Raw genomic sequence first — 55,185 nt, 5'->3', positions numbered from 1 at the left:
GAGCCGCCGCCGAGCTCGAGCGGCGCGACGGCGACGTGCATCGTGTCGACGAGGTCGGCGTCGAGGAACTGCCGGATCACCGAGGCACCGCCGCCGAGCCGGACGTCGAGGCCGCCGGCCGCCGCGCGCGCCTTCTCCAGCACCGTGGCCGGGTCGCCGTCGACGAAGTGGAACGTCGTGTCCGACAGCGTGAACGACGGCCGCTCGTGGTGGGTCATCACGAACACCGGCGTGTGGAAGGGCGGCTCGTCGCCCCACCAGCCCTGCCACTCGAGGTCCTGCCACGGGCCGCGGTGCGGCGAGAACTTGTTGCGGCCCATGATCTCGGCGCCGATGCCGTGCGAGAAGTCGCGGGTGAAGTAGTCATCCAGGCCGCGGCTGCCGCCCGGGCCGCTGCGGTTCGGGAAGCCGGCCGTGGCGAGCGCCCAGGACATCAGCACCCCCGGGTCGGCGTGCCCGAACGGGCGCTCCAGGCTCTGCCCCTCGCCCGCGCCGTACCCGTCCCGCGAGACGGTGAAGTTCTGCACCCGCACCAGCTGGCTCACTGTTCCTCCCGGAGGTCGACGGCGGGCAGACCGCCGCCGGCCCCGGAACTCATCGGTGCGGCCGCGGGCGTTATGGCGTCGGGGGCGGCGTCAGAGGTGGCGGCCGGTGAAGGCGAGCAGCTTCGCCGTGTCGTCGGCGTCGTCGGGCACGGGCACCCGCGGGCCGTAGTGCCCGCTGCTGCGCAGGGCGGCGTCCCACGGCTCGATGCCCGCGAGGAACGCCGAGGCCTCCGCGGCGTCGACCGTCTCGTCCTGGCCGGTCGCGCGGGCGAGGTCCCAGGTGTGCACCAGCAGGTCCATGAGCCCCGTCATCGCGATGAGCTCCTCGAGCGTCATCTCCCCGGCGCGGGTGCTGGTCGGCCGCCCGACGAGGTCGGGGTCGGCGAGCAGGGCCCGGATCGCGGCGTCGGCCCCGTGCCACGCGCCGGCCGGGTCGTCGTCGGCCGAGGGGAGCGCGGGCACCGGCAGGCCGACGGCGGGCAGGTACAGGGCGGGCATCCACTCCACGAGGTGCCGGACGACGTCGCGGGCCACCCAGCCCTCGCACGGCGCCGGGTCGTCCCAGCGGCCGGGCGGGACGCCGTCGACCCTGCGGCCGAGGTCGTCCGCGAGCCTCGCCCACCGCTCCGCCGTGTCCGCCATGACCAGCCTCCTCAACCGTCCGGTTGAGGAGCAGCCTGGCCCGGGCGCCCGGCCCTGTCAACGCCGAGAGCCGGCTCCCCGCGTGGGGAGCCGGCTCTCGGTGGTGTCGCTCAGGCCAGGTAGTCGCGCAGGGCGTCGGCGCGCTGCGGGTCGCGCAGCTTGGCCATCGTCTCGCGCTCGATCTGGCGGACCCGCTCGCGGGACAGGCCGAACTGCTTGCCGATCTGCTCGAGCGTGCGGGGCTGGCCGCCGTCGAGGCCGAAGCGCAGCACGACCACGTCGCGCTCACGGTCCTCCAGCGTGGAGAGGACGGTGCGCACGTCGCCCTTCATCATCTGGAAGGCCACCGCGTCCTCGGCCACCGCGGCGTCGGCGTCCTCGATGAAGTCACCGAGGCGGGACTCCTCGTCGGCACCGACGGTCTGGTCGAGGGAGACCAGGTCGCGGCTGTACTCGAGCAGCTCGGTGACCCGCTCGGGCGTCATGTCGAGCTCGAGGCCGAGCTCCTCGGCGGTGGGCTCCCGCTCGAGCTCCTGGTGCACCCGCCGGCGGGTCCGCACGACCTTGTTGACCTGCTCGGCCAGGTGCACGGGCAGCCGGATGGTGCGGCCGGAGTCGGCCATCGCGCGGGTGATCGCCTGGCGGATCCACCACGTCGCGTAGGTCGAGAACTTGAAGCCCTTGGTGTAGTCGAACTTCTCGACGGCACGGATGAGGCCGACGTTGCCCTCCTGGATGAGGTCCAGGAACGTCATGCCGTGGCCGGTGTAGCGCTTGGCCACCGAGACGACCAGGCGCAGGTTGGCCTCGAGCAGGTGCCGCTTGGCGGCCTTGCCGTCGACGGCCAGGGCCTTGTAGTCGCGCTGCAGGGCGGGGGTGAGCTGCCGCTCGGTGAGCAGCCGGTCGGCGTAGAGGCCGGCCTCGATCCGCTTGGCGAGCTCGACCTCCTGCTCGGCGGTCAGCAGGGCGGTCTTGCCGATGGTGTTGAGGTACACGCGCACCAGGTCGGTCGACACCAGTCCACTGGTGTCCGGCTCGCGGCGCGGCGAGCGGACCTCGAGGGCGTCACTGGGGGAAGACTGGAGGAGCGTCACGGGATGTCTTCGTCCTTGCCTGTGGTTCGGATGCATCCGGCGGCCCTCGTGGCCGGCGGCGGCACCCGCGTCTGGGGGGTGGGCCCCCGCTGTCCGGGCGGGAACCCGCTGTTCGTCCGTTGTGGTCCGTTGTGTTACGCCCCGTTCAACGGTCGCCACGGGGCCTGGTGTTCCACAGGCCCCCGGTTCACAGCGAACCCACAGGCCGTGTGTTCGGTCACCATCCGTACCCGGCCGGTCGCCGGATCAGACCTCCAGCAGCAAGGTCATCGGGCCCTCGTTGACCGACGACACGAGCATCCGGGCCCCGAACACCCCGGTCGCCACGGCGTGTCCGCGCCGTCGCAGCTCCGCGACGACCTCCTCGACCAGCGGCTCCGCGACCTCGCCGGGCGCGGCGTCCTGCCACGACGGGCGGCGCCCCTTGCGCGTGTCGGCGTAGAGCGTGAACTGGCTCACCACGAGCACGGGCAGGCCGAGGTCGCCGGCCGAGCGCTCGCCGTCGCCGGTGGGGAACACCCGCAGCTCGGAGACCTTCCGCGCCAGTGCCCGCGCGCGGGCCGCGTCGTCGTCCCGGCCTGCGCCGACGAGCGCCAGCAGGCCCGCACCGATCTCCCCGACGACGGCGCCGTCGACGGTCACCGAGGCCGAGGCCACCCTGCTCACCACCGCGCGCACCGGGCCATCCTGCGCGCCTGCGCGCGGGCGGGCCGCCGCGGCTCTCCTGGACGCCTGCGACCCGGGAAGGTTAGGCTCGCCTATCTCGATCCCGGGGAGGGTCCGTGGGGCTGCGACTGCCGCTCGGTCAGGTGACCGTGCTGATGGGTGCCGAGCGCGCCCGCCGGCACGTCATGGGGGCACTCGACGAGGGCACGGGGCGCTGCGCCGGCGGGCACGGTTCCGTCGGCGTGCAGCGGCTGTCGTCGTCGCGGGACGAGGGCGTCGCCCCACGGCTGGCGTCCGTGGCGGAGGCCCGCGACGGACGCGCCGCGATCGTCCTGGTCGACCGCCTCACCGACGGGCTGTCCGCGGCCGACCGGCGCAGCGTGCTGAGCGCGCTGCGCGGCGTCGCGGGCCCCGGGCGGGCCGTCCTGGTGGACGACGCCGACCCGGTGGCCGCGCTCTCCTTCGCCGACGGCGCGCTGCGGTCCGGCGCCGACGGCGGTCTGTCGCTCGAGCCCGTGGAGGGCCCGGGCAGCGCTCTGGACTACCTGGCCTCGTAGGTCAGGCAGTCGGCGGCGTCGGCGCCGGCACCGACGCGCACGCCGGGGGCCGAGCACTCGAGCTGCTGGTTGTGCTTGCAGTCGGCGCGGTGGCACGCGCCGACGAGGCCGGTGCGGTCGAGGCCGCCCCGGAAGGAGATCTCCACGAAGGTGCCGCAGTGCGCGTGGTCGCCGCCGATGGTGATGGCACCGGCGTGGCAGCTCGACTCCGCGTTGTAGGAGCAGCTCGAGACCGAACAGTCCTGGACCTGGGGCAGTTCCTGCATCGTCGTCATGGCGTCAGGGTGACACCTCCCGCGGGTGCCCGCCAGCAAGCTGAGGCTGCCCTGACCTGCACGGACGGGTCCCGGAGGACCTCCACGGGCGGCCCCTCCTGCCGGCGTCAGTGGAGGGCGGCGTCGGCCGGTCCGGTGGCCCACCGGCGGAAGCGGACGACCAGGCCGGCCCGCGTCGGCGCGCAGCAGTAGGGGCCGGCCGCGACCGGCACGCCCTCCGGGAAGGGTGCGACGCGGAGCAGGCGGAACGGCTCGTCGTCGACCCGCGCGCGCACGGTCACCGCGTCCCCCGCACGGCTCGCGCGGACGGTCACCCGGCGCCCGGCCCACTCCGGCACCGGCGCCACCGACCAGTCGGACCGGCTCAGGGTGACGACGGCGCCGGCCTGGAGCGCGCCGTCGGAGACCTCGACGCCGGCCTTGAGCCACGTCTCCGCGCCCGCCCGCAGCACGAGCCCCGCCTGGTCGAACTGCTCGCCGAAGTCCGCGTCGAAGGAGACCTCGACGGCGCCCGGGTCGGGCAGGGGCGCGAGCAGCGCGTGCGCGTCGTCGTGCACGAAGCCGTAGGAGGTGTGCCGCCAGGCGTCGCTGCCCTCGGCCGCGGTGACGAGCAGGGCCGCCCCCTCTTCCGACACGGCGACCGGCGGGGCGGTCCACGCCCCGGCGGACCAGGGCACGGGCTCCGTCGTCTCGGCCGTCGTCATGCCGCCACGCTAGGCCGCGGGCGACGCCGCGGACCGGCGGCCCGGACCGGCGGCCCGGGCCGGCGGGCGACCGCTCCGCAGCGGGCTGCGGCAGGATCGCCGGCGTGCCGACCCTCCGCCTGACCCAGGACCCCGCCGCCGACGAGCTGCTCGGCCGCGATCCGCTCGCGCTGCTGCTCGGCATGCTCTTCGACCAGCAGTTCCCGATGGAGCGCGCCTTCGCCGGGCCGCGGCTGCTCGCCGACCGGATGGGCGTCGACGGGCTGGACGCCGCCGCGATCGCCGGCGCCGACCCCGACGCGCTGCTCGCGTGGTTCCAGGGGCCGCCGGCCGTGCACCGGTACCCGGGCTCGATGGCCCAGCGGGCGCAGGCGGTGTGCCGGCTGCTCGTCGAGCGCTACGACGGCCGCGCCGACGCGCTGTGGTCCGACGCCCCCGACGGCGCGACCCTGCTGCGCCGCATCGGCGAGCTGCCGGGCTTCGGCGCGCAGAAGGCGAAGATCCTCGTCGCGCTGCTCGGCAAGCAGTACGGCGTCACCCCGCCCGGGTGGCGCGAGGCGGCCGGCTCCTACGGCGAGGAGGGCTCCCGCCGGTCGGTCGCCGACATCACCGGGCCGGAGTCGCTGGCCGAGGTCCGGGCCGCCAAGCAGGAGGCGAAGAAGGCCGCGAAGGCCGCCGCCGGCCGCTGAGCCCACCGGGACCGGATCGTCCGCGGGGGCCCCTGCACGGGTCCCCGGACGGTGGCACGATGGGAGTCGGACCGGGAGATGCCGGATTGCTCACCACCGGATGGCGGGCAACCGGCCCCAAGCGCAGGCGACACCGTGCCGTCTCTGTCCCCGATCCACGGAGGGATGGGTGCACGTGGCCTCGAGCCAGCAGTCCGCGCGAGCCCGCAGAGCCGAGCCGGTGCTCATCACCCAGGCCGAGCCCAGCCTGGTCGATCAGCACGCCGCCCGGAAGAAGCGGTACGTGCTGACCATGGCCGTCCGTGGCATCAGCCTCGTGCTGGCCGCGGTCTTCTACCAGACCGTCTGGCTGATGATCATCTTCGCGGTGCTCGGCACGATCCTGCCGTGGATCGCCGTGGTCATGGCCAACGACCGGCCGCCGAAGAAGAAGCTCGACGCGCACCGCTACGTGCCGCCGCGGCCCGACCGCATCCTCGAGGCCCCGCCGCGGGAGCGCCGGGTCATCGAGGGTGGCCGCGTCATCGACGGCTGAGCCTCAGCGGGCGCCCGTCCGCGCGACCACCCCGGCCGCGCGGGCCAGGCCCGCGTCCAGCGCGGCGGCGGGGTCGCCGCCGGGCGCCGCCAGCCACACGGCGAGCAGCCCCGCGGTGAACGCGTCGCCCGCGCCGGTGGTGTCGACGACGTCGGCCGGGTGCGCCGGGCGGTGCACGAGCACGTCGCCGGCCGCCCACAGCGCCCCGTCGGCACCCAGCGTGACCGCGACCGCCGGGTGCGCGGTCGCCAGCGCCCGGGCGGCGTCGGTTGGGTCGGCGCAACCGGTGAGCAGCCGCGCCTCGTCGGCGTTGGGCAGCAGCAGGTCCGCGCCCGCGGTGTCCTCGAGCCACCGGTCGACGCCGTAGGCGGTCAGCGGGCCGGTCGACGCGGGGTCCACCGACACCGTGCACCCGGCCGCCCGCGCGGCGGCCAGCGCCGCGAGCCCCGCCGCCCGCGGCCGCTCGTCGAGCAGCGTGTAGCCCGACAGGTGCAGGTGCCCCCCGGGGCCGGGCACAGGGACGTCGCCGGGCCGCAGGTCGAGGTTGGCGCCGCGGTCGGCCAGCATGCTGCGTTGCCCGCCCGGCTCGACCAGGCTGACGATCGTGCCGGTGGCCGCGCCGGGCACCGTGCGCAGCGCGAGGCCGACGCCGGCGGCGGTCAACTCCGCCACCAGCGCGAGGCCGGCCGGGTCGTCGCCGACGCACCCGGCCAGCACCACCGGCGTCCCCAGCGCGGCCAGGTGGACCGCCACGTTGGCCCCGGCCCCGCCGCCGCGGCTGCGGATGGCCGCCGGCCGGTCGGAGCCGGGCGCGGGCTCCCCGGACAGCACCGCGACGACGTCGGTGGCGACGTCGCCGACGACGACCACCGGCCGCCCGGTGCTCAGCGGGCCGCCCCGGCCAGCGCGGCGGCGATCCGCCCGGCGAGCTCGGCGTTGCGCAGCACCAGGCGCACGTTGACCTCCAGCGTCGCGCCCCCGCTCTCCCGGTGCAGGTGGTCGAGGACGAACGGCGTCACCGCCTTGCCGCGCACCCCGGCGGCCTCCGCGGCGGCCAGCGCGCCGGCGATGACGCGGTCGTGCAGCTCCGGGTCGAGTTGCTGGTCGGCCGGCAGCGGGTTGGCGACGACGACCGCGCCGGGGGTCAGCTCGCGGCGCGTGGCCAGCACGGCCGCGGCCTGCTCGGGGGTGTCGACCGACCAGTCGACGGCCGACCCCGAGTCGGCCACGTAGAAGCCGGGGAACGTCGTCGTCCCGTAGCCGACCACCGTGATCGACAGGCTCTCCATCCGCTCCAGGGTGGCCGGCACGTCGAGGATCGACTTCACGCCGGCGCAGACGACGGCCAGCGAGGTGCGCGACAGCGCGGTCAGGTCGGCGGACTCGTCGAAGGTCTCGGCCGACTGGCGGTGCACGCCGCCCAGCCCGCCGGTGGCGAACACGCCGATGCCGGCCGCGGCGGCCAGCAGCGCGGTGCTCGAGACGGTGGTGGCGCCCGAGAGGCCCAGGGCGGCGGCGACGGGCAGGTCGCGCACACCCAGCTTGGCGAGGTCGGGGTCCGCGCAGACCCGGTCGACCTGCTCGGCGGTCAGGCCGACGTGCGGCACGCCGTCGAGGACGGCGATCGTCGCGGGCACGGCCCCGCCGGCGCGGACGGCGGCCTCCACCTCGTCAGCGGCGGCACGGTTGTCGGGGCGCGGCAGGCCGTGGGCGAGCAGCGTGCTCTCCAGGGCGACGACGGGCGCGCCGGAGTCGAGCGCCTCGGCGACCTCGGGGGAGAGGGCGAGGGGGGCGGGGGCGGCGGCATGACGGGGTTCGGCGCTCACCCTGCCATCATGGAGGGCGACCGACCGTCGCCCGGCCGCGCCTCCCGGCGGGCCGGCCGCGGCCCCCGTCACCAGCCTGGGAGCAGCCCGTGAGCCAGTCCGACCTCCTCGAGAAGCCCGACGTCCGCGAGGGCGACACCGGCAACGCCAACGAGGTCTTCCACTACGTCCGCAAGAACAAGATCGCCGAGAGCGCGGTCATGGGGACGATGGTCGAGGCGCTGTGCGGCGAGGTCTTCCCGGTCACCAAGTCCCCGAAGCCCGGCAGCCCGGTGTGCCCGGCCTGCAAGGAGGTCTACGAGCAGCTCCGCAAGTAGAAGGACCCCCTCGCCCCCCACCGCTCGCACGCTCGCGGCGGGCCCCTGCGAGGGGGCCGTTCCAGCACGTCACCTGAGCCCGAGCCGCTTGGCCTCGGCCTCCAGCTCGGCCGCCCGCCGGCGCTGCGCCCGGCGGGTGTGCCGGCGCTGCTGGGCCGGCCAGCGCTCCTGGATGGTCGCGTTGAGCTCGGCCCCGAGCAGCACGGCCATCCCGAAGAAGAACAGGAACAGCAGTGCCGCGATCGGGGTCGCGAGCGCGCCGTAGGGCAGCGCCGCGACCAGGATGTCGGAGACGTAGAGCCGCAGCACCGTCGCGGCCACCACGAAGAACCCCACGGCCAGCAGCGAGCCCGGCAGGTGCCGGTGCCAGGGGAGCCGCCGCGGCAACACCACGTGGTAGAAGCTCGTGAGCGCCAGGATCAGGCCGACGACGACCACCGGCCAGTAGACGGCGTCGACCAGCACCGTGGCGGTGGCCCGCCAGTCCTGCGGCAGCAGGGCCACGAGCAGGCCGCGGCCGAGCACGAGCAGCGGCAGCATGAGCACCGCCAGCACCAGGCCGACGACGAACAGCCACAGCGCCATGAGCCGGGTGGCGATCGGCCCGCGGACGTCGCGCTGGCTGTAGGCGATGACGATCGTGTTCATGAACGTCGCCGTCGCCGACGACCCGGCCCACAGGGTGATGAGGAAGCCCAGGCTGACGACGTCGAGCCGCCCGGACGTCAGGATGTCGTTGAGGGTGGGCCGCACGAGCTGGTCGACGACGTCGGCGGTGACCACCTCGCTGGACGCGTTGACCAGCGTGTCCTCGATCGTCTGCACGGAGTCCGCGCCGATGAAGCCGCCGAGGTAGCCCAGCGAGCCCAGCAGCGCGATGAGCAGCGGCGGCACCGACAGGATCTGCCAGAAGGCCGCCTCGCCGGAGAGGCCGAGGATGCGGTCCTTCCACGCCTTGGCCACCGTGCGGCCGAGCACCTGCAGCGGCACGCGGACGACGGCCGGCCAGTGGTCGAGCCGGCCCGGCGCGGGCAGGTCGGCGCGGCTGGCGCCGGGTGCTCCCTGACCGTCCACAGGGACCGCGGCGACGGCCGGGACGACGGGAGGGCCCTCGCCGGCCGCCCCGCCGGTGCGGGACGGCCCGCCGGCCCGCACGGTGCTCACCCGGCCAGTGTGCACGTCCGCGGTGCCGCCCCGCCGTCGCCGGGCGCCGGAGCGGGCGCGGAGTCGCCCGGTCGGGCGGGTGCTCAGGACGTCGGCTGGGCCGGCGGGGTGCCCGCGTCGGGCGCCGGGGCGGGCTCGGCGGGCGGCGGCGGGGCGACGCAGCGGATGACCGCCTCCGCCTGGTACGTGGTGTCGAACCGCTCGCGGCGGATCTCCGCCCCGGTCTGCAGGTCGCGGAAGACCCGGGTGACCGACACGTCGAAGCCCTGGACGCCGGACTGCGGGATGCAGTCGCCGTCGTCGACCTTCTCCTGCACCGCGGGCTGGCGGAAGTTCGACCGGGCGCTCTCGATCGCCTCGATCTCGTAGCGCTTGGTCCCGTAGAAGGTCACCGTGATCGACCCGCCCGAGGAGCCGGGCGTCCACTGGGTGTCGACGAAGATCCCGGTGTCGGTGTCGTTGCGCCACTGCAGGTCGATCTGGCCCTCGTACACGGTGGCCTCGCGGCCGGCCGGGTAGCGGCTGATGTAGAAGCTGTGCGGCTTGTGGTAGACGTCCTCGAGGCCGCCGAAGAAGACCGCGTTGAACATCGTCGTGGCGAACTGGCTGATGCCGCCGCCGACGGCGGTCGACAGCTCGCCGCCGCTGATGACGTTGGCCGGCACGTAGCCCTGGGCGGTGCCGCGCGGCCCGGTGTAGTCGTTGAGGCTGAAGGTCTCGCCCGGCAGCACGAGCGCGCCGTCGACCTCCGCGGCCACCACGCGGATGTTCGTGCCGCTGGCGTTGTTCGTCGTCGTGGTGGTGAAGGAGCTGACCTCCTCGCGGATGCCGAGCGCCTCGGCCTCCTGGGTGGTCAGGTCGGCCGGCACCGGTCCCAGCTGGACGGTGACGGACCGGGGGGCGGGCTGCGGCAGCACCTCGAGCAGCTGCCCGGCCAGCGCGGCCGGGTCGACGCCGGTGCCGTCGACCGACGGGACGACGCGCACCGCGTCGCCGTCGACCTCGAAGCGGGCGTCCTCGGCCGGCGTGCCGAAGGCGGCGAAGTCCTCGCCCATCGCCGTCTGCAGGGCGGCGGGGTCGACGGCGACGGCGAGCTCGCCGCTCTCCTGCGGGGTGAACGTCAGCGAGGCCGCGATCGCCTCGACCGGGATCTCCACCGACGTCGCGCCGTCCTGGCTGCTGACCGTGACAGGGGCGGCGAGGGCAGGGGTGACGGTGTCGTCGAGGACGCGCTGCGCCTCCTCGGCGGCCACCTGCACCGGCTCGACGTCGACCGGCAGCTCGATCGGGGTCTCCGGGTCGCCCCCGGCGGCCAGCGCCGCGGTGATCGCCTCGGCGCTGCCCTCGCGGTCCAGCGTGCGGCCGTCGGCCGGCTCGACCAGCGTCGGGGTGGTGCCCTCGAGGGTGATCGTGGCGTCGACCGGCGCCCGGTCGACCTGGGTGGCGATCGTCTCGACCTGCGCGGCGAGGGCGCCCTCGTCGCCGTCGATGACGGGCTCGACGGTGCGGTCGGAGAACAGGGTGACGAGCCGGGTCCACGGGGCCAGCGGCTGGTCGTCGGCGGCGTCGACGGTCGCGTCGACGTCGAGCGCGATGCCGGCCACGGCGGGGGAGAGGGTGGCCTCGACGTCGTCGGCGACGACGACGTGGTCGGCGGCGACCCGTGGTGCCAGCTGCTCCTCCAGCGTGCTCGCCGCGGCGGCGGGGGAGAGCCCGCCGATGTCCACGCCGGCGACGACGGTGTTGCGGGGGACGTCGCTGCCCGCGACGAGCAGGTCGACGCCGTAGGCGGCGCCGAGGACGGCGAGCAGGCCGACGGGGGCGAGCACGGCCGGGCGCCGCCACAGCGGGCGGCGGGGCGCGGGGGCCGCGGCGACCGGACCGGCGGGACCACCCGGGCCGGCGGGCCCACCCGGACCACCCGGGCCGGCGGGACCGACGGGCCCGGACCCGGCGGACGGGACGGCGGCCGGCACCGGGTCGCCGAGCGTGACGGTGTCGGAGGCGTCCGGGGCGGGCACGGCGGCAGGCACGGCAGCGGGCCCGGCAGCGGGCCCGGCCGTCGGTGCGGCCGCCGGGGTGGCGGGCGCGGCCTCCGTGGCCGGGCCGCCGGTCAGCGCGACGGTGTCGTGCACGGGGTCGGGTGCGGACCCGGCGCCGGCGTCGGTGCGGGCGGCCGTGTCGGTGCTCACGCCCCCGTCATCGGCAGCCGCGGTGCCCGGGGTGCCGGCGGCGGATGCCCCGTCCGCAGCGGGAGCCCCGCTGTCCCCAGGGCGCGCAGCGTCCCCAGCGCCCGCAGGGCCCTCGGTGTCCCCAGCGTCCCCAGCGTCTCCAGCGTCCGCGGTGCCCGCCGTGTCCCCGGTGCCCGCCGTGTCCCCGGTGGCCGCGGACGGGACGGGCGCCGGCGGCGACGCGTCGGGGCCGACCGGCCCGCGGTCGCGCGGGACCGGGCGGGTCTCGTCGGACAGGCCGCCCGGGTCGCCGTCGCGGGCCGCCGGGTCCGCGGACGGGGGAGAGGAGGGGGCGGGGTGCTGCTGCATCGGGGGTTCCTCGGGTCGCCGTCGACCGGGGGTCCCCGGGAACGACGGAGCCGCCGGGCCCCCGGCCGCATCGAGCGGCTCGGGGACACCGGCGGCGGCGTCGGGTGAGGGCATCATCGCGGTCAGCGACGATAGCGCCTCGGTCAGGGCATGGAGTGCTACTCGCCGTCCGTCTCGATGATGTCGACGGCGATGTCACGGAGCTTGGTGTCGTACTCCCGGGCGTGGTGCCCGCAGAACACGAGGTCGCTGCCGCTGGCGAGCACGACACGCACCTTGGCCAGTGCGCCGCACCGGTCGCAGTGGAAGGGCACGACCAGGTCGTCGGCGGCGGGGGTCGTCGTCAGCGTCTGGGTCATCTGGGTCATCACTCGCTCTCTACCGCACGGACCCGCGGCTGCGGATCGGCCTCCTGCACAGCGCCAGGATGGACCCCTGTGTTCCCGTTCCTCCCGTCACCGCGGTCGACTCGCCGGAGGTGGTGAGCCGGTGGCCGCTGGGGCGGGTGGGTTCAGCAGGGACCGTCGCTGGTGCGTTGCCGGTTCGTATGGGGGTGGTGCTGGTGGTTCCTGTGCGCCGGGTGGGTTGCCGGCCGTGGGTCCGCTGCTGTCTCGACGACCCCCACGCTACGCGGTCTACCCGGCCGCTGCCGCGGTACACCGCCCCGTCGCCCCGGCCGGGTGAGATCGTGACCATCCCGCAACGCGCCGGACACGCGACGACGGCCGGCACCCCGTGCGGGGCGCCGGCCGTCAGGTGACGCGCTGGAACGGCCTCCTCGCAGGGGCCCGACCCGAGCGGAGCGAGGGCCGGGGGGCGAGGAGGTCCTTCGTCAGTCGAGGTAGTCGCGCAGCACCTGGGAGCGGCTCGGGTGGCGCAGCTTCGACATCGTCTTCGACTCGATCTGCCGGATCCGCTCGCGGGTCACCCCGTAGACCTGGCCGATCTCGTCGAGGGTGCGGGGCTGGCCGTCGGTGAGGCCGAACCGCAGCCGGACGACGCCGGCCTCCCGCTCCGACAGCGTCTGCAGGACGCTGGTGAGCTGGTCCTGCATGAGCGTGAAGCTCACCGCGTCGACGGCGACGACGGCCTCGGAGTCCTCGATGAAGTCACCGAGCTGGCTGTCGCCCTCGTCGCCGATGGTCTGGTCGAGGCTGATGGGCTCCCGGGCGTACTGCTGGATCTCCAGCACCTTGTCCGGGGTGATGTCCATCTCCTTGGCCAGCTCCTCCGGGGTGGGCTCGCGGCCCAGGTCCTGGAGCAGCTCGCGCTGGATGCGGCCGAGCTTGTTGATGACCTCGACCATGTGCACCGGGATGCGGATGGTGCGGGCCTGGTCGGCCATGGCGCGGGTGATCGCCTGCCGGATCCACCAGGTGGCGTAGGTCGAGAACTTGTAGCCCTTGGTGTAGTCGAACTTCTCGACGGCGCGGATCAGGCCGAGGTTGCCCTCCTGGATGAGGTCCAGGAACGCCATGCCGCGGCCGGTGTAGCGCTTGGCGAGGGAGACCACGAGGCGGAGGTTGGCCTCCAGCAGGTGGTTCTTGGCGCGCTCGCCGTCGCGGATGATCCAGTTGAGGTCGCGCCGCATCTGCGGGGAGAGCTTCTGGCCCTCCTCCTCGACCTGGCGCATCCGCTCGGAGGCGTAGAGCCCGGCCTCGATGCGCTTGGCGAGGTCGACCTCCTCCTCGGCGTTGAGGAGGGCGACCTTGCCGATCTGCTTGAGGTAGGCGCGGACCGAGTCGGCCGAGGCGGTGAGCTCGGCGTCCTTGCGGGCCTGCCGCAGCGCCTCGGACTCCTCCTCGTCGTCCCACTCGAAGTCGGTGCCGCCCTCGGTGGCCCCTTCCGCGGCGGCGGGCGCCTCGGCGACCGCGACCCCGTCGGGACCGGCGACGACGGCCTCGTCGAGGGTCAGGCCCTCGGCACCGGCGTCGACCACGGCGACGGCGGAGTCGTCGGAGGCCACGGCGGTCAGGACGGTGCCCTCACCGGCGCCCGGCGAGGGGCTGATGGCCGGCTTGCCCTTGGCGGCGGTGGTCTTCGCCGGGGCCTTCTTGCGGGGCGCGGCCTTCGCCGGCGCGTTCCCGGCGACGCCCACCGGCGCGCTGGTCCGGGAGGGTCGGGTGCTCGCGGCGACCGTCTTCGAGCGGGTGCTGCTCGTGACGGCGGCGTCCGGTGCAGGCTTGTCGGCGGGCACTCAGGTTCCTTCCCGTGCTGGGTGCGTCCCCGGGAGCGATCTGGCTCCCGGGCAGCGGCCCCGGGCCGTCGGCCGCGGAGCGGGGAGGCCCCAGGTCCGGTGCGGCGTTTGACCGCGGTGCGGAGGGGGGATGACTCCCGGCTGGGTGGTGACGGGCTGGGGCTTCTCCATTGTAGCGACGTCACGGCGTGTGACCAGCGCCGCGAACGGCCCGCGGTCGCCCGGAAGGGGCGGGCGCGTCAGGGCTGGACCGGCGCCTCGGTGCCGCGCGCCTCGATCCGCTCCGCCGCGGCGAGTGCCGCGCCGACGATCCCGGCGTCGTTCTGCAGCTCCGCGGGGACGACCGGGGTGCGCGTGGTCAGCAGCGGCACCCACTTGTGCGCCTTCTTGCTCACCCCGCCGCCGACGATGATCAGGTCCGGCCACAGGCCGCCCTCCAGCACGTCGAGGTAGCGGTCCACGCGGGCCGCCCACTCGGGGTAGGAGAGCTCCTCGCGCTCGCGCACGGCGGCCGAGGCGCGGCGCTCGCCGTCGTGGCCGTCGACCTGGATGTGCCCGAACTCGGTGTTGGGCACGAGGTGGCCGTCGACGAACAGCGCGCTGCCGATGCCGGTGCCGAAGGTCAGCATGAGGACGACGCCGTCGCGGCCGCGGCCGGCGCCGTAGCGCATCTCGGCGAGCCCGGCGGCGTCGGCGTCGTTGAGCGTCTCGACCGTGCCGGGCACCAGCGCGGTGAGGCCGCCGTCGACGTCGGTGCCGATCCAGCTCTTGTCCATGTTCGCCGCGGTGTGCGCGACGCCCTTCTTCATGACGCCGGGGTAGGTGCACCCGATCCGCCCGGTCCACCCGAAGGAGCTCACGATCCCGGCGACGACGTCGTACACCGCCTCCGGGAGCGAGGGCTGCGGGGTCTCCACCCGCATCCGCTCGCCGATGAGAGTGCCCGCCTCCAGGTCGACCAGGCACCCCTTGATGCCGCTGCCGCCGATGTCCACGCCGAACCCCTGCACGGCGGTCACCCTAGTGACCGGCGCCGCAGTCCGGCGGGGTGCTCGGGCAGGATCCCCCGGGTGAGTGCCCCCGTGTCGCCCGCCGACCTGCTCGACCTGGCCGTCTCGACCGCCCGGGAGGCGGCCGAGCTGATCGTCCGCGAGCGCGGGTCGGCCGCGTCCGCCGTCGACGTGAAGTCCAGCCCCACCGACGTCGTCACCGCCGTCGACACGGCCTCGGAGCGGCTGATCACCCGGCGGCTGCTCGAGGCCCGGCCCGACGACGGGCTGCTGGGGGAGGAGGGCGCCGACCGCGCCGGCACCAGCGGCGTGCGCTGGGTGGTCGACCCGATCGACGGCACGGTCAACTTCCTCTACGGGCTGCGCGGCTACGCCGTCTCCATCGCCGCCGAGGTCGACGGCGCCACGGTGGCCGGCGCGGTGCTCGACGTGCCGACCGGCGACCTGTTCACCGCCACGGCCGGCGGCGGCGCGTTCCTGTCCACCCGAGAGGTGCCGGAGCCGGTGCGGCTGACCGGCAACCGTCCGGAGTCCCTCGGGCAGACGCTGGTGGCCACCGGCTTCGGCTACCGGGTCGAGCAGCGGCGGGCGCAGGGTGCCGTCGTCGCGCAGCTGCTGCCCGAGGTGCGCGACATCCGCCGGTACGGCTGCGCGTCGCTGGACCTGTGCGCCGCCGCGGCCGGGCGCGTCGACGCCTACTACGAGCTCAACCTCAAGCCCTGGGACCACGCGGCGGGCGCCCTGGTGGCCGCCGAGGCGGGCCTGGTGGTCACCGGGCTGCCGGGCCGGCCGTTCGCCGAGCCGATGGCGGTCGCGGTCCCCGCGACGGTCGCCCAGCCGCTGCTGGAGCTGCTCGACCGTCTCCACCCGTGACGTGCTGGAACGGCCCCGTCCTCCGGACGGGGTCCGTCAACAGGCGGCCTCGGCGCTCGCGATCGGGGTGAGGGTCGCCGCGACCTCCTCGGGGGTGGCCAGCGCCTGGAAGTCGGGCCCGATCACCAGGTCGACCGTGGCGGTGGCCCGGGTGTCGAGCAGGTCGCCGGCCCCGGGGAGGAACAGCGCCAGGTAGCGGGCCGCGTCGTTGCCGCGCGGGCCGTGGCGGACCTCGCCGGTGCCGGTGACCTCACGCTCGGTCGGGTCGTTGGCGATCTCCTCGACCACGAACCCGCGGGCCTGCAGCTCGGCGGCGACGGTGTTGGCCAGCCCGCCGCGGTCGGTGGCGTTGTAGACGCGGATCGACAGCGTGCTGGGGTCCAGCGACGGCGGCGCCGCGGCGGCGGTCTCGCAGGCGGCCTCGGCGGCCTCGGCGCGGGCCCCGGCGTCCTGGAAGACCTTCCACCACACGCCGAGCGCGGCGAGCGCCAGCACCAGGAGGAAGACCAGGGGAGGCAGCAGCCGGCGGTCCCTGCGGCGGCGCACCGGCGGGCTGTCGGTGCTGGTGCTCACGCTCGTCCTCCTCGGCGCCGACCCGCCACGGACCGGCGGGCCGCGCGGGGTCGGATCGGCCGGAGTCTAGGGGCGGCCGGCGGGGTCAGAGGGCACCGTCGTCGAGCGCGGCGCGTCCCAGCTCGACGCACGGGTCGATGCGGTCGGCGTAGCCGGAGGTGTCCTTGCCGGCCATCGCCCCGGCCGCCGAGCGGGCGACGATGCCGGCGACGATCGCGGCGAACTTGAAGAAGGCGAAGCCGACGTACCAGTCGAGGTCCTCGAGGCCGACGCCGGCCTGCTGCGCGTAGCGCTCGGCGATCTCGCGGCGGGTGGGGAAGCCGGGCAGCGTCGTCACGGGCGACAGCACGGGGCGGGTCTCGCCGGCCTCGGGCCAGTAGACGAACAGCATGCCGATGTCGGTGAGCGGGTCGCCCAGCGTCGACATCTCCCAGTCCAGCACCGCGCGGATGCCGCCGGGCCGCTCGGGGTCGAGCAGGCAGTTGTCGAGGCGGTAGTCGCCGTGGACGATCCCCGTGCGCTGCGTCTGCGGCACCGTCTCGGCCAGCCGCGCGGCGAGGGCGTCCATGCCCGGGCGGTCGCGGTCGCGGGTGGCGTCCCACTGCTTGGTCCAGCGGCGCACCTGCCGGGCCAGGAAGCCCTCGGGCCGGCCGAAGTCGTCCAGCCCCACCGACGCCGGGTCGACGGCGTGCAGCTGCGCCAGCACGTCGATGAGGCCGTCACCGACCTGCCGTCGCAGCTCGGGGGTGTCGGCGTACCCCGCCGGGATCTCGTCGACGACGTGCAGGCCGACGACGCGCTCCATCACGTAGAACGGCGCGCCGAGCACCTCGGGGTCGGTGCACAGGTGCAGCGTCCGCGGCACCGGGACCGGCGTCGGCCCGAGCGCGCTGATGACCCGGTGCTCCCGGGCCATGTCGTGCGCCGTGGCCAGCACCGCGCCGGTGGGCGGGCGCCGCAGGATCACCGCGTCGTCGGCCGACCCGCCCGCGGGCGTGACGACGTACGTGAGGTTCGACATGCCGGCCGCGACGAGGTCGACGGTCACCTCCCGCCAGCGCTCGTCGCCGAGGGCTGCGGCGAGGTACGGACCGACGACGGCGGGGTCAGCTCCCACGGCACTCGACACGCGCCGCAGGGTAACCTCCGGCACTCCGCTCCCCGACCCGCCCGTCCGGGCCCCGATCCGCGGCCCAGGAACGGCCGATGTGTCCCGTGTCCGAGCGTGGGCACAAACCGGGACCGCACGGCGTTGGGGGGCTGCCGGTCCGGCGCGGACGTCCCTCCCGGGGTCGTCCGGCAGCCGGTCCGGACACCGTCCAGCGGCCGCCCCGTGCGGCCGGCCAGGACGCCGGCGGCCACCGCCGCCGGCGCACGCCGCGGGTGCGCCCGCGAACGACCCCGGAGGAGGGGCACACCCCATGGCCACCGACTACGACGCCCCGCGCCGCAACGAGGCCGACGAGCTCGGCGAGGACTCCCTCGAGGAGCTCAAGGCCCGGCGCGCCGAGGCGCAGTCCAGCTCGGTCGACGTCGACGAGACCGACTTCAACGAGAGCCTCGAGCTGCCCGGCGCCGACCTGTCCAACGAGGAGCTGACCGTCCGCGTCCTGCCCAAGCAGGAGGACGAGTTCACCTGCTCGCGGTGCTTCCTCGTGCAGCACCGCAGCCGCCTGGCCGCCAGCCGCGGCAGCGAGAACTACTGCCGCGACTGCGCGGCCTGATCACGGGCCCCACGAGGGGCCCGGTCGGCGGCGTGACCGGCGCCGGCACCGGCGACGGCGTGCGGCGGGACGCACGGGGAGGGAGCAGACGATGACCGAGGAGACGAGGCGGACGGCTGCGCCCAGGGACGTCCCGCCGCCACGGCCCGTGCAGCGGGTCGCGGAGCCTGCGCCGGAGGAGTCCGGCCCCGGCTGGCTCGACCCCGACACCGGTCTGGGCCGCGCCGCCCGGGCGCTCGCCGACGCGGTCTCCGGGCTGCTCGGCGGCACCGACGACGCCGACGGCGACCGCGCCGGCGGCGCCGCTCCCGAGGGGCGCCGCTCGACGGCCGGCCTGCTGCGCGACGTCGTCGGCGCGGTCGCGTCGGCCGCGGCGTCCACCGCCGCGTCCGCCGCGGGGTCCGCCGCCACGTCCGCCGGGCGCCGTCAGGACCCGGCCGCGTCCGGCGACGACGACTCCCGCGGCCTCGGCACGGTCCTCGGCGAGCTGCTCGCCGCGGCCGCGCCCCGGCTGCCCATCCGCGACGCCGCCCGGATCCGCGCCGCCCACCCCGGGCGCTCGGACGAGGAGATCGCCGACGCGCTCACCACCCGGGCCGCCCGGATGACCGCCGCCGTCGGCGCGGCCACCGGCGGGCTGTCGGCGGCGCACTGGTTCGCGCCGCCGTCGCTGGTGGCCCTGCCGCTCGAGCTCGGCGCCGAGACGCTGCTCACCGCCGCCGTCGAGGTGGTCCTGCTCGGCGAGCTGCACGAGCTCTACGGCCGCCCGGCGGCCGGCAGCGACCGCGAGCGCGCCGCCGCGTACCTCGCGAGCTGGACCTCCCAGCGGGCCGTCGAGGGCGGCGCCCGGCAGGGGATGGGCACCGTGCTCGGCACCGCGGGGTTCCGGGCGCTGCGCCGCCGCCTGTCCCGCCGGCTGGCCCGCAACCTCGGGTCGGCCGCGCCGCTGCTCGTGGGCGCCGCGCTCGGCGGCCGCGGCAACCTCAAGGCCACCGAGACCCTCGCCCGGCGGGTGCGGTCCGACCTGCGCCGCCGCGACGCCTGAGCGCCGTGGTTAGGGTCGCCGTCGTGCCCGAGCCCGCCCCCGCACCCGCTCCGCTCGACGTCCCGGTGCGGCTCACCGGCGACGGCGCGCAGCCGCCCCGCTACGCCCTCCCCGGCGACGCGGGCGCGGACCTGACGCTGGCCGAGGACGTCGTCCTCGCGCCGTTCCAGCGGGCGCTGGTGGGCACGGGCGTGGCCGTCGCGATCCCCGAGGGGTATGCCGGTTTCGTGCACCCGCGCTCGGGCCTGGCCCACCGGCACGGGCTGAGCCTGGTCAACGCGCCGGGCACCATCGACGCCGGCTACCGGGGGGAGATCAAGGTGAACCTGGTCAACCTCGACCCGGAGACGCCGCTGACCCTGCGCCGCGGCGAGCGCGTCGCCCAGCTGGTCGTGCAGCCGGTGGTGCAGGCGCGCTTCGTCCCGGTCGAGGAGTTGCCGGCCAGCGTCCGCGGCGGGGCCGGTCACGGCTCCACCGGCCGGGCCGCGGGGAAGGAGGCCTGAGATGCCATTCGGACGACGACGCAACCGGATCGACCGCAGCCTGCGCGAGCGCGGGGTGCCGCCGGAGCCGCAGCACCGGGAGCGGGAGGTCGACGAGACAGCCGGGCCGTTCGACGCCGCCGACGCGCCCGACGACGGCCGCCCCCGCGTCGACCTCGGCGCGCTGCGGCTGCCCGCGGTGCCCGGCACGGAGCTGCGCGTGGACCTCAACCAGCAGCAGAAGGTCATCGGCGCCACGCTGCGCTACGGCGACTCCCTGCTGCAGCTGTCGGCGTTCGCCGCGCCGCGGGCCGCCGGCATCTGGGACGACGTCCGCGCCGACCTCGCGCGCAGCGCGTCGGGGCAGGGCGGGCGGCTCACCGAGGTCGAGGGCCCGTTCGGTCCCGAGCTCGCCGGCACGGTCCTCGTCACCCCGGCGGCCCAGCCCGGCGGCCCGCCGCCGAAGCCACAGCGCCGCGCGGCCCGCTTCCTCGGCGTCGACGGCCCGCGCTGGTTCCTGCGCGGCATGATCAGCGGCCCGGCGGCGGAGAACCCGGACGCGGCGGCCGTGCTGGAGGAGGCGTTCCGCCAGGTCGTCGTCGTCCGCGGCACCGACCCGATGCCGGTGCGCGAGCAGCTGCCGCTCACCCTCCCGGCCCAGGCCGCCGAGCAGCTGGCCCGCCAGCAGGCGGCGCAGCAGGCCGGGCAGCAGCAAACGGGGCGGCCCCCGGCGGCCCCGCCGGCGCAGGGGCAGCAGGCGCCGCCCGCCGGCCCGACCGCGTGAGCACCCGCACCCTCGCCTACGGCCCGCACCCCGACCAGTTCCTCGAGCTCACCCTCCCCGCGGCGCAGGGCCCGGCACCGGTGGCGGTCGTGCTGCACGGCGGGTTCTGGCGCGCCGCGTACGGCATCGAGCTGGCCCGCCCGCTGGCCGCCGACCTGGCCGCGGCCGGGTGGGCCGCCGTCGCCGTCGAGTACCGGCGCGTCGGCACCGGCGGCGGGTGGCCGGCCACGCTGGAGGACGTCGCCGCCGCGCTCGACGCCCTCGCGGGTACTGACGGCCTCGACCTCGGCGACGTCACCGTGATCGGCCACTCGGCCGGCGGGCACCTCGCCGCCTGGGCCGCCGGCCGCGCGCGCCTGCCCGAGGGCGCGCCCGGCGCCGCCCCGCGGGTGCGGGTGGCCGCCGCCGTGCTCCAGGCCGGCGTCCTCGACCTCGCCCGCGCCGCGGAGCAGGAGCTGGGCCGGCGCGCGACGCAGGAGTTCCTCGGCGGGGAGCCCGGCGCGGTGCCCGGCCGCTACGCCGCGGCCGACCCGGTGCGGCTGCTGCCCACCGGGGCCGACGTGCTGTGCGTGCACGGCACCGGCGACGACGTCGTCCCGCACGAGCAGAGCGAGCGCTACGCCGCGGCCGCCCGGGCCGCCGGCGACCGGGTCGAGGTGCGCGGCGTGCCCGGTGGGCACCGGGACGTCATCGACCCGGCGGGGGAGGGCTGGGCGGTCGTCCGCGACTGGCTGCGGGAGCGCGCCACCGCGCGTCGTGACGGCACTACCCTGGAGCCGTGACACAGACGCGTCCCGGTGGCTGGCTCGCCCGCACGCTGCAGCGACTCACCGCCGACGACTCCACGATCGACGCGCAGGAGCTGCGCGCCGAGGCCGACCGCGCCGGCTGCGAGCCGGTGAGCTCCTGTCGCAAGGGGGCGGTCGTGACCGTGACGGGCCGGCTGAAGTCGGTCGTCTACACCCCGCGCGAGACCGTCCCCACCCTCGAGGCCGAGCTCTTCGACGGCTCGGGCTCGGTCACCCTGGTGTGGCTCGGCCGGCGGCGCATCCCCGGCATCGAGCCGGGGCGCACGCTCACCGCGCGCGGGCGCTTCGCCAACTTCGACGGCCGCAAGGTCATCTACAACCCCTGGTACGAGCTGAGCGCCGGGTGACCTCCCCGGCCGACGACGGCGGCCGGCGCGACCCGGGGGGAGCAGCACCGCAGGAGCAGTCCGGGGACGCCGGCGGCGTGACCTTCGACCGCCACCTGGTGCTCGAGCAGCTCGGCGGCTGGCGCGGCATGGTCGACGCCACGCTGCCCACGGTGGCGTTCATCGTCGCCAACGCGATCGGCGACCTGCGCACCGGCATCTGGTGCGCGATCGGCGCGGCGCTGCTCGTGCTGGTCGTCCGGCTGGTGCGGCGGGAGAGCGTGCAGCAGGCCTTCAGCGGCCTGTTCGGCGTCGCCGTGGCCGTGGCCATCGCCGCCGCCTCCGGGCAGGCGCGCAACTACTTCGTGCCGGGCATCATCCGCAACGCCGTCATCGGCGTGGTGCTGCTCGGGTCGGTGCCGCTGCGCTGGCCGCTGGTCGGCGTGCTCGCCGAGTTCCTCGCGCCCAGCCACCTGGGGTCGATGGCCGCGCACTCGCTGCCCGGCCTGCGCCGCCGCGTCGACACCGCCCGCGCCCGCCTGCACCACCAGCCGCCGCCCCCGGCGCCCGCACCGGGCGCCCGGCCCGCCGACCCCGCCCCCGAGCGGCACTGGCGCGACGACCCGAAGGTGGTGCGCGCCTACGGCTGGCTGACCGTCATGTGGGCGGTCACCTTCCTGCTGCGGGTGGCGGTGCAGACACCGCTCTACCTCGCCAACGAGGAGGACCTGCTCGGGGTGGCCTCGCTCGTGCTCGGCCTGCCGGTCACCGCCGCGGCGCTCGCGGTGACCCTGTGGGTGGTCGCCCGGCTGCACCGGCACCGGGTGGAGACCGACGCCGGCGCGGCGCCGCCGGGCTGACCGCTCAGACCAGCCCGGCGGGGGAGAGCACCTGCTGCAGCTGCTCCTCGACGTCGGCGTGCGTGATGAACAGCAGCTCGTCGCCGACCTCGAGCGGCTCGTCGGGCGTGGGCGTGATGACCCGCTCGCCCCGCAGCATCGCCGTCAGCACCGTCTCCCGCGGCAGCGGCACCTCGCGCAGCGGCCGGCCCGCCCAGGGGGTGTCCTCGGCGAGGGTGATCTCCACCAGCGTCGCCGCGCCCTTGCGGAAGCTCATCAGCCGGACGACGTCGCCGACGGTCACCGCCTCCTCCACCAGCGCGGCCAGCACCCGCGGGGTGGAGACGGCGACGTCGACGCCCCACGCCTCGGTGTAGAGCCACTCGTTGCGCGGGTCCTTGACCCGGGCGACGACGCGGTTGACGGCGAACTCGGTCTTCGCCAGCAGCGACACGACCAGGTTGGCCTTGTCGTCGCCGGTGGCCGCGACGACGACGTCGCAGGTGGCCAGCTGGGCCTCCTCGAGGGAGGACACCTCGCAGGCGTCGGCCTGCACCCACTCCGCGCCGGGCACCGAGCGGGCGCGCACCTTGCGGCCGTCCTTCTCGATGAGCATCACGGTGTGGCCGTTGCTCAGCAGCTCCCCGGCGATCGACCGGCCGACCGCGCCGGCGCCCACGATGGCCACGCGCATCAGGCCCTGCCTCCCTCGGGGGACTCGATGGTCTGGTGCACGCGGTCGGAGATCTCGTCGGTGGCCGCGACGACGAGCTGGTCGCCGTCCTGCAGCACCGTCGACGGCGTGGGCAGCTGGGCCTCGCCGAAGCGCACCAGCCAGGCCGCGCGGGCGCCGGAGGCGGCCTCGAGCTCGGCGAGCTTGCGGCCCACCCAGCCGTCGGTGACGGTCACGCGCATCAGCAGCACCCGGCCGGTGGGCTCGCGCCACAGCTCGCTGACCTTGACCGACAGCAGCTCGCGCAGCAGCCGGTTCACCGTCCACGGGACGGTGGCCACGCTCGGGATGCCCATGCGCTCGAACACCTCGGCGCGCTTGGAGTCGTAGATCCGGGCGACGACGTGCTGGACGCCGAAGGTCTCCCGGGCCACCCGCGCGCTGATGATGTTGGAGTTGTCGCCGCTGCTCACCGCGGCGAAGGCGCCGGCGGAGTCGATGCCGGCGTCGAGCAGCACCTGCCGGTCGAAGCCCAGGCCGGTGACCTGGCGCCCGGTGAACTCCGGCCCCAGCCGGCGGAACGCCTCGGGGTCCTGGTCGATGACCGCCACGCTGTGGCCGATCTCCTCCAGCCGCCGGGCGATCGCCGAGCCGACACGGCCGCAGCCCATGACGACCACGTGCACGTGTCGCTCCCTCGGTCCTCGTGGCCGCGTGCCGTCGGCCCGCGTGCCGGGCGCGAAGCTACACCCGCTGCGGGGCGCGGACGCCCGCCGTCCACCCGCCCGGGCGAGCCGCCCGGCGCGGGCGGCACCCGGTGCCCCGGCGTCCGTACCATCGCCGCCGTGCCCAAGCTGTCCGACCTCGGGCAACTCCCGAAACGGCTCGTCCTGGGCCGACCGGTCCGCAGCGACCGGGCCGGCGAGTCGCTGCTCCCGAAGTCCCTCGCGCTGCCGATCTTCGCCAGCGACCCGCTCTCCTCGGTGGCCTACGCCACCCAGGAGGTCCTCATCGTCCTCACGCTGGCGGGGACGGCGTTCCTCTTCCTGGCCCCGTGGCTGGCCGTCGCCGTCGTCCTGCTGCTCGCGACGGTGGTGCTGTCCTACCGCCAGGTGGTGCACGCCTACCCCTCGGGCGGCGGCGACTACGAGGTCGCGATGAAGAACCACGGGCAGTTCGCCGGGTTGACGGTGGCCAGCGCGCTGCTCGTCGACTACGTGCTCACCGTGGCCGTGTCCGTGTCGGCCGGCACCGACAACATCATCTCGGCGTTCCCGGCGCTCAACGAGCACCGCGTGCTCATCGCCGTCGGCCTGGTGGCCCTGCTGGCCGCGACCAACCTGCGCGGCGTCCGGGAGTCGGGAAAGACGTTCGCCGTCCCGACGTACTTGTTCGTCGCCGGGATCATGGTGATGATCGTCACCGGGCTGATCCGCGACTTCTTCACCGACTCCCCGGTGGTCGCGGAGAGCGCGTCGTGGTCGGTGCTCCCCGAGGGCGGTTACGACAACCTGGGCGGCGTCGCGCTGGTGTTCTTCGCGCTGCGCGCCTTCGCCTCGGGGTGCACGGCGCTCACCGGCGTCGAGGCCATCGCCAACGGCGTGCCCGCCTTCCGGCCGCCCAAGTCGCGCAACGCCGCGACGACGCTCGCGCTCATGGGCGGGATCGCCGCGACGATGTTCGCCGGCGTGACGGCGCTCGCCCTGCTCGGCGACGTCCGGTACGCGGAGAACACCTGCGACCTCGTCGGCTTCCCCGGGAACTGCGAGACCGACCCGCAGCGCACCGTCATCGCCCAGCTCGCGGCCGCCACCTTCGGTGGGGACCAGTCACCCGGTTTCTTCTACATCCAGGCGGCCACCGCCCTGGTCCTCGTCCTCGCCGCCAACACCGCCTTCAACGGCTTCCCGCTGCTCGGCTCGGTGCTCGCGCAGGACCGCTTCCTCCCCCGCCAGCTGCACACCCGCGGCGACAAGCTCGTCTACAGCAACGGCATCCTGCTGCTTGCCGGCTTCGCGGTCCTGCTGATCGTGGCGTTCCAGGCCGATCCCAACCGGCTGATCCAGATGTACATCGTCGGGGTCTTCACCAGCTTCTCGATCGGCCAGTGGGGCATGGTCCGGCACTGGAACCGCGAGATCCGGCTGTCCGACGACGCCGCCGAGAAGCGCCGCATGCGCCGCTCGCAGGTCATCAACACCATCGGCGGCAGCCTGACCACGATCGTGCTGGTGATCATCGTGATCACGAAGTTCACCCGCGGCGCCTATCTCGTCATCCTGGTGATGCCGGTGCTGTTCCTGCTCATGCGGGCGATCAACCGCCACTACTCGCACGTCGCCCAGCAGCTCGTCCCCGACAGCGACGCGCGGCTGCTGCCCAGCAAGGTGCACGCCATCGTGCTGGTCTCCAAGGTGCACAAGCCGACGCTGCGGGCGCTGGCCTTCGCCCGCGCCACCCGGCCCGACGTGCTCACCGCGCTGACGGTCAACGTCGACGACGCCGACACCCGCGGGCTGCAGACCGACTGGGACCGCTACGACATCCCCGTCCCGCTCACGGTGCTGGAGTCGCCGTACCGGGAGATCACCCGGCCGGTCGTCGACTACGTCAAGGCGATCCGGCGGGCCAGCCCGCGCGAGCTGGTCATCGTGTTCGTGCCGCAGTACGTGGTCGGGCACTGGTGGGAGAACGTCCTGCACAACCAGAGCGCGCTGCGCCTGCGGGCCCGGCTGCAGTTCCAGCCCGGCGTCATGATCACCACGGTGCCGTGGCAGCTGGAGAGCTCGATCGGCCGCGAGGACGACCACCGCGACGGCCCGATGCCCGGCGACCTGCGCCGCGGCCTCACCGACGACCAGGTCGAGGCCACGCCGTATGGCTGAGCGGCGCGGGTCCGGGCGCCGCCGTCCCGGGGCCGGGCGGCCCCGCGCCGAGCGGCCCGACCGCGGCGGCGGGTGGACCGGCCGGGAGTTCGAGGTGGCCGTCGGCCCGGTGGCGCACGGCGGGCACTGCGTGGCCCGGCACGAGGGGCGCGTCGTCTTCGTCCGGCACGCGCTGCCGGGGGAGCGGGTCGTCGTCCGGGTCACCGAGGACCGCCAGCCCGGCTACTGCCGCGCGGACGCGGTCGAGGTGCTCGAGGCCGCCCCCGACCGGGTCGAGCGGCCCTGCCCGTACAGCGGGCCCGGGCGGTGCGGCGGCTGCGACTGGCAGCACGTGTCCTGGGAGGGCCAGCGACGGCTCAAGGCCGACGTCGTCCGCGAGCAGCTCACCCGCCTCGGCCGGCTCGACGCCGCCGACCCGCTGCTGACCGGCCTGGAGGTCGAGCCGCTGCCCGGCGGGCCGCTGCGCTGGCGGTCGCGGGCGCGCTTCGCCGTCGACCGGGCCGGGGTGCCGGGGCTGCGACGGCACCGCTCGCACGACGTCGTCGCGCTCGACGACTGCCCGATCACCGTGGAGCCGGCCGCCCGCGCCGTCCTGGACCGCCGCTGGCCCGGCGCCGGCGCGGTCGACGTCGCCGTGGACTCCGCCGGCACGGTCACGACCACGCGGCTCGACCGGCGCGGCGCGCCCACCTCCACCCGCGTGCTCGCCGCCGGGCAGGACGTGCCCGCCGAGCCCGCCGGCCGCGCCGGGCGCCGGGCGGGCGGGCGGGACTGGGAGGTCGAGGGCACCGGCTTCTGGCAGGTGCACGAGTCCGCCGCCGACGCGCTGGTCGCCGCGGTCACCGGGCTGGCCGCCGCGCGGCCGGGGGAGACCGTCCTCGACCTCTACGCCGGGGCGGGCCTGTTCGGCGGGGCGCTCGCGCCGTCGGTGGGGGACTCCGGCCGGGTGGTCTGCGTGGAGGCCGACGCCGAGGCGTGCGCCGCAGCGGAGGCCAACCTGGGCGGGCTGCCGCAGGCCGAGGTCTGGCAGGGCGAGGTGGACGCCGAGGGGCTCACCGGCCTGCTCGAGGAGCTCGGCGACGCCCCCGACGTCGTGGTGCTCGACCCGCCGCGCGCCGGCGCCGGCCCCGCGGTAAGCCGGGTGGTCGCGGGCACCGGGGCGCGCGCCGTCGTCTACGTGGCGTGCGACCCGGCGTCGCTGGGCCGCGACGTCGCCGCGCTCGCCGGCGCCGGGTACCGCCTGGCCGCGCTGCGCGCCTTCGACGCCTTCCCGATGACCGCGCACGTGGAGTGCGTCGCCCTGTTCGAGCCCGCCTGAGGACGCCGCGGGCCCCACGGCGGGCCGCGGCGCGGTAGGCACCGGGGCGTGCGGGTCCACGTCGTCACCCATCCCGAGGTCCGGGTCGACCCGGCCGTCCCCGTGCCCGAGTGGGGCCTGTCCGACGCCGGCCGCGCGCGCCTGGCCCACCTGGTCGCCCTGCCGTGGGTGCCGGACCTGGCCCGCATCGTGTCCAGCGCCGAGCACAAGGCGCGGGAGACGGCGGCCGCGCTGGCGGAGGTCACCGGCCTGCCGGTCGGCGTCGACCTGGAGCTGGGGGAGAACGACCGCTCGGCCACCGGCTTCCTGCCGCCCGCGGAGTTCGAGGCGACGGCGGACGCGTTCTTCGCCCGGCCCGCCGAGAGCGTCCGCGGCTGGGAGCGGGCGGTCGACGCGCAGGCCCGCGTGGTGGCCGCGGCCGCCCGGGCGGCCGCGGGCGCGGCCGGCGACGTCGCCGTCGTCTGCCACGGCGGGGTCGGCACGCTGCTGCTGTGCGCGGTGCTGGGCGTGCCGGTCGACCGCCGGTGGGACCAGCCCGGCCAGGGCAGCGTCTGGTCCTACGACCCCGCCACCGGCCGCGGCGCCGGCCCGTGGACCCGTCTCGGGCCGGGCGGTACGGAGCCGGTCGCTACGGTGGGACCGTGACCACCTGGGAGTACGCCTCGGTCATCACGGCCAACGACAACGAGTCGCAGCGCGCGGGGGTGAGCGTCAAGCTCCCCGGCGGCGGGCTCGAGCGGCAGCAGGGGGACACCAGCTCGGTGCTCAACCGGCTCGGCGGCGAGGGCTGGGAGCTGGTCAGCTACCACTCCAGCGGCGCCGGGACCTGGGGCTTCGAGCAGTTCTGGCTCAAGCGACAGACCAGCTGATCACGACCGGGTGACGGCCGACCGCGTCGGCTCGAACACCCGTTCGATCTCCGGCAGACTGCCGGTGTGGGAGCGAGCGTGCCGCCGGGCTGGCCGGAGCAGGTCCGGCCGCCGGGCGCGCCCGACTGGGAGCGCTCCGCCGTCACCTGGCTGTTCGACCTCGTGCCGCCGGACTACCGGGCGCACGAGGTGCTCCGCCGCTACCCGGTGCTGCTCGCCCGCATGGCCGCCGACCACGTCGGCGCCGGGCTGGAGGCGGCCCGGGCCGGCTGGCGGACGGTGCGCGTGGAGCTCGCCGACCACCTGCCGCCCGAGGCGGTGGAGGCCGCCGTCGCCGCCTACGAGCGCGAGGGTGCGCGGCTGGCGTCGGCCGCCCGCGGGGTGAGCGTGGTCGCCGGGGCGCTGCGGGGCGAGGTGTGGGTGCCCCGGCTCTGACCGGCCGGGCCCGGGGAGGCGGCACCCGGGGGCCCGGACGGTCGGCACGGGCCCCCGGGGCCCTCAGCCGGTGAGCCGGTCGGCCTCCCGGAGCGCGACCGCCACGGCGCCGAGCACCTCCGCGCGCGCCCCCAGCGAGCCGGGGACGACGGTGAGTTGCTCGGTGGCGGCGGGGATGGCGGACTGGGCGAGCGCGCGGCGCATCGGCTCGACCAGCAGGTCGCCGGCCGTGCCGAGCTCGCCGCCGACGACGATGCGGTCGGGGTTGAGCACGTTGACCAGCCCGCCGAGGACGACGCCGACCGAGGTGCCGGCGTCGGCGATGAGCCGCCGGCACGCCTGGTCGCCGTCCTCGGCCCCCTCGACCAGCGAGCGCAGGTCGGTGTAGTGCGGCGCGGCGGTGCGGATCGCCCGCAGCAGCGCGCTGCCCCCGGCGGTGAGCTCGAGACAGCCGCGGTTGCCGCAGCGGCACAGCGGCCCGGCCGGGTCGAGGCTGACGTGGCCCATCTCCCCGGCGGTGCCCGAGGTGCCGCGCAGCAGGCCGCCGTCGAACACCAGCGCGCCGCCGACGCCGGTGGCCATCTTCAGGTAGAGCGTGGAGCGGGAGCCGGTCCCGGCGCCCCAGCGCACCTCGGCGAGCGCGCCGAGGTTGGCGTCGTTCTCCACCACCACCGGCATGCCCAGCCGCTCCTGCAGCGCCGGCCCCGGGGTGCGCCCCGACCAGGCGGGCAGGATGTTCGAGCGGACGACGGTGCCCCGGCTGCTGGCCGAGCGCCCCACCACGGGCGTGGGCAGCCCGACCACCCCGCCGACGACGTCGCAGGTGCACGCCCCGACCCGGGCCAGCTCCTGCTCCACCTGCCCGGCGACCGTGTCGAGCACGGCGTCGGCGCCGAGGTCGGCCACCGGCAGCGTGGTGACGTGCTCGGCGACGATGCGGTGGGAGAGGTCGGCCACGGCGGTGCGGACGTGGGTGCGCCCGATGTCCATGCCGACGACGAGGCCGGCCTGCCGGGTCAGCTGCACGAGGCCCGCCGGGCGGCCGCCGGTGGGCAGGGCGTCGGAGGGGTCGGCGGGCGCGACCAGCCCGCGGTCGACGAGCTCGGACACGTAGCCGGACACCGTGGCCCGGGACAGGCCGGTCTGCTCGACCAGCTGTGCCCGGGTGGCCGGGCCGGTCACCCGCAGCGCCTCGACCAGCCGGCGCGAGGGCCCGCTGAGGTCGGGCAGCCACGGCCGGGGGTCCATCCGGTGATCGTGAGCACACCGTCGCCTTCTGTCAATCACCGACGGAACAGTCGTCCTCCGCCGGAGTGTCGGGGTCGGCGGGCGACGGAACGGTCCGCCCGGCCCCGCTTCGCCAGGAGGCAGGGGCCGTCGCGCGACTACAGTGGGTCGGCGGCCCCGTCGACGAGCCGTGTCCCTGCCGCCGACAGAGAGGACGACGCCGCGCCGTGTCGCTCCTGCGCTCGCTCCGCGACCCCGCCGACCTCCGGGCGCTGCCCGCCGAGCAGCTGCCCGCGCTGGCGGCGGAGATCCGTGACGCGCTGGTCACCAGCGTGGCCCGCACCGGCGGTCACCTCGGTCCCAACCTCGGCACCGTCGAGCTGACCATCGCCCTGCACCGGGTGTTCGAGTCGCCGCGCGAGCCGATCGTCTTCGACACCGGCCACCAGGCGTACGTGCACAAGATGCTCACCGGCCGCGTCGAGGGCTTCGACCGGCTGCGCCAGCGCGGCGGGCTGTCGGGCTACCCGTGCCGCGCCGAGAGCGAGCACGACTGGGTGGAGAACAGCCACGCCTCCACGGCGCTGTCCTACGCCGACGGGCTGGCCAAGGCGTACGCGGTCCGCGGCGACAAGCGCCCGGTCGTCGCCGTGATCGGCGACGGCGCGCTCACCGGCGGCATGGCCTGGGAGGCGCTCAACAACATCGCCGCGGCGAAGGACCGCCCGGTCGTCATCGTCGTCAACGACAACGGCCGGTCCTACTCGCCGACCATCGGCGGCGTGGCCGACGCGCTCGCCAGCCTGCGGCTGCGGCCCGGCTACGAGCAGGCGCTGCTGGCCATCCGCCAGGCGCTGCACCGGGCGCCCGTGGTCGGCTCGGCCCTCTACGACGCGCTGCACGGGCTGAAGAAGGGCGTCAAGGACGTCCTGGCGCCGCAGGGCATGTTCGAGGACCTCGGCCTCAAGTACGTCGGCCCGGTCGACGGCCACGACGTCGAGGTCATGGAGTCCGCCCTGCGCCGCGCCCGCTCCTTCGGCGGCCCGGTGATCGTGCACGCGGTCACCACCAAGGGCTTCGGGTACCCGCCGGCCGAGACCGACCAGATCGACGCCTGGCACGCCACCGGCGTCTTCGACCCCGACAGCGGCACCAGCCCCGCCGTCGCCCGCGACTGGACGACGGCGTTCTCCGACGAGCTGGTGCGCATCGGCGCCGAGCGGGCCGACGTCGTCGCGGTCACCGCCGCGATGCTGCACCCCACCGGCCTGGCCGCGTTCGCCGAGCGGTACCCCGAGCGCACCTTCGACGTCGGCATCGCCGAGCAGCACGCGCTCACCAGCGCCGCGGCCATGGCGATGGGCGGGCTGCACCCGGTGGTCGCCGTCTACTCGACCTTCCTCAACCGGGCCTTCGACCAGCTGCTCATGGACGTCGCGCTGCACGGGCAGCCGGTCACCGTCGTCCTCGACCGGGCCGGGGTCACCGGCACCGACGGCGCCTCGCACAACGGCATGTGGGACATGTCGATCTGCTCGGTCGTGCCGGGCCTGCGCCTGGCCGCGCCGCGCGACGAGCCCACCCTGCGGGAGGCGCTGCGCGAGTCGCTCGACGTGACCGACGGCCCCACGGTCGTGCGGTTCCCCAAGGGCGTCCCGCCGGTCGACATCCCGGCGCTGGAGCGGCGGGGCGCGGTCGACGTCCTGCGCCGCGGCGACCGCGACGACGTGCTGCTGGTCGCCGTCGGCTCCATGGTGCCGGTGAGCCTGGCCGCCGCCGAGCGCGCCGCCGACCACGGCATCGGCGTCACCGTCGTCGACCCGCGCTGGGTCGTGCCGGTGCCCGGCGAGCTGGTGGACCTGGCGGGGGAGCACCGGCTGGTCGTCACCGTGGAGGACGGCGGGCGGGCCGGCGGCGTCGGCACGCTGCTCAGCCGCGCGCTGCAGGACCGCGAGGTCGACGTGCCGGTGCGCACCCTGGGCCTGCCGCAGGCGTTCCTCGAGCACGGCAGCCGCGGTCAGGTGCTCGCCGACGCCGGCCTCACCGAGCAGGACGTGGCCCGGCGCATCGCCGAGTGGACCGCGGTGGTCGCCGAGCGCACCGAGGGGCAGCCGGCGGCCGTCGAGCCGGTCGACGGCGCCCAGCAGTAGCCGGAGGGGACCCGGTGCGGATCATCGCCGAGATCCAGGTCGCGCCCTCGCCCGCCGGGACGCCCGACGACCCGCACGCCTTCGTGGAGGCCGCCGTCCGGGTGATCCAGGCGTCCGGCCTGCACTCCGAGGTCGGGGCGCTGGGCACCACGCTGGAGGGCGACGCCGACGCCGTGTGGGCCACGCTGCGGGCCGCGCACGAGGCGATGCTGGCCGCGGGTGCCACCAGCGGCATCTCGCACGTCAAGGTCGCCTCGGTCGACCGGACGATCGAGAGCCTCACCCGCAAGTTCCGCTGAGACGCAGCACGATCAGGCCGCCTGATCGTGCCGCGTCCTGGCTCACCGCCGACCGTGAGCCAGGACGCGCCACGGTGAGCCAGGACGCGCCACGGTGAGCCAGGACGACCGACGGCCCGGGCCCCCGCGCGGGGACCCGGGCCGTCGGTCGTCAGCGCCCTCAGGCGGGGAGGCTCGCCACCCCGCGCGGCAGGAACCGCTGCCCGGTCACCTTCTCCGAGACGCCCGCGCGGTCGAGGTACGCGGAGATGCCGCCCAGCCAGAACGGCCACCCGGCGCCCAGCAGCATGCACAGGTCGATGTCCTGCACGGCCGTGACGACGCCCTCGTCGAGCATCAGCCGGATCTCCTCGGCCAGCGCCTCGACGGCCCGCTCGCGGACCTGCTCCTCGGTGAGCGGCGAGTCGCCGGCGTCGATGCCCTCGAGCTCGGGGTCGACGACGCCCGGCTCGGAGTAGACGCTGGACTTGCCGAGCTCGACCATCTTCCGCAGCCCCTCGCCGACGGCGAACCGGTCGGGGAAGGCCTCGTGCATCCGCTCGGCCACGTGCAGGGCGACCGGCGGGCCGACCAGCGTGAGCAGGTCGAACGGCGACATCGGCAGGCCCAGCGGGTCCAGCGCGCGGTCGGCGACGGCGACCGGCGTGCCCTGCTCCACGGCCGAGGTGACCTCGCCGAGGAAGCGGGTGAGCAGCCGGTTCACCACGAACGCCGGGGCGTCGGCGGTGAGCACGCAGCTCTTCTTCAGCGCCTTGCCGACGGCGAAGGCGGTGGCCAGCGAGGCGTCGTCGGTCTGCTCGGCGCGCACGACCTCCAGCAGCGGCAGGACCGCGACCGGGTTGAAGAAGTGCAGGCCGACGACCCGTTCGGGGTGCTCCAGCTTCGAGGCCATCTCGGTCACCGACAGCGCGGAGGTGTTGGTGGCCAGCACGCACTCGGGGGAGACGACGGCCTCCACCTCGGCGAACACCTGCTGCTTGACCGACATCTCCTCGAAGACGGCCTCGATGACGAGGTCGGCGTCGGCGAAGACGTCCTTGGACAGCGAGCCGCTCACCAGGCCCCGGAGCTGGTTGAGCCGGTCGGCGCTGAGGCGCCCGCGCTGGGCGAGCTTCTCGAGCTCGCCGTGGACGTAGGCGACGCCCTTGTCGACGCGCGCCTGGTCGACGTCGGTGAGCACGACCGGCACCTTGAGCTGCCGGACGAACAGCAGCGCGAGCTGGCTGGCCATGAGGCCCGCCCCGACGACGCCGACCTTGCCGACCTTCCGCGCCAGGCCCTTGTCCGGGGCGCCGGCCGGCCGCTTGGCCCGCTTGTTGACCAGGTCGAAGCTGTAGAGCGAGGCCCGCAGCTCGTCGGTCATGAGCAGGTCGGTGAGCGCGGCGTCCTCGGCGGCGGTGCCGGCGGTGAACGCCTCGCCGTCGACCCCGGCGCGCGCGAGGTCCAGCAGCTCGACGGCGCGCAGGGCGCCGGGGGAGGCGTCGCGGGTCCGCCCGGCCACGATCGCCCGGGCGCGCTCGATGGCGCCGTCCCAGGCCGACCGGTCCACCTCCGGTCGGTCGACCGTCACGTCGCCGTTCAGGACGCCCACCGCCCACTCGAGCGAGCGCTCGAGGAAGTCGGCGGGCTCCAGGACGACGTCGGCGATGCCCAGCTGCGCCGCCTTCGGGGCGGGCGTCGTCTTGTTCTGCGCCAGCGCGCTCTCGACGATGACGGTGACCGCCGGGTCGATGCCGATGAGGTCCGGCAGCAGCTGCGTGCCGCCCCAGCCGGGCACCAGGCCGAGGAACACCTCGGGGAACGCCACCACCGCGGTGGAGGCGATCGTCCGGTAGCGGCAGTGCAGCGCCAGCTCCAGCCCGCCGCCGAGCGCCACGCCGTTGACGAACGCGAACGTCGGGACGGCCGCGTCCATGAGCCGCCGGAACACCCGGTGCCCGGTCTCGGCGATCTCCCGCGCCTGGTCGGCGGAGGTCACGGCCGGGACGCCGGACAGGTCGGCGCCCACGGCGAAGACGAACGGCTTGCCGGTGACGGCGATGGCCGCCGGGGCCGGGGTGTGCGCGGCGATGTCGTCGAGCGCCGCGTCGAGGGACGCGAGCCCGCCGGGGCCGAAGGTGGAGGGGCGGGTGTGGTCGTGCCCGTTGTCCAGGGTGACCAGCGCGATCTCGCCGGCCAGACCGGGCACCCGCAGGTAGCGGACGAGCGCCCGGGTGACGACCTCGTCCTCGAAGACAGTGGTCACTGCGCGGCACCTTCCCAGTTCGGGTTCTCCCAGATCACGGTGGCGCCCATGCCCAGGCCCACGCACATGGCGGTCAGGCCGTAGCGGACGTCGGGTCGCTCGGCGAACTGCCGCGACAGCTGCGTCATCAGGCGCACGCCCGAGGAGGCCAGCGGGTGGCCGACGGCGATCGCGCCGCCCCACGGGTTGACCCGCGGGTCGTCGTCGGCGATGCCGAAGTGGTCGAGGAAGGCCAGCACCTGGACGGCGAAGGCCTCGTTGAGCTCGAACAGGCCGATGTCGTCGATGGTCAGGCCGGTGCGGGCCAGCGCGCGCTCGGTCGAGGGCACCGGGCCGACGCCCATGACCTCGGGCTCGACGCCGACGAAGCCGTAGCCGACCAGGCGCATGCCGGCGGTCAGGCCCAGCTCCCGCGCGACGTCCTCGGCGGCGAGGATGCAGCCGGTGGCGCCGTCGTTGAGGCCCGCGGCGTTGCCGGCGGTCACGTGCCCGTGCGGGCGGAACGGCGTCTTGAGCGTGGCCAGGCCCTCGAGCGTGGTGCCCGGGCGCGGCGGCTCGTCGGCGGTGGCCAGGCCCCAGCCCTGCTCGGCGGAGCGGGTCGCGACGGGCACCAGCTCCGGCCCGATCTGGCCGTTGGCCACGGCCTTGGCGTACCGCTGCTGGCTGGCCAGGGCGAACGCGTCGGCGCGCTCCTTGGTCAGGTGCGGGAAGCGGTCGTGCAGGTTCTCGGCCGTGGAGCCCATGACCAGCGCCGAGCCGTCGACCAGCTTCTCGCTGAAGAACCGCGGGTTGGGGTCGGCGCCCTCGCCCATCGGGTGGCGGCCCATGTGCTCGACGCCACCGGCGATGGCGACGTCGTAGGCACCGAAGGCGATGCCGCTCGCGGTGGTGGTGACGGCGGTCATCGCGCCGGCGCACATGCGGTCGATGGCGTAGCCGGGCACCGACGTCGGCAGCCCGGCCAGCAGCGCGGCGGTGCGGCCGATCGTCAGCCCCTGGTCGCCGATCTGCGTGGTGGCGGCGATGGCGACCTCGTCCACGCGGTCGGCCGGGAGGGACGGGTTGCGGCGCAGCAGCTCGCGGATGACGCGGACGACGAGGTCGTCGGCGCGCGTCTCGGCGTAGATGCCCTTCGGGCCGGCCTTGCCGAAGGGGGTGCGCACGCCGTCGACGAAGACGACCTCGCGCAGCGAGCGGGACATGGGACCTCCGCAGCGGGAACGGGAACCGGCGCGGGCAGGCGCGCGGCACCGGAGAAGTTACCCGCCGGTAACAGCTCGACCAAGCGCGACCCGGTCCGGGAGGGGCGGAGGTCTCACTCGTCCGGAGTGGTCGAGGTCACGGTCCGGCAACGTCGGGGGGGTGGCCTTGCACGGCCTGTGACGCGGCGCGCATAGTGGCCGCCGCACTTCTGCGTATTCCCGACGGAACGGTGGACATTCCATGGCGCGACGGCGCACCACGATGACGGCCCTCGCGGCCGCCCTGGTCTTCAGCCTCGCTGCTTGCGGCAGCGACGACAGCGGCAGCGGCAGCGGCGGCAGCGGTGGCGGCGGCGGTGGCGGCGACGCCGCCGGCAAGGTCGGCGTCATCCTCCCCGACACCGAGTCCTCCCCCCGCTGGGAGAGCGCGGACCGCCCGCTGCTCGAGGCGGCCTTCGAGGACGCCGGTGTCGAGTACGACATCCAGAACGCCGAGGGCGACGCCCAGCGCATGGCGACCATCGCCGAGCAGATGATCACCGAGGGCGTCACCGTCCTCGCGATCGTCAACCTGGACTCCGCCTCGGGCGCCCAGATCCAGCAGCAGGCCGCCCAGCAGGGCGTGGCGACGATCGACTACGACCGGCTCACCCTGGGTGGCTCGGCCGAGTACTACGTCTCCTACGACAACACCGAGGTCGGCCGCCTGCAGGGCCAGGGCCTCGCCGACTGCCTGAACGCCGGTGGCGTCACGCAGGGCAACATCGCCTTCCTCAACGGCTCGCCCGACGACAACAACGCCACGCTGTTCGCCGACGGCGCGCACGAGATCCTCGACCCGCTGACCCAGTACACGCAGGTCGCCGAGCAGGCCGTCCCGGGCTGGGAGCCCGACCAGGCCGCGACGATCTTCGAGCAGATGTACACCCAGGCCGGCGGCAACATCCAGGGCGTCGTCGCCGCCAACGACACGCTGGCCAACGCCGTGATCCAGACGCTGGCCCGCAACGGCCAGGCCGGTCAGGTCCCGGTCACCGGCCAGGACGCCTCGGTCGAGGGCCTGCAGAACATCCTCGCCGGCAACCAGTGCATGACCGTCTACAAGTCGGCGGCCGAGGAGGCCGGCGCCCTGGCGGAGCTCGCCATCGCGCTGATCAACGGCGAGGAGGCCGAGACCACCGGCACCGCCGAGGACGCCGAGGGTGGCCGCGAGGTCCCCGCGGTGCTGCTCACCCCGGTGACCATCACCCGCGACAACGTCGGTGACGTCGTCGAGGACGGCCAGGTCACCGCCGAGGAGCTGTGCACCGGCGAGTTCGCTGCCGACTGCCAGGAGCTGGGCATCTCCTGACCCCCTCCCTGCGGGGCGCCTCCTGACATGCTCAGGAGGCGCCCCGCAGGCTCGTTTTCTGAGAGAGGACCGCCATGACCGATCCGCAGGCGGGTGAGGGGACCCCGATCCTCGAGCTCCGCGGTGTCACCAAGAGCTTCGGCGCCATCCAGGTGCTGCACGGGGTCGACCTGAAGGTCTTCCCCGGCCAGGTAACCGCCCTCGTGGGCGACAACGGTGCCGGCAAGAGCACGCTCATCAAGTCCATCGCCGGCATCCACCCCATCGACGGCGGGGAGATCCTGTTCGAGGGCAGGCCGGTGAGCGTCACCGGCCCGCGGGACTCCGCGGCCCTCGGCATCGAGGTCGTCTACCAGGACCTCGCGCTGGCCGACAACCTCGACGTCGTCCAGAACATGTTCCTCGGCCGCGAGCGCAAGCGCGGCATCCTGCTCGACGAGGCCTCCATGGAGGCCGCCGCCCGCGACACGCTGGCCAAGCTGTCGGTCCGCACCCTCAAGTCGGTCCGCCAACTCGTGTCCAGCCTCTCGGGTGGCCAGCGGCAGACCGTGGCGATCGCCAAGGCCGTGCTGTGGGAGTCGAAGGTCGTCATCCTCGACGAGCCGACGGCGGCGCTCGGCGTCGCGCAGACCCGGCAGGTGCTCGACCTCGTGCGCCGGCTGGCCGACACCGGCCACGCCGTCCTCTACATCACCCACAACATGGTCGACGTCTTCGAGGTCTCCGACCGCGTGGCCGCGCTGTACCTGGGCCGCATGGCCGCCGACGTGCCGATCAGCACCGTCGACCGCGGTCAGGTCATCGAACTGATCACCGCCGGGCGCTCGGGCAACCTGGGCATCGCGCCGGCCGTCGCCGAGGCGAGCATCTGATGAGCAACCCCGTCTCCACCACCAAGCCCGAGCCGTCCGGCGCCGCGCCGGCCGGCTTCGAGGCCGACCGCCCGGACAACAGCGTCTCGGGCGTCGTCCGCGGGTACGTCGACAAGGTCCGCGGCGGTGACCTGGGCGCCCTGCCGGCCGTCCTCGGCATCGTGGCGCTCGGCCTGCTGTTCTTCGCCCTGCGGCCGAACACCTTCCTGACGCCGCTGAACATCAGCAACCTGCTGGTCCAGGCCGTGCCGATCACCCTGCTCGCCATGGGCCTGGTGTTCGTCCTGCTCCTGGGCGACATCGACCTGTCGGCCGGTGTGGTCAGCGGCGTGTGTGCCGCCGTGCTCGCGCAGCTGCTGGCCCAGTCCGGGGCGCCCTGGTACGTGGCGATCCTCGCCGCGTGTGCCGCCGGCGCGCTGATCGGCCTCTTCACCGGCACGCTCGTCGGGATCGTCGGGATCCCGTCGTTCGTCGTGACCCTGGCGCTGTTCCTGGCGTTCCAGGGCGTGACGCTGCGGATCATCGGCCAGGGCGGCACCATCCCGGTGCGCGACGAGGTCGTGCAGGGCATCGCCAACCGGAACCTGCCGGTCACCCTCGGCTGGGTCCTCACCGCGGTGGCGATCCTGCTCTACGCCGCCATCCAGCTGAACCGCTGGCGGGTGCAGAAGGCCCGCGGCCTGGCGCACCAGCCGCTGGCCGTGGTGGCCGCCCGGTGCGTGCTCATCGCCGTCATCCTGGTCGTGGTCACCGCGATCCTCAGCCAGGACCGGGCGCTGTCGGCGGCCGTCGACCTCGAGGGCATCCCGTACGCGGTGCCGCTGGTGGTCATCCTGCTGCTGCTGCTCACCTTCGTGCTGAGCCGCACCAGCTTCGGCCGCCACGTCTACGCCGTCGGCGGCAACGCCGAGGCCGCGCGCCGCGCCGGCATCAATGTCACCAGGATCCGCGTCCTGGTGTTCGTGCTGTCCTCGACGATGGCCGCCATCAGCGGCATCGCCGCGGCGTCCCGGCTGGCCTCGGTCACCGCGGCGTCGGGTGCCGGCAACACGCTGCTCTACGCGGTGGGTGCGGCCGTCATCGGTGGCACCAGCCTCTTCGGTGGCCGGGGCCGGGTGCGCGACGCCGTCCTCGGTGGCCTGGTCGTGGCCATCATCGCCAACGGCCTGGGCCTGCTCGGTGTCGAGGCCTACCTGAACTTCATCATCACCGGTGGAGTGCTGCTGCTGGCCGCCAGCGTCGACGCGCTGGCCCGGCGGCGGGCCGCGGCGACGGGGCACTAGCGCCGTCGTCCGCGCACGACAGAGGGGCGGTCCCGGGTTCCCCCGGGGCCGCCCCTCCGTCGTGTCAGGCGCGGGCGAGCGCGTCGGTGAGCAGGCCGGTCGTCAGCTCGACCTGCCACTCGCGCGCCCCGCCGGCGCGCAGCGCCGCGGCCACCGCGGCGGCGTCGCGCGGCTCGGGCGGGGTCCACATGAGCCGGCGCACCAGGTCGGGGGAGAGCAGGTTCTCCACCGGCACCGCGTGCTTCTCGCCGAGCTCGGCCAGGCCCGCGCGGGCGGCCTGCAGCCGGGTGGCGGCCGCCGGGTCGCGGTCGGCCCAGCGGTTCACCGGGGGCGGGCCGTCGCCGGGGCGGCTGTGCAGCGGCAGCTCGGAGTCCGGCATCGCCCGCCCGCGGGCCAGCGCCCCGAACCAGGTGCTCACCAGCCGGCGGTTGGCCCGGCCGCGGAACACCGGCAGCTCCAGCAGCGCGGACTCCGACGGCGGGTCGGCCTGCACCGCCGACACCATGGCGGCGTCGGGCAGCACGCGGCCGGGGGCGACGTCGCGCCGGCGGGCCAGGTCGTCGCGGGCCTCCCACAGCGCCCGCAGCATCCCCAGCTGGCGGCGGCTGCGCAGGCCGTGCACGCCGGAGGTGCGCCGCCACGGGTCCTGCCGGGGCGCGGGCGGCCCGGCCGCGAGGACCGCGGCGAACTCCTGCCGCGCCCACTCGGTCTTGCCCTGCTCCTCGAGCAGCGCGGCCAGCGCGTCGCGCAGGTCGACGAGCACCTCGACGTCGAGGGCGGCGTAGACCAGCCACTCCTCGGGCAGCGGGCGGGTGCTCCAGTCGGCGGCCGAGTGGCCCTTGACCAGCGAGTACCCGAGCAGCGACTCGACGACGGCGGCCAGGCCCACGCGGGGCAGCCCCGCCAGGCGGGCGGCCAGCTCGGTGTCGAAGACCCGCGGGGGCACCAGGCCGATCTCGGCCAGGCACGGCAGGTCCTGGCTGGCCGCGTGCAGCACCCACTCCTCGCCGGCGATCGCGTCCTGCAGCACGGCGAGGTCGGGCAGCGTCAGGGGGATCGGGTCGACCAGCCCGGTGCCCGCGCCGGCGCGGCGCAGCTGCACCAGGTAGGCGCGCTGCCCGTACCGGTAGCCGGAGGCGCGCTCGGCGTCGACGGCGACCGGGCCGGACCCGGCGCGCAGCGCGTCGGCGTAGCCCGCGACGGCCGCGGCGGTGTCCAGGACCGGCGGCAGGCCGTCACGCGGCGCCAGCAGGGGGACGGGCGCGGGCCCGTCGGTCTCCTCGGTACCGGCCTCGCCAGCGGGGTCGGGCAGGGGCTCGGTGCTCAGTTGCCGTCCACCTTCTCGTCCGTGCGTCCGCCACAGTCGCTGTGCCCGGCGGATCGGACCGGCCGGCGCGGACCCGGGGAGTCCGGAACTCCCCGTGCCCGATCCTAGTTGCCGTCCCCGACCGTGCCGGAGGGGCCCAGGAGGGAGACGCCCGGCGGCGGCAGCCCGGCCGCGTTGCCCAGCACCTCCAGCCACGCGTCGAGGTGGCGGTCGAGGGCCGTGTCGCCGGCGGTCCAGGACGCCCGCAGCTCGACGTCGACGGTGTGCTCGGGCCCGGCCAGGTCGCCGAAGCGGGTGGAGGCCGTGCGGGTGACCGTGCCGCCGAGGGTGTGCGCGGCCGCCCCGGACGAGGCCAGCGCCTCGGTGAGCCAGCTCCAGGCCACCTCGGAGAACATCGCGTCGTCGACCATGTGCTCGTCGGTGGCGGCCGACAGGTAGCCGACGCAGCGGGTGGTGCCGTTCCAGGACTCGTGGCCCGCGGGGTCGTGCAGCACGATGAAGCGCGCGACGGCCAGCTCCACCTCGTCGTCGCCGTCGCCCTCGGTGATCCGCGCGGCGAGCGCGTGCGCGTACGGCGCGAGCCGCTGCGGCGCGGGGATCTGCTCGACGACGATCTCGGGGCGCACCCGCAGCGCGGTCAGCGCGGCGACGCCCGCGGCGAACTCGGCCGGCGGGGGCTCGGCGGGCCCGTGCGCGCCCGTGACCTCGCGGGTCCCGGCCGTGCTGCGTGGCTCCACGCTGGCAGGGTAGGTGTCGCGGGCCCGGTCTGTCTCCGACGCGCCGCACGTCCGGCCCCGGGCGGTCTGGGAGGATCGACCGTCGTGACCACCGCAGAGGCCCGCCCGACGTCCCCCGCCGACTCGGACCTGGTCCGGGCCGCGCGCGGCCTGCCGGTCGAGCGGACCCCGGTCTGGTTCATGCGGCAGGCCGGCCGGTCGCTGCCGGAGTACCGGGCGCTGCGCGCCGGGACGGCGATGCTCGAGGCCTGCCAGGACCCCGACCTGGTCACCGAGATCACCCTGCAGCCGGTCCGCCGGCACGGCGTGGACGCCGCGATCCTCTTCTCCGACATCGTGCTGCCGCTGGTGGTCGCCGGCGTCGACATCGAGATCAAGCCCGGCGTCGGGCCGGTGGTGGCGGACCCCGTGCGCACGGTGGCCGACGTCGACGCGCTGCCGGGCCTCGAGCCCGACCGGCTGGACTTCCTCGCGACGGCGGTGCGCCGCCTGGTCGCCGAGCTCGGGCCGACGCCGCTCATCGGCTTCGCCGGGGCGCCGTTCACCCTCGCCACCTACCTGATCGAGGGCGGCCCGTCGAAGGAGCACGCCCGCACCAAGGCGTTCATGTACGCCGAGCCCGAGGCCTGGCAGCGGCTGCTCGACCGGCTCGCCGTCTCGGCGGCCACGTTCCTGCGGGTGCAGGTCGACAACGGCGCCTCGGCGGTGCAGCTGTTCGACTCCTGGGCCGGGGTGCTGTCGGCCGCCGACTACGCGGAGCGCGTGCTGCCGCACTCGCGGGCGGTGTTCGACGGGCTCGGTGACCGCGACGTGCCCCGCGTGCACTTCGGTGTCGGCACCGGCGAGCTGCTGGCGCTCATCGGCGACGCCGGGGCCGACGTCGTCGGCGTCGACTGGCGGGTGCCGCTCGACGAGGCCGCCCGCCGCGTCGGGCCGCAGCGCTCGCTTCAGGGCAACCTCGACCCGGCCGTGCTGCTGGCCGACCGGGAGACCGTCGACCGCGAGGTGCGCCGGGTGGTCGAGCAGGGCCGGGCCGCGCGCGGCCACGTGTTCAACCTCGGCCACGGCGTGCTGCCCGACACCGACCCCGGCGTGCTCACCCACGTCGTCGAGCTGGTGCACGAGCTCTCGGCGCGATGACCCCCCGGATGACCCGCCGCCTGGTCGTCGTCGGCGCCGGGATCACCGGGCTGACCGCCGCCTGGGCCTGGTCGCGGCAGCGGCCCGGCGACGAGGTGGTCGTCGTCGAGGCGGGCGGGCGGATCGGCGGCAAGCTCGACCGGGTCGAGCTCGCCGGCACCTGGTACGACACCGGGCCCGAGGCGGTGCTCGCCCGCGTCCCCGAGGCCGTGGAGCTCGTGACGGAACTCGGCCTGGGCGACCGGCTGGTGGCGCCGTCGACGACGCAGGCCTCCATCGTGCTGCCCGACGGCCGGCACCCGCTGCCGCCGGGCACCGTGCAGGGCGTGCCGACATCGGCCGACGGGCTGGCCGGGGTGCTCACCGACGACGGCGTCGCGCGGGTGCGCGCGGAGGCCGGCCTGCCGCCGCTGCGCCTGGAGGGCGACGTCTCGGTCGGGGCGCTGCTGCGCGCGCGGCTCGGCGACGAGGTGGTCGACCGGCTGGTCGAGCCGCTGCTCGGCGGGGTCTACGCCGGCCGCCCCGACGACCTGTCGCTGGCCGCCACCATGCCTGCGCTGGCCGCGCAGCTGGCGCGCGCCGACTCGGTGCTCGCGGCCGCCGTCGCCGCCCGGGACGCCGGCGCCCGCAGCCGCGGCGACGTCGACGGGCCGGTGTTCGTCACCGTCGCCGACGGGATCGGCTCACTGCCCCAGGCGCTGGCCGCCGCCTCGGGCGCGCGGGTGCGGCTGCGCACACCCGCGCACGCGATCCGCCGCGCGGGCGGGCGGCTGGAGGTCGCCGTCGGCCCGGTGGCCGCCCCGGAGGTGGTCGAGGCCGACGCCGTGCTGGTCGCCGCGCCCGCCGGGAAGTCGGCGCGGCTGCTCGGCGGGCTCGCCCCGGACGCGGTCGAGCCGCTGCGCGGGATCCCGTACGCGTCGATGGCGGTGGTCGCGATGGCGTTCCCCGCCCAGCCGGTCGCGGCGGGCTCGGGCCTGCTCGTGCCGCCCGTGACCGGCCGGCTGGTCAAGGGCGTCACCGTGTCGTCGTCGAAGTGGCCGCACCTGTCCGGCGACGGCCTGCTGCGGGTGCGCGCCTCGGTGGGCCGCTACGGCGACGAGGTGCAGCTGCAGCGCGACGACGACGACCTGACCGCCGCGGTGGTGGCCGACGTCGCCGACCTGCTCGACCTCGAGCGCCGCGAGCCGGTGGAGGCCCACCTCGTGCGCTGGGGCGGCGGGCTGCCGCAGTACCTCGTCGGCCACCCGCAGCGGGTCGTGGCGGTCCGCGCCGCGGTGGCCGCGGTGCCGGGCCTGGCCGTGGCCGGGGCCGCGTACGACGGGGTCGGCGTGCCGGCCTGCATCCGCGGCGCCCGCCGCGCGGTGGAGGCGCTGCTCTAGCCCGGCGGTCGGCGGCCCCGGTTGCCGCACCGGCCGTTGTCCCCGCAGGGTGGGGAGGTGATCAGCACCCTCGCCCGCGGGCTGGTGGCCGGGGCAGCCGGCACCACCGTCCTCAACGCCGTCACCTACGCCGACGTGCTCTGGCGGGGGCGGGCGCCGAGCGAGACGCCGGAGCAGGTGGTCGACGCGCTGGCCGGGCGGCTCGCCGGTGGCCTCCCCGGGCGGGGCGCCGTGCGGGAGCACCGCCGCACGGCGCTCGGCGCGCTCAGCGGCATCGGCACCGGGCTCGGCGTCGGCGTGCTGGCCAGCGTGCTCCGCGCGGCCGGCGTCCGGTTCTCCGGCCCCACCGGCGCGGTGGTCGCGGGCGCCGCGGCCATGGCGGCCACCGACGGCCCGGTCGCCGCGCTCGGCGTGAGCGACCCGCGCACGTGGACCGCCGCCGACTGGGTGGCCGACGCGGTGCCGCACCTGGCCTACGGCGCAGCTGTGCAGGGCGTGCTGTCGTCGGTCCCGGTGGCCCGCGAGCAGCGCGACCGTCGGACCCCGGCGCCGCCCGGGCTGGTGCTGCGCTCGGCCGTCCTCGGCGTGGCCACCGGCGGGCGCAGCTCCCTGGCGCTGGCCGCGCCGGTGCTCGGCGACCCGGGATCCCGCCGGGGCACCCGGCTCGGCGCGCTGGCCGCCGTCGCCGGTGAGCTGGTGGGCGACAAGCTGCCGGCCACCCCCGCGCGGACCAGCGCGCAGGCGCTGCCGGCGCGGCTGCTCGGCGGCGCCGGTGCCGCGGGCCGCATCGCCGGCCGGGAGGGCGCCAACGCCGCCGCCCCGGTGACGGCCGGCCTGCTCGGCGCGCTCGCCGGGTCCTTCGGCGGGCTGGCCTGGCGGCGCTGGGCGGCGACCCGGGTGCCCGACTGGCAGGCGGCGCTGGCCGAGGACGCCGTCGCGATCGGGCTCGCCGCGCTGGCCGCCCGGCCGGGCCGCAGGCAGCGCCCGCAGCTCAGCGTCGTCCCGTCCTGAGACCGGGATCCCACGGCACCCCGCCGCGCCGGCGGGGGAGGATGGGGGCATGAGCGAGCAGACGGAGACCAAGAGCGTCGGCAAGCGGGCCAACGAGCTCAACGCCCTCATCCGCTACACCATGTGGTCGGTGTTCCGGCTGGCGCGCCCGTTCGGCGACGAGGCCCGCGCGACGGCCGCCGACGAGGTCTCCGGGCTGTTCGAGGAGCTCGCCGGCAAGGGCGTCGTCGTCCGCGGCACCTACGACGTCGCGGGCCTGCGCGCCGACGCCGACCTCATGGTCTGGTGGCACGCCGAGACGCCGGAGGCGCTGCAGGAGGCCTACACCCGGTTCCGCCGCACGGCGCTCGGGCGGCGCCTGGAGCCGGTGTGGTCGCAGATGGCGCTGCACCGGCCGGCGGAGTTCAACCGCAGCCACATCCCGGCGTTCCTCGCCGAGGAGGAGCCGCGCCGCTACGTCTGCGTCTACCCGTTCGTGCGGTCCTACGAGTGGTACCTGCTCCCCGACGAGGAGCGGCGGGACATGCTCAAGGAGCACGGCATGCAGGCCCGCCCCTATCCCGACGTGCGGGCCAACACGGTCGCCTCGTTCGGGCTCGGCGACTACGAGTGGATGCTCGCGTTCGAGGCCGACGAGCTCCACCGCATCGTCGACCTGATGCGCGACCTGCGCGCCAGCCGCGCCCGCCGGCACGTGCGCGAGGAGGTGCCCTTCTACACCGGCACCCGCAAGGCGGTCGCCGAGCTGGTCGCCGACCTGGCCTAGCCGCGTCGCCGCACGATCAGGCCGCCTGATCGTGCCGCGTCCTGGCTCACCGCCGACGGTGAGCCAGGACGCGCTGCGGTGATCCCGGCTGATCGTGCGCGGGGCGGTCAGCCCTGCGCCGGCTCCAGCCGGATGGACACGCTGTTGATGCAGTAGCGGTCGCCGGTCGGGGTCTGCGGGGCGTCGTCGAAGACGTGCCCGAGGTGGCTGTGGCAGCTGCCGCAGAGGACCTCGGTGCGGACCAACCCGTAGGCGCGGTCCTCGCGCAGCACCACGTTGTCGGCGGCCGACGGCTCGTAGAACGAGGGCCAGCCGCAGTGCGAGTCGAACTTGGTCTGCGAGCGGAACAGCTCGGCCCCGCAGGCGCGGCAGCTGTAGACACCCTCGGTCTTCGTGTCCACGTACTCGCCGGTCCACGGCCGCTCGGTGCCGGCCTGGCGGAGCACCGCGTACTCCTCCGGCGAGAGCTGCGCCCGCCACTCCGCGTCGCTCTTGGTGACCTTCGGCTGGGGGGTGGACGTCGTCATGCCTGCAGGAACGACCCGGGCGGCGGGCGGATTCCCCGTGCTCAGCGCCCCAGGCCGGCCTCGCGGGCCCGCACGATCGCCTGCGCCCGGTCGCCGACCTGCAGCTTGGCCAGCACGTTGGAGACGACGTTGCGCACGGTCTTCGGCGACAGGAACAGCGCGGCGGCGACCTGCGCGTTCGAGCGTCCCGCGGCCACCAGGTCGAGCACCTCGCGCTCGCGCGCCGTCAGCTGCGGGAAGGCCTCCTCCGGCCCGCGGGGTGCGGCGGCGAAGAAGTCGGTGATCCGCCGGGCCAGCGCCGCGCCGAACACCGCCCCGCCGGAGGCCACGGTCGAGATCGCGCGCAGCACCTCCTCCTGGTCGGCGCCCTTGAGCAGGTAGCCGCGGGCGCCGGCGCGGACCGCGGCGAACACCGTGCCGTCGTCCTCGCTCATCGTCAGCACCACGACGCCGACCGACGGCGCCTGGGTGGTGATCCGCCGGGTGGCCTCAATGCCGTCGAGCACCGGCATCTGCACGTCCATGACGACGACGTCGGGCAGGTGCTCGCGCACCACCTCCACCGCCGCGGCGCCGTCGGCCGCGGTGCCGACCACCTCCACGCCGGGCACCGAGCCGAGCAGCAGGGCCAGCCCGTCGCGGTACACCGGGTGGTCGTCGACGACGACCACCCGCAGCGGCTCCTCCGGCCCGGTCACCGCGACCTCCTCCCGTCCACGGGCAGCACCGCCCGCACCTCCGTGCCGCCCCCGGCGGGGCAGTCCACCGTGCACGTGCCCCCGAGCTCGGCGGCCCGCTCCCGCAGCGCGACCAGCCCGACGCCGGCCGCGCGGTCGGGGGCGATCCCGGCGCCGTCGTCGGTGACCGTGACGACGAGGTCGCCGCCGACGCGCGCCAGCCTCACGGCGGCCCGCGACGCGGCGGCGTGCCGGGCGACGTTGGCCAGCGCCTCGGAGACGATCCGGTAGGCGGCCACCTCGACGGCGGCGGGCAGCTCGGCCAGGTCGCCGGCGTCGACGGTCACGGCCACCTCCGCGGGCAGCAGCCGCTGCGCCTGCTGGCGGACGGCACCGGCGAGGCCGAGGTCGTCGAGCGCCGGCGGGCGCAGGTCGTGCACCAGCCGCCGGACGTCGGCCAGCGCGGCGGCGACGTCGTCGCGCGCCTGGCGCAGCAGCCGGTCGGCGTCCCCGGGGCGGGACGCGGCGAGGTTGCGGGCGGTGTCGATGCGCAGCACGACGGCGCCCAGCGAGGGGCCGAGGCCGTCGTGCAGGTCGCGGCGCAGCCGGCGGCGCTCCTCCTCCCGCGCGGCGACCAGCTGCTCGCGGCCGGCCTGCAGCTGCGCGGCCAGCGAGCTCGCCCGGGCGGCCGCGGCGGCCTGCCGGACGACGTCGGCGAGCAGGCGCTCGTCGCGGGTGACCAGGTGCGCCCGGACGCCGTCCCGGGGGAGCAGCAGCCGGCCGACCTCCTCGCCGCGGTAGGCGATCGGCAGCGACTGCACCGCGGCCGGGCGCCGGCCGTGGCCGGCGACGAGGCGGCCGCCGTCGGCGGAGTCCACCTCGACGCCGACCCACGGGACGCGGAACGCCTCGGCGATGCCGGCGGCGACCGCGAGGAGCTGCTCCTCGGCGCCGTCGGAGCGCTCGAGCCGCTCGGCCAGGCCGGCGACGACGCGGTACGGGTCCTCCCGCTCGCCGAAGACCCAGCGGCGCACCAGCCGCCACAGCGCCGCGCGCAGCGGGACGTAGACGGCCGCCACCACCAGCAGCGTCACGACGACGGCGTTGCGCTCGTCGAAGCGGCCGTCGAGCAGCGTGCCCGCCGCGGCGAGCACGGCCAGGTCGACGACGACGACGCCGGCGGCCAGCCCGCCGTAGACGAGGGTGCCGCCGAGCAGCCGGTCGATGTCGACCGCGCGGGGCCGCAGGATGCCCAGTGTGACCGCCAGCCCGGTGAGGCCCACGGCCAGGCTGAGGTCGAGGCCGAGGGTGGCCTGCGGGAAGAGCAGGGCGCCGAGCAGCACCAGCGCGTCGACGACGCCGGCCCACAGCAGCCAGCGCATGCGCCGCCGGTCCTCCCCGGTGGCCGCCCGCAGCCGCGCGACGACGACGGCCAGCGCGAGGAGGAGGCCCAGCCCGGTCGCCGGGAAGGCCAGCTCGAGCAGCGGCAGGGCGACGTCGCGGGGCAGCGGCAGGCTGGCCGGGTCGAGGTCGAGGCCGCGGTAGACCTCGGGCGTCGGGGTGCCGCCCCGCTCGGCGGCGATCGTGAACGGCGTCACCAGGAGGAGCACGGGCAGCGCCGCGGTGGCGGCGAGGGCGCCGACCGACACCGCGCGCCACGGGCCGCGGGGCAGCCGCCCGTCCGGGTAGAGCAGGAGCAGCAGCGGGAGCCCGAGCAGCAGCGCGGCGCCGAGGCGGCCGACGAACCACATCGCCGCCGAGGCGGCGGGCAGCGGCGGGTCGTCCTGCACCGCGTACGTCAGCCAGGACGAGGCCAGGCCGTCGAGCGCCCAGAACAGGCCGGTGCCGGCGACCACCCACGAGACGGCGTTGCGCGGCGCGCGCGACAGGAGCAGAGCGCCCGGGACGGCGAGCAGCAGCCCCGGCAGCCCGATCTCCCAGCCCGGCCCGGCCCCGGCGGCCGCCCGGGCCGCGTCCGGGGTGAGCACGTCGAGGACCGCGGTCGCGGCGACGGCGAGCAGCGTGGCGGCCGCACCCGACCAGGCGAGCGCGCGCACGGGACGCCGGCGCCGCGGCGGGCCCGCCGGCGCCGCCGTCGCCGGGACCTGCTCGCCGACCGTCACGCGCGGATCCTGCCCGAGCGGCCGTCCCGGACGACAGGGACACGGCGTCCCGGCCCGGCCGGGACACCCGCGGGAGCGCCCGTGCGCCGGCGCCCTGGCCGCCCGGGACGCGGCCCCGGCACGGTCCCCGGCAGGCGGTGCCACGGGGCACCGCGCCACGCCCCGGAGGCACCCCATGTCGCTGAGCACCACCCCGTCGTCCGCCCGCACCGACGCCGCCCCCGGCTCAGCGCCCGGGTCCGGTCCGCGGCACGCGCCCGACCCGTCCCGGCTCGTCCGGCTCGGCGGCCTGGCCACCACGGCCGGCGCGGTCGCCTGGGCGGCCGGGCTGCTGGCCACCGCCGACGTCGACCCGGCCACCGACGCCTACCCGCCGGCCTACAAGGCCGCGACGTTGCTGTTCCAGCTCGGCCTGGTCGCGCTGGTGGCCGTGCAGCTGCGCACCCGGGCGACCGGGACCGGCCGGCTGGCCCGCGGGTGCCTGCACGCCGAGCACGTGCTGCTCGGGCTGGCGATCGGGTCGTCGGTGCAGTGGCTGGTCGCGCCCGGGCTGACCGAGGAGCCGTTCTTCGTCGCGCTGGACCTCTCGTGGCCGCTGTCGATGCTGGGCATGGCCGCGATCGGCATCCGCATCGCGGTCGCCGGGCGGTGGCGCGGCGCCGCCCGGGTGTGGCCCGCGCTCGCCGAGACGTGGGCGCTGGTCATGTTCCCGGTCGCCGCGGTCGCGGGCGCGACGACGGAGTCGCTCGTCGGCGCCGGCCACCTGGTCCTCGGCTACGGGGTGCTGGGCCTGGTCCTCGCGACCCGGCCGCAGCTGACCCGCCGCTGAGCGGACCTGCCGCGGTCCGCCTCTCCGCCGGTCCGCCCCGTCGCCCCGTGACCCCGGGTGGCGGGGCGCCACCGGGTGCCCGGGGAGACTGGACGGCGTGACCCCGCTCGACCCGTCCCTGCCCGACACCTGGTTCACCCGCGACCTGCCCGTGCTGCGGGCGATCGCCCGGCTGGTCGACGAGCCCAAGCACGGCGGCGCGCCGTACCTGCTCGGCTCCGTCGTCCCGGGCAGCGGGCTGGCGAAGGCCGACGTCGTCGCCGCGGCGAAGGCGCTGGCCGCTGCGGGCTACATCGAGCCGTTGACCAACCACGCCGGCGACATCGTCCGGATCACCGGGATCTCCGCCGAGGCGCGGCGGCTCGCGGGGCTGTGGCCGACCCCGCAGGGGGAGTGGGAGCGCCTGCTCGAGCAGGCGGACCTGCGCGCGGCCAACGCGCCGACCGACGTGGAGCGGGACCGCTGGCGGGCCTTCGCCGACGCGGCGCGGGCGGTGGGCCCGGACGCCGGGGCGCTGCTCATGCAGTCGCTCGTCGGCGGGTACGTGCCCCGGGCCCGGTAGCCACCCCCACGAACGACAGCGCCCCCGCCCGGCGAACCGGGCGGGGGCGCTGTGCTGATCAGGAGATCAGAGCGGGGTGACGTTCGCGGCCTGCGGGCCCTTCTGGCCCTGCTCGACGTCGAACGAGATCCGCTGGCCTTCGTCGAGCGAGCGGTACCCGCTGGTCTGGATGGCCGAGTAGTGGACGAACACGTCCGGTCCGCCACCGTCAGGGGTGGCGAAGCCGAACCCCTTCTCCGCGTTGAACCACTTGACAGTTCCTTCGGGCATTGCTCGCTCCTAGCTGCGATGGTGCATCGGGGTCCTGCCAGAGCGCAGGGCCTTCCCGACGTGTCGACCCTAGCCGCACAGACGCCTCCGTGGGGGTCCGGGGCGTGATCGGGTTCCTCCGGCGTGGCGGCGGTCACATCGCGCGGCCCCCTGGAGCCCGTTCTTGCGGCGATCGTGCGGTTCCGGTGAGACCCCGCTGCGGCGGCGCGGTCAGGGTCGTGGGTGCCGGGACGCAGCCCGGCCCGACCCGAGGAGCCCCGTCGTGGAGACCACCCCGCTCGTGCTGGTCGAGCTGGCCGACCTCGACGTCGCCGACCTCGACGCGATGCTGGCCGCCGAGCTCGACGAGCCCGCCGCCGCGCTCCCCGGCGCGGGGGACGGCGACGAGCTGGCCGCGCTCCTGGCCGACGTCCTGCGCTCCACCGGCACCGCGGCCGCGCTCGCGCACCGCCTCGGCGCGCACGCCGCGCTGCTGGCCGACTGAGCCGGGGCGCCGGTCCCGGCCCCCGCGCCACGGGGGCGCGGGGTCCGGGACCGGTGCCTCAGTTCTCGCAGCCCACCCCGTCGCCGTCCCGGTCCAGGTGCCGGCCGTACCCGGGGTCGCCGACCCGGACGGGGGCGGCCCCGGCGGCACGGGCCGCGGAGCAGTTGTCGTAATAGGTGGAGACGGGCGCCGGGGCGGGTGCGGGAGCCGGGGCGGGTGCGGGAGCCGGGGCGGGAACAGGCGCGGGCGCCGGAGCGGGTGCCGGGCGCGGCGTCGTGGGAGCCGGGCGAGGAGTCGTCGGCGCCGCGGTCGTGGGTGCCGACGTCGTCGGCGCCGCCGCCTGGCGCGCCGGCGCCACGACCCCGCCGGGCAGGGGCTCGCCCGGGCAGGTGGTCAGCACGGTGGCGATCGCGTTGCGCTCGGCCTGCGTCATCCAGAGCCCGTAGGTGACCTTCACCGCCACCTGGCGGGCCACGTAGGCGCAGCGGTAGCCGCGCGACGGCGGGAGCCACGTGGCGGCGTCGCCGTCGCCCTTCTGCATGTTGAGCGGGCCGTCGACGGCGAGCAGGTTGAGCGGGTCGTTGGCGAACTGGGTGCGGCGGGCGGCGTCCCACTGCTGGGCGCCCTTCTGCCACGCGTCCGAGAGTGCGACGACGTGGTCGATCTGCACCGCCTCGCTGGTGCCCTGGCCGCGCTGGAAGGCGATGGTGCGGCCGGAGTAGGGGTCGGCGAGGGTGCCGGTGAGCACGACGCAGTCGCGCGTCCCGGGCTTGAACGCCTCGCCGGTGAGGTCGCGGGCGAGGACGTCGTTGCGGGTGTCGCAGCCGTTGCGGTCGGTGTCCACCCAGCCGGCACCGAAGAGGTCGCGGTCGTAGCCGGTGCGCGGTGCCCGGCCCTGCACCGGGACGGCCGCCAGCGCGGCGAGGGCGGTGGTCGGTGCCGCGGTGTCGACGGCGGCCTGGGTGGCCCCGTCGGTCAGCAGGCCGGTGGCCGAGTCGACCGGCGCGACGGCGGCCTCGCTGGTCTCCGCGACGCCCGCCGCGGCGTCGGCGGCGACGGCGGCGGCCTCGGCGGCGGCGCCGGCCTCGGCGGGCGAGGGCGACGTCGGCGGGGCGGTGGTCGCGGGCGCCGCTGCGGTGGCCGCCGTCGGCTCGGCGGGCGGCATGGTGGCCCCGCCGACGCCCGTGGCGACGAGCCCGGCCGCGAGCACGGCGCCACCCACCCGGCGCGAGGCGATAAATGCCCAGCGGGCCCGGCCGGCGACCACGGCGCCGAGCCCGACGAGGAGGAGCGCCAGGCCGGCCATGGCCAGGCCGCCCGGGAGGCCCGCGGTCGCGATCCCGCCCGCGACGAACAGCAGGACGGCTGCCGCGACCACGCCGAGGACGACCCGGCCGGACCGGCTGCGCCCGGCGGGCGCCGGCGGCCACGGCGGGGGCACCGGGCCGGCCGCCGGCGGGAACGGGGCCGGGGTGGGGGTCCACGGTGCTGCCTGCCACGGTGCCGGCTGCCACGGCGCGGGCTGCCCCGGTGCCGGCTGCCACGGTGCCGGGCGCGCCTCGGCGGCGTGCCCGGAGAAGGCGACCAGGACGGCGAACGGGTCGGCCCCGGCGAAGGGGAACCGCACGTCGACGGCGGTCGGCACCGCGCCGGGGACGCCGGCGGCGAAGCCCCGGTCGGCGTGGTCGTCGGAGGTCAGCCCGGCGTCGTCGACGACGAGGGTGGTGCGCCCCCCGGTGGGCGCGGTGGCGACGAGGCGCAGCGCGTCGCCGGGCCCGCCGGGCGCGGAGACGTCGAAGCCGAGCGCGGCGGCCTTCGCGACCACCGACCGCACCGGGGACCCCGGCGAGCGTTCGCGGTGGCGCGCCAGGACGGCGGCGACGGCAGGGTCGGACGGAAACGGCATGGTCGGCTCCCCCGTGAGCTCCGGTGCAGTGGCCGCCATGGTGCGGCAGGGGAACCGGTCCGTACAGGAACCGCTGGACCCGTGGGACGGGTGGGGGAGACGAGGTCCCTGCGGGCGTCAGTCGCCCGGCGGCGCAGGGGCGGAGGGGCCGGGCTCCTCGCTCGGCGTCGTGGCCGGCGGCTCCGGGGCCGGGGGCTCCTCGGCCGGCGGCTCCTCGGCCGGGGGCTCCTCGCTGGGCGGCGGGTCCGTGACCGGCGGCGGGGGAGTCGTCGGCGGGGGCGGCGTGGTGGTCGGCGGCGGGGTGGTGGTCGGCGGCGGCGGCGGGGTCGTGGTCACCGGCGGCGGCGTGGTGGGCGGCGTCGTCCGGGGCGGGGTCGTCCGGGGCGGGGTCGTGGGAGCGGACGTCGGCGTCGACGGGGGGCGGCTGCCGGTCGGCGTCGTCGTGGGCGGCGCGGTCGAGGAGCCCGGCTCCTGGGCGGCCGGCCCCGGCGGCGGGGAGCCCGGGCGTGGGGAGGAGGTGCCGGCGGTCGACCGGCCGGCGGTCTGCCCGGCGGTGCCCGGCGCCTGCGGCGCGGAGGACCGGCCCGGGGCGGCGCGCGACCCGGTGACGCCGCCGCCGTCGTCGGACCCGGCGGAGTCGGCCTCGTCGCCGGCGACCGGCGCGGCCGTGCCGCCGTCCGCGGGGGGAGCGGCCGGTGCCCCGCCGGGGGCGTCGGCCGCTGCGCCGTCGCCCGCGGGAGCCGGTGCGGGGTCGCCGGCGGCCTCCGGCGCTGCCGCGTCGGCCGCGCGGGGGACCGTCGCGCCCGCCGGGACGTCGCCGCCGCCGGCCAGGAGCAGGACGAGGACGACGCCGAGGGCCGCGAGGGCGGTGGCGCCCCAGAGGACGCCCTCCGTGCGTGCGTCGAGCTCGCGGGCCATGGGGCTCCTCTCCCGGGGTCAGGGCGGGCAAGGGATACCTGGCCGTCCCGCCGGGAGGGAGAGCGCGGACGCCGGAGCGGCTCAGGCGGCCCCGACACGCGGTCGGCAGCCACCGCCCGACGGCTCGTCGTCGCGGAGCGTGCTCGCGCGTCGCTCGCGGACCAGGTCGACGAACAGCCGGTGCACCCGGTCGTCGCCGGTCAGCTCCGGGTGGAAGCTGGTGGCCAGCACGTCGCCCTGGCGCACGGCCACGGCGCGGCCGGCCGCCGGCCCGTCCTCGACGCGGCCGAGCACCTCGACCCCCGGCCCGGCCGACTCCACCCACGGCGCGCGGATGAACACCGCCGTCACCGGCCCGCCCGGGACGCCGCCGACGGCGACCGGCGCCTCGAACGACTCGGCCTGCCGGCCGAACGCGTTGCGGCGGACGGTGACGTCGAGGACGCCGAGGGTCGGCTGGTCCGGCGGGGCGTCGATCAGGCGCCGGGCCAGCAGCACCAGCCCGGCGCAGGTGCCGTAGACGGGCAGCCCCGAGCCGACGGCGTCGCGCAACGGGCCGAACAGCCCGGTGCGCACGGCGAGCTTGGTCATCGTGGTCGACTCCCCGCCGGGCAGCACGAGCCCGTCGACGCCGGCCAGCTCGGCCGGGCGGCGGACCGGCGTCGCGTCGGCGCCCAGCCCGCCCAGCACGGCGAGGTGCTCGCGGACGTCGCCCTGCAGCGCCAGGACGCCGATGCGCGGCGCGCTCACCAGCCCCGGCCGGCGAAGCGCTGCGACTCCGGCAGCGTGTCCACGTCGATCCCGACCATCGCCTCGCCCAGCCCGCGGGAGACCTTGGCGATGACGGCCGGGTCGTCGGAGAACGTCGTCGCCTGCACGATGGCGGCGGCACGCTGGGCGGGGTCGCCGGACTTGAAGATGCCGGAGCCGACGAACACGCCCTCGGCGCCCAGCTGCATCATCATCGCCGCGTCGGCGGGGGTGGCGATGCCGCCGGCGGTGAACAGGACGACCGGCAGCCTCCCGGCGCGCGCCACCTCGGCGACCAGGTCGTGCGGGGCGCGCAGCTCCTTGGCCGCGACGAACAGCTCGGTCTCGTCGAGCGTGGTCAGCCGCCGGATGCCGGCGCGCAGGGCGCGCATGTGCCGGGTGGCCTCTACGACGTTGCCGGTGCCGGCCTCGCCCTTGCTGCGGATCATCGCCGCGCCCTCGGCGATCCGGCGCAGCGCCTCGCCGAGGTCGGTGGCGCCGCAGACGAAGGGCACGGTGAACTCGCGCTTGGCGATGTGGTGGGCCTCGTCGGCCGGGGTGAGCACCTCCGACTCGTCGACGAAGTCCACGCCCAGGCTCTGCAGCACCTGCGCCTCGACGAAGTGCCCGATACGGGCCTTGGCCATCACCGGGATGGAGACCGCGTCGATGATCCCCTGCACCATGTCGGGGTCGCTCATGCGCGCGATGCCGCCCTGGGCGCGGATGTCGGCGGGCACCCGCTCCAGCGCCA

The 55,185-nt window shown here is 76.3% G+C and carries 59 protein-coding genes (2 of these 59 cut by a window edge); 29 read left to right on the top strand and 30 right to left on the bottom strand.

The genetic code is table 11. The annotated features are described in order from the left end of the window. From BUE37_RS12135 to dtd, 4 genes are all read right to left on the bottom strand, one after another. Positions 1 to 545: the 5' portion of a dihydrofolate reductase family protein gene (locus BUE37_RS12135; RefSeq protein ID WP_073420378.1), read on the bottom strand. 100 nt of this gene lie to the left of the window's left edge; 545 of the gene's 645 nt are visible here — the first part of the coding sequence; the start codon lies at positions 543 to 545; its stop codon lies beyond the left edge, outside the window. A gap of 90 nt (positions 546 to 635) precedes the next feature. Next, positions 636 to 1,187 carry a TIGR03086 family metal-binding protein gene (locus BUE37_RS12130; RefSeq protein ID WP_083628579.1) on the bottom strand — a complete coding sequence of 184 codons (552 nt, stop codon included), beginning with the start codon at positions 1,185 to 1,187 and terminating at the stop codon, positions 636 to 638. A gap of 110 nt (positions 1,188 to 1,297) precedes the next feature. Beyond that, complete coding sequence (gene sigB, locus BUE37_RS12125) at positions 1,298 to 2,281, bottom strand: RNA polymerase sigma factor SigB (RefSeq protein WP_073420377.1); 984 nt, start codon at positions 2,279 to 2,281, stop codon at positions 1,298 to 1,300. A gap of 246 nt (positions 2,282 to 2,527) precedes the next feature. Next, on the bottom strand, positions 2,528 to 2,959 hold the full coding sequence (gene dtd / locus BUE37_RS12120) for a D-aminoacyl-tRNA deacylase (protein ID WP_073420376.1): 432 nt from the start codon (positions 2,957 to 2,959) through the stop codon (positions 2,528 to 2,530). Between the two features lie 104 nt (positions 2,960 to 3,063). Between dtd and BUE37_RS12115 the strand changes: the two genes are divergently transcribed. Further along, on the top strand, positions 3,064 to 3,504 hold the full coding sequence (locus BUE37_RS12115; protein ID WP_073420375.1) for a hypothetical protein: 441 nt from the start codon (positions 3,064 to 3,066) through the stop codon (positions 3,502 to 3,504). On the opposite strand, the gene BUE37_RS12110 is transcribed toward BUE37_RS12115, so the two are convergent. Then, positions 3,489 to 3,779: a DUF1540 domain-containing protein gene (locus BUE37_RS12110; protein ID WP_073420374.1), complete on the bottom strand. Its 291-nt coding sequence runs from the start codon at positions 3,777 to 3,779 to the stop codon at positions 3,489 to 3,491. The genes BUE37_RS12115 and BUE37_RS12110 overlap by 16 nt on opposite strands. A 107-nt stretch (positions 3,780 to 3,886) precedes the next feature. Next, complete coding sequence (locus BUE37_RS12105; RefSeq protein WP_073420373.1) at positions 3,887 to 4,483, bottom strand: DUF1349 domain-containing protein; 597 nt, start codon at positions 4,481 to 4,483, stop codon at positions 3,887 to 3,889. A gap of 104 nt (positions 4,484 to 4,587) precedes the next feature. Between BUE37_RS12105 and BUE37_RS12100 the strand changes: the two genes are divergently transcribed. After that, positions 4,588 to 5,172, top strand: a complete 585-nt coding sequence (locus tag BUE37_RS12100; RefSeq protein ID WP_073420372.1) for an HhH-GPD-type base excision DNA repair protein — start codon at positions 4,588 to 4,590, stop codon at positions 5,170 to 5,172. 175 nt (positions 5,173 to 5,347) lie between these two features. Continuing rightward, positions 5,348 to 5,707: a DUF3099 domain-containing protein gene (locus tag BUE37_RS12095; RefSeq protein WP_073420793.1), complete on the top strand. Its 360-nt coding sequence runs from the start codon at positions 5,348 to 5,350 to the stop codon at positions 5,705 to 5,707. Positions 5,708 to 5,710: 3 nt separating this feature from the next. On the opposite strand, the gene BUE37_RS12090 is transcribed toward BUE37_RS12095, so the two are convergent. Both BUE37_RS12090 and BUE37_RS12085 read right to left on the bottom strand, forming a co-directional pair. After that, positions 5,711 to 6,577 carry a carbohydrate kinase family protein gene (locus tag BUE37_RS12090; protein WP_245794553.1) on the bottom strand — a complete coding sequence of 289 codons (867 nt, stop codon included), beginning with the start codon at positions 6,575 to 6,577 and terminating at the stop codon, positions 5,711 to 5,713. A 14-nt stretch (positions 6,578 to 6,591) separates the two neighbouring features. Then, on the bottom strand, positions 6,592 to 7,533 hold the full coding sequence (locus tag BUE37_RS12085) for a pseudouridine-5'-phosphate glycosidase (RefSeq protein ID WP_073420370.1): 942 nt from the start codon (positions 7,531 to 7,533) through the stop codon (positions 6,592 to 6,594). A gap of 89 nt (positions 7,534 to 7,622) precedes the next feature. Here BUE37_RS12085 and BUE37_RS12080 point away from each other — a divergent pair, with 89 nt between their 5' ends. Then, entirely contained in the window at positions 7,623 to 7,850 is a 228-nt protein-coding gene (locus BUE37_RS12080) for a DUF3039 domain-containing protein (protein ID WP_073420369.1), read from the top strand. A gap of 69 nt (positions 7,851 to 7,919) precedes the next feature. Here the strand turns inward: BUE37_RS12080 and BUE37_RS12075 are convergent, their stop codons facing one another. The 5 genes from BUE37_RS12075 to ppgK all read right to left on the bottom strand — a co-directional run bounded on the left by BUE37_RS12075 (position 7,920) and on the right by ppgK (position 14,761). Next, a complete protein-coding gene (locus tag BUE37_RS12075) occupies positions 7,920 to 9,014 on the bottom strand; it encodes a YihY/virulence factor BrkB family protein (RefSeq protein WP_245794551.1) in 1,095 nt (364 codons plus the stop codon). Between the two features lie 83 nt (positions 9,015 to 9,097). Then, on the bottom strand, positions 9,098 to 11,206 hold the full coding sequence (locus tag BUE37_RS12070) for a VanW family protein (RefSeq protein ID WP_073420367.1): 2,109 nt from the start codon (positions 11,204 to 11,206) through the stop codon (positions 9,098 to 9,100). 506 nt (positions 11,207 to 11,712) lie between these two features. Continuing rightward, positions 11,713 to 11,922, bottom strand: a complete 210-nt coding sequence (locus BUE37_RS12065) for a DUF7455 domain-containing protein (RefSeq protein WP_175562853.1) — start codon at positions 11,920 to 11,922, stop codon at positions 11,713 to 11,715. Positions 11,923 to 12,386: 464 nt separating this feature from the next. After that, positions 12,387 to 13,751: an RNA polymerase sigma factor gene (locus tag BUE37_RS12060; RefSeq protein WP_073420365.1), complete on the bottom strand. Its 1,365-nt coding sequence runs from the start codon at positions 13,749 to 13,751 to the stop codon at positions 12,387 to 12,389. 239 nt (positions 13,752 to 13,990) lie between these two features. Further along, a complete protein-coding gene (ppgK, locus tag BUE37_RS12055; protein WP_217651219.1) occupies positions 13,991 to 14,761 on the bottom strand; it encodes a polyphosphate--glucose phosphotransferase in 771 nt (256 codons plus the stop codon). 60 nt (positions 14,762 to 14,821) lie between these two features. On the opposite strand from ppgK, the gene BUE37_RS12050 reads away from it, so the two are divergent. Then, positions 14,822 to 15,634: an inositol monophosphatase family protein gene (locus BUE37_RS12050; RefSeq protein WP_073420363.1), complete on the top strand. Its 813-nt coding sequence runs from the start codon at positions 14,822 to 14,824 to the stop codon at positions 15,632 to 15,634. A gap of 36 nt (positions 15,635 to 15,670) precedes the next feature. Here BUE37_RS12050 and BUE37_RS12045 read toward each other — a convergent pair whose 3' ends face one another. After that, positions 15,671 to 16,207: a LytR C-terminal domain-containing protein gene (locus BUE37_RS12045; RefSeq protein ID WP_073420362.1), complete on the bottom strand. Its 537-nt coding sequence runs from the start codon at positions 16,205 to 16,207 to the stop codon at positions 15,671 to 15,673. A gap of 85 nt (positions 16,208 to 16,292) precedes the next feature. After that, on the bottom strand, positions 16,293 to 17,336 hold the full coding sequence (locus tag BUE37_RS12040) for a phosphotransferase family protein (protein WP_073420361.1): 1,044 nt from the start codon (positions 17,334 to 17,336) through the stop codon (positions 16,293 to 16,295). A gap of 292 nt (positions 17,337 to 17,628) precedes the next feature. Here BUE37_RS12040 and BUE37_RS12035 point away from each other — a divergent pair, with 292 nt between their 5' ends. From BUE37_RS12035 to BUE37_RS12005, 7 genes are all read left to right on the top strand, one after another. Beyond that, complete coding sequence (locus BUE37_RS12035; protein ID WP_073420360.1) at positions 17,629 to 17,931, top strand: DUF4193 domain-containing protein; 303 nt, start codon at positions 17,629 to 17,631, stop codon at positions 17,929 to 17,931. A 148-nt stretch (positions 17,932 to 18,079) separates the two neighbouring features. Continuing rightward, a complete protein-coding gene (locus BUE37_RS12030; protein WP_083628577.1) occupies positions 18,080 to 18,976 on the top strand; it encodes a hypothetical protein in 897 nt (298 codons plus the stop codon). A gap of 23 nt (positions 18,977 to 18,999) precedes the next feature. Continuing rightward, a complete protein-coding gene (gene dut / locus BUE37_RS12025; protein ID WP_073420358.1) occupies positions 19,000 to 19,479 on the top strand; it encodes a dUTP diphosphatase in 480 nt (159 codons plus the stop codon). A gap of 1 nt (position 19,480) precedes the next feature. Continuing rightward, positions 19,481 to 20,242 (top strand): DUF3710 domain-containing protein, encoded by a 762-nt coding sequence (locus BUE37_RS12020; RefSeq protein ID WP_073420357.1) that lies wholly within the window; start codon positions 19,481 to 19,483, stop codon positions 20,240 to 20,242. Further along, entirely contained in the window at positions 20,239 to 21,024 is a 786-nt protein-coding gene (locus tag BUE37_RS12015; protein ID WP_073420356.1) for an alpha/beta hydrolase family protein, read from the top strand. The genes BUE37_RS12020 and BUE37_RS12015 overlap by 4 nt, the downstream gene beginning before the upstream one ends. After that, entirely contained in the window at positions 21,021 to 21,398 is a 378-nt protein-coding gene (locus tag BUE37_RS12010) for an OB-fold nucleic acid binding domain-containing protein (RefSeq protein ID WP_073420355.1), read from the top strand. The genes BUE37_RS12015 and BUE37_RS12010 overlap by 4 nt, the downstream gene beginning before the upstream one ends. Beyond that, entirely contained in the window at positions 21,395 to 22,237 is an 843-nt protein-coding gene (locus BUE37_RS12005; RefSeq protein WP_245794549.1) for a DUF3159 domain-containing protein, read from the top strand. The genes BUE37_RS12010 and BUE37_RS12005 overlap by 4 nt, the downstream gene beginning before the upstream one ends. 4 nt (positions 22,238 to 22,241) lie before the next feature. Here BUE37_RS12005 and BUE37_RS12000 read toward each other — a convergent pair whose 3' ends face one another. Next, positions 22,242 to 22,910 carry a potassium channel family protein gene (locus tag BUE37_RS12000; protein ID WP_073420354.1) on the bottom strand — a complete coding sequence of 223 codons (669 nt, stop codon included), beginning with the start codon at positions 22,908 to 22,910 and terminating at the stop codon, positions 22,242 to 22,244. After that, positions 22,910 to 23,575: a potassium channel family protein gene (locus BUE37_RS11995; RefSeq protein WP_073420353.1), complete on the bottom strand. Its 666-nt coding sequence runs from the start codon at positions 23,573 to 23,575 to the stop codon at positions 22,910 to 22,912. The genes BUE37_RS12000 and BUE37_RS11995 overlap by 1 nt, the downstream gene beginning before the upstream one ends. Before the next feature lie 159 nt (positions 23,576 to 23,734). Here BUE37_RS11995 and BUE37_RS11990 point away from each other — a divergent pair, with 159 nt between their 5' ends. The 5 genes from BUE37_RS11990 (at position 23,735) to BUE37_RS11970 (ending at position 28,396) form a co-directional block, all read left to right on the top strand. Continuing rightward, positions 23,735 to 25,774 (top strand): APC family permease, encoded by a 2,040-nt coding sequence (locus BUE37_RS11990; protein ID WP_073420352.1) that lies wholly within the window; start codon positions 23,735 to 23,737, stop codon positions 25,772 to 25,774. After that, positions 25,767 to 27,092 carry a class I SAM-dependent RNA methyltransferase gene (locus BUE37_RS11985; RefSeq protein ID WP_083628576.1) on the top strand — a complete coding sequence of 442 codons (1,326 nt, stop codon included), beginning with the start codon at positions 25,767 to 25,769 and terminating at the stop codon, positions 27,090 to 27,092. Before BUE37_RS11990 ends, BUE37_RS11985 begins: the two co-directional genes overlap by 8 nt. Positions 27,093 to 27,140: 48 nt before the next feature. Further along, positions 27,141 to 27,737, top strand: coding sequence for a histidine phosphatase family protein (locus tag BUE37_RS11980; protein ID WP_073420351.1), 597 nt, complete (start codon positions 27,141 to 27,143; stop codon positions 27,735 to 27,737). Further along, positions 27,734 to 27,961 (top strand): DUF4177 domain-containing protein, encoded by a 228-nt coding sequence (locus BUE37_RS11975; protein ID WP_073420350.1) that lies wholly within the window; start codon positions 27,734 to 27,736, stop codon positions 27,959 to 27,961. Before BUE37_RS11980 ends, BUE37_RS11975 begins: the two co-directional genes overlap by 4 nt. 66 nt (positions 27,962 to 28,027) lie before the next feature. Continuing rightward, positions 28,028 to 28,396 carry a hypothetical protein gene (locus BUE37_RS11970; RefSeq protein WP_073420349.1) on the top strand — a complete coding sequence of 123 codons (369 nt, stop codon included), beginning with the start codon at positions 28,028 to 28,030 and terminating at the stop codon, positions 28,394 to 28,396. A gap of 63 nt (positions 28,397 to 28,459) precedes the next feature. Here the strand turns inward: BUE37_RS11970 and BUE37_RS11965 are convergent, their stop codons facing one another. After that, a complete protein-coding gene (locus BUE37_RS11965) occupies positions 28,460 to 29,644 on the bottom strand; it encodes an ROK family transcriptional regulator (RefSeq protein ID WP_073420348.1) in 1,185 nt (394 codons plus the stop codon). Between the two features lie 206 nt (positions 29,645 to 29,850). On the opposite strand from BUE37_RS11965, the gene dxs reads away from it, so the two are divergent. Both dxs and BUE37_RS11955 read left to right on the top strand, forming a co-directional pair. After that, complete coding sequence (dxs, locus tag BUE37_RS11960) at positions 29,851 to 31,773, top strand: 1-deoxy-D-xylulose-5-phosphate synthase (RefSeq protein WP_073420347.1); 1,923 nt, start codon at positions 29,851 to 29,853, stop codon at positions 31,771 to 31,773. A gap of 14 nt (positions 31,774 to 31,787) precedes the next feature. Beyond that, a complete protein-coding gene (locus tag BUE37_RS11955; RefSeq protein ID WP_073420346.1) occupies positions 31,788 to 32,072 on the top strand; it encodes a thiamine-binding protein in 285 nt (94 codons plus the stop codon). 160 nt (positions 32,073 to 32,232) lie between these two features. Here BUE37_RS11955 and BUE37_RS11950 read toward each other — a convergent pair whose 3' ends face one another. After that, positions 32,233 to 34,317 carry a 3-hydroxyacyl-CoA dehydrogenase NAD-binding domain-containing protein gene (locus BUE37_RS11950; protein WP_073420345.1) on the bottom strand — a complete coding sequence of 695 codons (2,085 nt, stop codon included), beginning with the start codon at positions 34,315 to 34,317 and terminating at the stop codon, positions 32,233 to 32,235. Beyond that, positions 34,314 to 35,519, bottom strand: a complete 1,206-nt coding sequence (locus tag BUE37_RS11945; protein WP_073420344.1) for a thiolase family protein — start codon at positions 35,517 to 35,519, stop codon at positions 34,314 to 34,316. The genes BUE37_RS11950 and BUE37_RS11945 overlap by 4 nt, the downstream gene beginning before the upstream one ends. A 241-nt stretch (positions 35,520 to 35,760) precedes the next feature. Here BUE37_RS11945 and BUE37_RS11940 point away from each other — a divergent pair, with 241 nt between their 5' ends. The 3 genes from BUE37_RS11940 (at position 35,761) to BUE37_RS11930 (ending at position 39,025) form a co-directional block, all read left to right on the top strand. Next, on the top strand, positions 35,761 to 36,870 hold the full coding sequence (locus BUE37_RS11940) for a sugar ABC transporter substrate-binding protein (protein WP_073420343.1): 1,110 nt from the start codon (positions 35,761 to 35,763) through the stop codon (positions 36,868 to 36,870). A 74-nt stretch (positions 36,871 to 36,944) separates the two neighbouring features. Then, the gene (locus BUE37_RS11935; protein WP_073420342.1) at positions 36,945 to 37,742 is read left to right on the top strand and encodes an ATP-binding cassette domain-containing protein; all 798 of its coding nucleotides are present in this window, start codon (positions 36,945 to 36,947) and stop codon (positions 37,740 to 37,742) included. Then, a complete protein-coding gene (locus BUE37_RS11930) occupies positions 37,742 to 39,025 on the top strand; it encodes a sugar ABC transporter permease (RefSeq protein ID WP_073420341.1) in 1,284 nt (427 codons plus the stop codon). The genes BUE37_RS11935 and BUE37_RS11930 overlap by 1 nt, the downstream gene beginning before the upstream one ends. Positions 39,026 to 39,089: 64 nt before the next feature. On the opposite strand, the gene BUE37_RS11925 is transcribed toward BUE37_RS11930, so the two are convergent. Together BUE37_RS11925 and BUE37_RS11920 are read right to left on the bottom strand one after the other, a co-directional pair. Beyond that, on the bottom strand, positions 39,090 to 40,337 hold the full coding sequence (locus BUE37_RS11925) for an HRDC domain-containing protein (RefSeq protein ID WP_425432419.1): 1,248 nt from the start codon (positions 40,335 to 40,337) through the stop codon (positions 39,090 to 39,092). A 119-nt stretch (positions 40,338 to 40,456) separates the two neighbouring features. Then, entirely contained in the window at positions 40,457 to 41,089 is a 633-nt protein-coding gene (locus BUE37_RS11920) for a DUF3000 domain-containing protein (protein WP_073420340.1), read from the bottom strand. A gap of 84 nt (positions 41,090 to 41,173) precedes the next feature. Here BUE37_RS11920 and hemE point away from each other — a divergent pair, with 84 nt between their 5' ends. Genes hemE through hemQ form a run of 4 tightly spaced genes read left to right on the top strand, consistent with a single transcriptional unit; the run spans position 41,174 to position 45,385 of the window. Beyond that, entirely contained in the window at positions 41,174 to 42,229 is a 1,056-nt protein-coding gene (gene hemE, locus BUE37_RS11915) for a uroporphyrinogen decarboxylase (protein WP_073420339.1), read from the top strand. A gap of 8 nt (positions 42,230 to 42,237) precedes the next feature. Continuing rightward, positions 42,238 to 43,608: a protoporphyrinogen oxidase gene (hemG, locus tag BUE37_RS11910; protein ID WP_073420338.1), complete on the top strand. Its 1,371-nt coding sequence runs from the start codon at positions 42,238 to 42,240 to the stop codon at positions 43,606 to 43,608. Between the two features lie 57 nt (positions 43,609 to 43,665). Then, positions 43,666 to 44,619 (top strand): hypothetical protein, encoded by a 954-nt coding sequence (locus BUE37_RS11905; RefSeq protein ID WP_175562852.1) that lies wholly within the window; start codon positions 43,666 to 43,668, stop codon positions 44,617 to 44,619. A 49-nt stretch (positions 44,620 to 44,668) separates the two neighbouring features. Further along, entirely contained in the window at positions 44,669 to 45,385 is a 717-nt protein-coding gene (gene hemQ / locus BUE37_RS11900) for a hydrogen peroxide-dependent heme synthase (RefSeq protein ID WP_073420337.1), read from the top strand. A 107-nt stretch (positions 45,386 to 45,492) separates the two neighbouring features. On the opposite strand, the gene msrB is transcribed toward hemQ, so the two are convergent. From msrB to BUE37_RS11885, 3 genes are read right to left on the bottom strand one after another with little or no spacing between them, the layout of a single operon-like run. Beyond that, the gene (gene msrB / locus BUE37_RS11895) at positions 45,493 to 45,912 is read right to left on the bottom strand and encodes a peptide-methionine (R)-S-oxide reductase MsrB (RefSeq protein ID WP_073420336.1); all 420 of its coding nucleotides are present in this window, start codon (positions 45,910 to 45,912) and stop codon (positions 45,493 to 45,495) included. Positions 45,913 to 45,953: 41 nt separating this feature from the next. Next, a complete protein-coding gene (locus tag BUE37_RS11890) occupies positions 45,954 to 46,610 on the bottom strand; it encodes a response regulator transcription factor (protein WP_245794544.1) in 657 nt (218 codons plus the stop codon). Further along, positions 46,607 to 48,712, bottom strand: coding sequence for a sensor histidine kinase (locus BUE37_RS11885; RefSeq protein WP_073420335.1), 2,106 nt, complete (start codon positions 48,710 to 48,712; stop codon positions 46,607 to 46,609). Before BUE37_RS11885 ends, BUE37_RS11890 begins: the two co-directional genes overlap by 4 nt. A gap of 175 nt (positions 48,713 to 48,887) precedes the next feature. On the opposite strand from BUE37_RS11885, the gene BUE37_RS11880 reads away from it, so the two are divergent. Together BUE37_RS11880 and BUE37_RS11875 are read left to right on the top strand one after the other, a co-directional pair. Continuing rightward, positions 48,888 to 49,541 (top strand): hypothetical protein, encoded by a 654-nt coding sequence (locus BUE37_RS11880; RefSeq protein WP_073420787.1) that lies wholly within the window; start codon positions 48,888 to 48,890, stop codon positions 49,539 to 49,541. A gap of 97 nt (positions 49,542 to 49,638) precedes the next feature. Beyond that, positions 49,639 to 50,103 carry a hypothetical protein gene (locus tag BUE37_RS11875; RefSeq protein ID WP_073420334.1) on the top strand — a complete coding sequence of 155 codons (465 nt, stop codon included), beginning with the start codon at positions 49,639 to 49,641 and terminating at the stop codon, positions 50,101 to 50,103. A 66-nt stretch (positions 50,104 to 50,169) separates the two neighbouring features. On the opposite strand, the gene BUE37_RS11870 is transcribed toward BUE37_RS11875, so the two are convergent. Continuing rightward, positions 50,170 to 50,373, bottom strand: coding sequence for a cold-shock protein (locus BUE37_RS11870; protein WP_073420333.1), 204 nt, complete (start codon positions 50,371 to 50,373; stop codon positions 50,170 to 50,172). A gap of 262 nt (positions 50,374 to 50,635) precedes the next feature. Between BUE37_RS11870 and BUE37_RS11865 the strand changes: the two genes are divergently transcribed. After that, positions 50,636 to 50,857: a hypothetical protein gene (locus tag BUE37_RS11865; protein WP_073420332.1), complete on the top strand. Its 222-nt coding sequence runs from the start codon at positions 50,636 to 50,638 to the stop codon at positions 50,855 to 50,857. Positions 50,858 to 50,915: 58 nt separating this feature from the next. Here BUE37_RS11865 and BUE37_RS24515 read toward each other — a convergent pair whose 3' ends face one another. The 4 genes from BUE37_RS24515 to pdxS all read right to left on the bottom strand — a co-directional run. Then, positions 50,916 to 52,763 (bottom strand): GmrSD restriction endonuclease domain-containing protein, encoded by a 1,848-nt coding sequence (locus BUE37_RS24515; protein WP_083628574.1) that lies wholly within the window; start codon positions 52,761 to 52,763, stop codon positions 50,916 to 50,918. A 117-nt stretch (positions 52,764 to 52,880) separates the two neighbouring features. After that, positions 52,881 to 53,681, bottom strand: a complete 801-nt coding sequence (locus BUE37_RS11855) for a hypothetical protein (RefSeq protein ID WP_073420331.1) — start codon at positions 53,679 to 53,681, stop codon at positions 52,881 to 52,883. Positions 53,682 to 53,762: 81 nt separating this feature from the next. After that, entirely contained in the window at positions 53,763 to 54,431 is a 669-nt protein-coding gene (gene pdxT / locus BUE37_RS24190) for a pyridoxal 5'-phosphate synthase glutaminase subunit PdxT (RefSeq protein WP_073420330.1), read from the bottom strand. Then, on the bottom strand, positions 54,428 to 55,185 hold the 3' portion of the coding sequence (gene pdxS / locus BUE37_RS24185) for a pyridoxal 5'-phosphate synthase lyase subunit PdxS (RefSeq protein ID WP_073420329.1). 142 nt of this gene lie beyond the right edge of the window; the window shows 758 of its 900 coding nt (coding positions 143-900); its start codon lies off the right edge, out of view — the gene reads right to left on this strand; it ends in the stop codon at positions 54,428 to 54,430. The genes pdxT and pdxS overlap by 4 nt, the downstream gene beginning before the upstream one ends.

It is taken from the genome of Geodermatophilus nigrescens (assembly GCF_900129495.1).
GTDB lineage: Bacteria > Actinomycetota > Actinomycetes > Mycobacteriales > Geodermatophilaceae > Geodermatophilus > Geodermatophilus nigrescens.
The sequence above is the reverse complement of the archived record's forward strand: the minus strand, read 5'-3'. Positions and strand labels throughout refer to the sequence as shown.

What these genes read in the sequence shown, in the direction of transcription:
- hemQ (WP_073420337.1), top strand. Translation starts at nt 44,669, where the DNA reads ATGAGCGAGCAGACGGAGACCAAGAGCGTCGGCAAGCGGGCCAACGAG.
- hemG (WP_073420338.1), top strand. Translation starts at nt 42,238, where the DNA reads ATGACCCGCCGCCTGGTCGTCGTCGGCGCCGGGATCACCGGGCTGACC.
- BUE37_RS11965 (WP_073420348.1), bottom strand. Translation starts at nt 29,644, where the DNA reads ATGGACCCCCGGCCGTGGCTGCCCGACCTCAGCGGGCCCTCGCGCCGG.
- BUE37_RS11940 (WP_073420343.1), top strand. Translation starts at nt 35,761, where the DNA reads ATGGCGCGACGGCGCACCACGATGACGGCCCTCGCGGCCGCCCTGGTC.
- BUE37_RS11985 (WP_083628576.1), top strand. Translation starts at nt 25,767, where the DNA reads ATGGCTGAGCGGCGCGGGTCCGGGCGCCGCCGTCCCGGGGCCGGGCGG.
- BUE37_RS12105 (WP_073420373.1), bottom strand. Translation starts at nt 4,483, where the DNA reads ATGACGACGGCCGAGACGACGGAGCCCGTGCCCTGGTCCGCCGGGGCG.
- msrB (WP_073420336.1), bottom strand. Translation starts at nt 45,912, where the DNA reads ATGACGACGTCCACCCCCCAGCCGAAGGTCACCAAGAGCGACGCGGAG.
- BUE37_RS11855 (WP_073420331.1), bottom strand. Translation starts at nt 53,681, where the DNA reads ATGGCCCGCGAGCTCGACGCACGCACGGAGGGCGTCCTCTGGGGCGCC.
- BUE37_RS11945 (WP_073420344.1), bottom strand. Translation starts at nt 35,519, where the DNA reads ATGTCCCGCTCGCTGCGCGAGGTCGTCTTCGTCGACGGCGTGCGCACC.
- BUE37_RS12065 (WP_175562853.1), bottom strand. Translation starts at nt 11,922, where the DNA reads ATGACCCAGATGACCCAGACGCTGACGACGACCCCCGCCGCCGACGAC.
- BUE37_RS11930 (WP_073420341.1), top strand. Translation starts at nt 37,742, where the DNA reads ATGAGCAACCCCGTCTCCACCACCAAGCCCGAGCCGTCCGGCGCCGCG.
- BUE37_RS12035 (WP_073420360.1), top strand. Translation starts at nt 17,629, where the DNA reads ATGGCCACCGACTACGACGCCCCGCGCCGCAACGAGGCCGACGAGCTC.
- BUE37_RS24515 (WP_083628574.1), bottom strand. Translation starts at nt 52,763, where the DNA reads ATGCCGTTTCCGTCCGACCCTGCCGTCGCCGCCGTCCTGGCGCGCCAC.
- BUE37_RS12020 (WP_073420357.1), top strand. Translation starts at nt 19,481, where the DNA reads ATGCCATTCGGACGACGACGCAACCGGATCGACCGCAGCCTGCGCGAG.
- BUE37_RS12000 (WP_073420354.1), bottom strand. Translation starts at nt 22,910, where the DNA reads ATGCGCGTGGCCATCGTGGGCGCCGGCGCGGTCGGCCGGTCGATCGCC.
- BUE37_RS11870 (WP_073420333.1), bottom strand. Translation starts at nt 50,373, where the DNA reads ATGCCCGAAGGAACTGTCAAGTGGTTCAACGCGGAGAAGGGGTTCGGC.
- BUE37_RS11935 (WP_073420342.1), top strand. Translation starts at nt 36,945, where the DNA reads ATGACCGATCCGCAGGCGGGTGAGGGGACCCCGATCCTCGAGCTCCGC.
- BUE37_RS12130 (WP_083628579.1), bottom strand. Translation starts at nt 1,187, where the DNA reads ATGGCGGACACGGCGGAGCGGTGGGCGAGGCTCGCGGACGACCTCGGC.
- BUE37_RS11880 (WP_073420787.1), top strand. Translation starts at nt 48,888, where the DNA reads ATGTCGCTGAGCACCACCCCGTCGTCCGCCCGCACCGACGCCGCCCCC.
- BUE37_RS12110 (WP_073420374.1), bottom strand. Translation starts at nt 3,779, where the DNA reads ATGACGACGATGCAGGAACTGCCCCAGGTCCAGGACTGTTCGGTCTCG.